Genomic DNA, 57,671 nt, shown 5'->3' on the forward strand with positions numbered 1-57,671 from the left:
ATACAGACCAGTTCCCCATAGATGTTTTTGAAGTTACACAAGCGATGCTTGTTATTTTAGAAAGTGGTGGTATTCAGGGTGGTGGTATTAACTTCGATGCCAAAGTACGCAGAAACTCTATTGATCTGGAAGATAAATTCATCGCCCACATTGCGGGTATGGATACCTTTGCAAGAGGACTTATCGCAGCAGACCATATTCTTACTAACACAAAATATAAAGCCCTACGTAAGAATAGATATGCGTCTTTTGATTCTGGTACGGGCTCTCAGTTTGAAAAAGGAGAATTGAGCTTAGAACAACTCAGTGAGCTGGGAAGAAAAATCGGAGAACCTAAAGCGATTAGTGGACAACAGGAACTTTATGAGCAAATTATAGCTAACGCATTTTAAAAGTAAACTACTTCGGGGCAAGCCTGTCTGCCGACAAAGGCAAGCCCGCAAAGCATTAAACTGAACAAAACATTTTTAGAACGAGACAAGTCTCGAAGCATTTAAATCTCGATTATTGAGTAAAAGAAATTGAATTGTTTGTTAGTATTATTTGAAGTGTGTTTTTACTGGCAACATTTTTGGGGAGCCTCCTTGCGAGGCTTTCCTATAATATATTGATATTCTTTACAGCATATAAATGACTACTTAATCGATTGCGATACGTAGTAAGTTTTAGTTCTACAATACGTAGATTGTTCTTGAATATTTAGGATGTGTTAGTAAAAAGGGCACAGTTTAGATAAACTGATTAAGAAGAAATAAGGGAAATTTTTTTTGAAAAAATAGCTAATAGTCAAAAAAACTATAATACTTATATGTTTTTGTATATCCTTGTATTACATTTAGTTATTAAAAGATAAATCAATATTAGATTTCAATTTTTATTAATAGTTGAATAGCCTGTTATAGTATTATCATCGTAATTATGAGTACTGAAATTATATGGGTAAATGATATTTATAAATGAATGTGTTTAACTAGTTAAAGTAGATGAAATAATATGAAATCAACCCAAGATAATATTTCTGTAATAGAGAAAATAGGATATAGTTTAGGCGATCTGGCGGCTAATCTTATTTTTCAGACCTTAATGACCTTTCTGGCTTTCTTTTATACAGATGTTTACAAAATACCACCGGGTAAAGCGTCTTTTATCATTTTTACAGGAGGGATGATAGGTGCCTTTTTTAACCCGGTAATGGGTGTTATTGCCGATCGTACTAAGACGCGATGGGGAAAATTTCGTCCCTGGATTTTATTTACTTCCATTCCTTTTGGTATTGTAGCAATCCTTGCTTTCAGCACGCCAGATTTTGATTTGACCGGTAAAGTGACCTATGCCTTGATTACCTATATTTTATTGGTGATCATTTATTCGGCTAATAACCTGCCTTATGCCTCACTTAGTGGCGTTATGACCGGAAATATGTCTGAGCGTAACAGTATTTCTTCGTATCGATTTGTAGCAGTGATGGTTGCTCAATTTGTCGTACAGGTGCTTTTATTACCACTCGTTCTAATTCTTGGGGAAGGAGATAAGGTAGAGGGTTTTAAACAAACCATATGGTTGTTTGCGATTGTGGGGGTTGTCTTTTTTATCATTACCTTTTTAACTACCCGGGAACGCGTGTTACCGCAGGCAGAAGGAGTTTCTTCCGTTAAGCAAGACATTAAGGATCTTGTGAGAAATAAGCCCTGGCGTGCCGTTTTACTGATTACCATTTTTGTTTTTGTCACACTTTCCTTAAAGGGTGGGATGTATGTGTATTACTTTAATGATTTTGTAGATAATGCAAGTCTTAGCACATTCTTAGAAAATATAGGCTTTAACGGGTTTATATTAAATCTAAATGAATGGCTTATAAATATGGGTTTCGTAGGCTTTACCTGGCCTGACGATCCTGCTACTTCCGGGTTTAGCCTGTTTAATGCCGGAGGTATTATTATGATGATGGTAGGAATCGGGTTTTCAAAACCCCTTGCAGACAAATTTGGTAAGCGGGATATATTTGGACTTAGCCTGTTTTTATCCGCGGTGTGTCTCGTTCTCTTTTACTTTTATGACAATGATGCTATTGCATTAATATTTATAACACAATTGGTTCACGGTCTGTTTTACGGTATATCTACCCCTTTGTTGTGGGCGATGATTGCCGATGTTGCAGATTACTCAGAGCTTATTAATTTCCGCAGGGCTACAGCGATTATTTTTTCAGCAATGATCTTTGGTCTTAAAGCAGGCTTGAGTATTGGTGGTGCTTTAGTTGCAGGATTATTAGCCTGGTATGGGTATGATGAGCAGGCAGTACTTCAGGATGCGTTAACCATTTCAGGTATTAAACTCTCGGTAAGTATTTATCCGGCACTTTTCTTCTTCGTAAGTGTTGCTTGCCTGATTTTCTATAAAATTAACAAGGCTAAAGAACTTGAGATACAAGAAGAATTATCAAACAGACGCGAGCCTTCACCTAAAAGATTATAAACTTAAACTACTTAAATGAACAATTTATCGTCACTTATTCTACTGGCAGTATTGCTGGTAAGCTGCAAGCCTAATAAATTTTCAGATACTGCGCAGTTAGATGAAAAACCGTTAAAATTAAAAGAAGCTCTGGCAGATAAGTTTCTTATAGGTACTGCTTTAAACATAAGACAGATTAACGGTTACAACCCTGAAGAAATGGAGGTCGTACGAGAAAATTTCAATTCTATTGTTGCTGAGAACTGTATGAAAAGTGAACGTCTGGTTCCTAATCAGGGGGAGTATGATTTCTCTGCTGCAGACAAGTTTGTAGCTTTTGGCGAAGAAAATAATATGGTCATTCACGGGCATACACTCATTTGGCATTCTCAAACTCCTAAATGGTTTTTTAAAGACAGTCTCGATCAGGAAATTACTCGTGAAGAATTGATTTCCAGAATGAAAAATCACATCAATACGGTTGTATCTCGTTACAAAGGAAAAATAAAAACATGGGATGTCGTAAATGAGGCTGTTCTGGATGATGGGACACTGAGAAAAAGTAAGTTTTACGATCTTCTTGGAGAAGATTTTATAAAAATGGCTTTTGAGTTTGCTCACGAAGCAGATCCTGATGCAGAATTATACTACAACGATTATTCAACCTCTTTACCTGAAAAAAGAGAAGGTATTGTGCGTATGGTAAAAAACCTACAGGAGCAGGGAGTACCCATCCATGGGGTAGGGATGCAAGGCCATGTAGGGATGGATTATCCGGAGCTTGAAGAGTTTGAAAAAACTATTGTTGCGTTTTCAGATTTAGGCCTTAAAGTTTCAGTAACTGAATTTGACATTACCGTGCTTCCTTCTCCATGGGATAATCAGGGTGCCGAGGTTTCTGCAAATTTTGAATACAAAGAAGATATGAATCCGTATCCGGAAAAATTACCGGACTCTGTAAGTACGGCTTTCAATAACAGGTGCTTCGATTTTTTCAAATTGTTTCTAAAACATGAAGATAAGATTGATAAAGTAACCCTATGGGGCGTTAACGATGGCAATTCATGGAGAAACAACTGGCCGATAGGGGGACGTACCGACTATCCGTTGCTTTTTGACCGGGATAACAAACCAAAAAGTGTTGTAGACTCAATCATTGCAATCGTAAAAAAATAAATTCTATTTTGGGAATAATCAAGAATACATGTTGTTTTAAAAGTTCGCTTTTAGGTTTAACTATGTTTGTGCTTCAGGCAGCTGCACAAAATACGGCGTCAAACCCGTTGATCCATGCAGATGTACCCGATATGGCTATCATACGGGTTGACAGCACCTACTATATGAGTAGTACTACGATGCATATGAGCCCCGGAGTACCCATAATGAAATCAAAAGATCTCACGAACTGGGAACTTGTAGGCTATGCCTATGACAGACTCGTGGAAAATGATGCAATGAATCTTGAAAACGGACAACAAACCTACGGGCGAGGTTCGTGGGCAAGTTCATTAAGGTTTCATAAGGGTACCTATTACTTATCAACTTTTTCAGCAACGTCTGGGAAAACGCATATTTATACAACCGGAGATATTGAGAACGGCCCCTGGGAAAAACACGAGTTTGCCCCTTCTTATCATGATCACACGCTCTTTTTTGAAGACGGAAAGATTTATATGATTTGGGGAGCGGGAGAGCTCAGTATCGTTGAGCTTAAGGATGACTTTAGCGGAGTGAAAGAAAATACGCGGCAGGTTTTAATTAAAAATGCTACTGAGCCTATAGGTGCCTCAATCATTTTACCCGCTGAAGGATCGCAACTCTTTAAACACAATGATAAGTATTACTTATTCAACATCGCCTGGCCTCGTAATGGGATGCGTACAGTGATCATTCATCGGGCAGATCAAATAAAGGGTCCTTATGAAGGCAGAATTGCACTTCAGGATAAAGGCGTCGCACAGGGCGGATTGATAGATACACCGGCTGGTGAATGGTTTTCGTATCTTTTTCAGGATAGTGGGGCAGTGGGGAGAATCCCTTATTTAGTTCCTGTAAAATGGGTAAATGACTGGCCGGTTCTGGGTGTTGACGGTAAAGTTCCGGAAACCCTCGACTTACCAGAAAATGGAAGTTTGATTCCGGGCATTGTAAACTCAGACGATTTTGATCGGCAAGTGGGAGATCCTGCGCTTCCTTTGGTTTGGCAGTTTAACCACAACCCTGATAATTCGTTGTGGTCGGTTTCAGAACGTCCCGGCTATTTACGCCTAAAAACCGGAAGAATTGATACCCTGTTTCTACAGGCAAAAAATACGCTTACCCAACGCAGCATAGGTCCTGAATCTTCAGGCTCTATTAAAATGGATGTGACCAATATGAAGCCTGGTGATTTTGCCGGATTAGCGATCCTTCAGAAAAAATACGGACTGATCGGAGTAACCTGTGAAGGAGATCAAAAATCAATCTTTATGAGTAAAAACGACGAAGATGGGGGCTTACTTTCAAAAATTGAACTCAATCAGGATACCGTGTATTTTAAAATTGAATGTGATTTTAAAAACCGAACAGATAATGCGTATTTCTACTACAGCCTAAATGGAGAAACCTGGGAGTCTCTAGGCGAAGTATTGCAGATGCAGTATACCCTCCCGCATTTTATGGGCTATCGCTTCGGTTTGTTTAATTATGCTACTGAGAATACAGGTGGTTCTGTCGATTTTGATTATTTCAGAATAACAGATACACTGTCTGCTAAAACCAATTAGATGATGAAAAAAACATACGGTATACTTCCCAGATTATTCCAGAGAAAGCAATATAGCTTTATATTGATCGCCACGTTTATGCTTGGTGTTCAATTCATTTGGGCGCAAAACCCGTTAGTACGCGATCAATACACAGCAGATCCTACTGCTCGTGTATTTAATGATAAAATATATGTATACCCTTCTCACGACATTATGTGTACCGAAGAAAAAGGTCGTCCGGGGTGGTTTTGTATGGAAGATTACCATGTTTTTTCTTCAGAAAATCTCACAGAGTGGAAAGATCACGGGGAAATACTCAATCAAAAAGATGTGTTCTGGGCTGATGACGAAGGATATAGCATGTGGGCTCCCGATTGTGTCGAGAAAGACGGTAAATACTATTTCTACTTCCCTACAAAACCAAAGGATACTGAAGGCTTTACCATAGGTGTTGCAGTAGGTGACAATCCCGAAGGTCCGTTTACTCCGCAGGAAAAGCCTATTGCTAATGTGAATGGGATAGATCCCAATGTGTTTATTGATAGCGATGGTCAGGCGTATCTATACTGGTCGGGACGCGATATTTGGGTCGCTAAGCTAAAGCCGAACATGCTTGAGCTCGCTTCAGAGCCTCAGATTATAGCCAATCTTCCCCAGGAAGGGCATAAAGAGGGGCCGTTTGTTTTTGAGCGCAACGGCATCTATTACTTGACCTATCCACACGTAGAAAACAAAACAGAACGTCTAGAGTATGCGATGGGTGACAGCCCAATGGGACCTTTTAAGGTTACTGGGGTTATTATGGACGAAAGTCCTACAGGTTGCTGGACCAACCATCATTCTATTTTAGACTATAAAGATCAGTGGTATTTGTTTTACCATCATAATGACCTGTCACCAGATTTTGATAAAAACCGTTCTATACGCGCAGACAGTCTCTCTTTTAATGCAGACGGAACGATTAAAAAAGTAATACCCACATTGCGTGGAATAGGAATTAATAAGGCTTCAGGAAAGCTTCAGATTGATCGGTATAGTGCTAAAAGTGCCAATGCAGTGTTGCATTTTAATAATTCGCAAAACACCTTTGAAGGTTGGAATATTGCTTTAAACCAAAACGATTGGGTACAATATAATGCTGTAGATTTTGACAAGACGTATGCTAGTCTGGCGATGCGGGTGAATGCTACCGAAAAATCGCAACTGCAGATCGTAGATACGACCAAAAATACCATACTTGCGGAGATTGAAATCCCGGGAAACACGGGATGGCTTGAATATGAAGCAGCCCTACCTCAAATAGAGCCTGCTGTTTACAATTTAAAAGTGGTGTTAAAAGCAGGTGAGGCAAGCATAGACTGGATACGCTTTAAGAGCTAAAACGCTAGTGCAAGCCCAACGAGAAGAATCATTAAAATAATAATAGTTATAAAAATTAGACAATGAAAGAACCCAGATACCTAGTAGATCACGCGTATATGGCAGATCCTTCTGCTCATGTATTCAATGGTAAAATTTATATTTATCCTTCTCACGACGTAGAATCTGGAATCCCCGAGAATGATAACGGAGATCATTTTGATATGCGTGATTACCATGTGTTCTCAATGGATGCAATAGACGGTGAGGTAACTGATCACGGCAAAGTACTGAGTGTAAAAGATATTCCGTGGGCAGGCAGACAGCTTTGGGACTGTGATATCGCCTTTAAGGACGGTAAGTATTACCTGTATTTTCCACTAAAAGACCAGACAGATATTTTTAGAATAGGTGTTGCCATAGGAGATAAGCCTGAAGGTCCATTTAAGCCATTACAAGCGCCTATGAAAGGGAGTTTCTCTATTGACCCATGTTTATTTAAAGACGATGACGGTGCGCATTATATGTACTTTGGAGGCTTGTGGGGCGGTCAGTTGCAGCGCTACAGAGAGGGTAAAGCTATTGAGTGTGGTGCAGAACCGGCAGATAACGAGCCAGCTTTACCCGCAAGAATTGCAAAAATGAGTGATGATATGCTGGAATTCGCCGAAGCGTCTAAACCCATTGTTATCTTAGATGATGAGGGAAAGCCTTTAACAGCTGGAGATCATGACCGAAGATTTTTTGAAGCTTCCTGGGTGCACAAATACAAAGGGACTTATTACTTTTCGTACAGCACCGGAAACACGCATAAGTTGTGTTATGCAACAGGAGATAATCCGTATGGACCGTTCACCTATCGCGGAGTAATCTTAACACCGGTTGTAGGCTGGACGACACATCATTCAATTATCAAATTTAACGACAAATGGTACCTGTTCTATCACGACAGTGTTCCTTCAGGAGGTAAGACCTGGTTAAGAAGCATGAAGGTGATTGAATTTGACTACAATCCTGACGGCAGCATCAATACCCTGCAGGGTTCTTAGTCCCAAAATAATCATTTAAAAGAGGCTTATGCCTCTTTTTTTGGTTTCAGACAGGTTTCTCGCTACTAATCCAATCCTTTAAACCGAATTCGTATGTACTTCAAAATATCTAATGTTTTTGTATTACTTACATTCATTTTTTTGCCTCTGGTACTGTTTTGTCAAAATACGGCTCAGATACGCGATAGCATCAATACCTACACGTATCTTGATTTTAAACACATGAAAGAACAGCTGGAAATCGCTACTGAAAACAGACCGGGACCGTCAGGAAACCCCAATGATTCAAATGCTGCAAATACCGATGAGTCTGCCGTAAGGGAATATATTCTACCAGATTTGTTAATCGCCAAAAATGGAGAAAAGATTTCCACATCAAAACAGTGGGAGCGCCTACGAAGACCAGAACTTATTGAAAGCATCGAAACTGAAATGTATGGCCGCATTCCGGATAACATACCGGAGATTTCTTGGATTGTCGAATCTACTAGAGATACGGTGATAGGTGGCGTGCTCATTCAGGAAGAACGTTTAAAAGGTATAGTTGATAATGCTGTCTATCCTGAAGTAGAAGTTGAAATTCAGGTGCTTTTAGGATTACCCAAATTGGAAAAAAGGAGTGCCATTCCTGTAGTAATTGAACTGGGATTTTTGAATTCTCCCTTCGGTAAGATCAACGAGCCTTCCAGTTACTTTATTTCACCTTATGTGCCGCGTTTTAAACAACAACTTACTATGCAAGGCTGGGGCTATGCCATTTTAGACGTAAATAGCATTCAGGCTGATCACGGAGCTGGTTTGAAATCGGGTATAATAGGTTTGGTAAATAAAGGTGAATCACGGTCACCCGATGATTGGGGAGTATTAAGAGCCTGGGGTTGGGGTGCAAGCAAGCTGGTTGATTATTTTTCGGAAAGAGCTGATGTAGATCAGGAGCGTGTTGCGGTAGAAGGCACTTCCCGTTACGGAAAGGCTGCTTTAGTAGCGATGGCTTTTGATCCGCGTATTTCCTTAGGTTTTATTGGTTCTTCAGGTGCTGGCGGTGCTTCCATTTTGCGCAGAAATTTTGGGGAATCTGTTGAGAATTTAGCCTCAACCGCAGAGTATCATTGGTTTAGTGGAAATTTTATCAAATATGCGAGTCTTAAAACGGTAGACGATCTTCCGTTTGACGCGCACTCGGTCATCGCACTCTGTGCGCCGCGCCCGGTGTTTATAAGTGCAGGATCTTCAGCTATAGAAGGAAATTGGGTTGATGCTAAAGGTATGTTTCTGGGAGGTTTAAATGCTAGTCCGGTTTATAAGCTGTACGGATTTAAAGGCTATGCAACGAATGATTTTCCTTTTATGGGAACTGCCCTTACCGAGGGAGAACTAGCATTCAGACAACACGGAGGCGGGCATTCAACCGGTCCCAACTGGAGTACCTGGATTGCATGGGCCAGAAGGTATTGGGATAACTAATACTTTTGATTCAATACTAAGTTTTTAGTAAAGAAAAATATGTGATACAAAATGCTTTAAATACTGATTTAAATGAATTCAAACGAATAAGAATAGATCCTCTAATCTGTTGCGATCTTTTTGGTAAGAGGTACAAGATAGGTATCCTGCAGGTTGTTAGGTGATTTAAAAACAAGTTGTTGTACAACTACACCCGGGTCTTTGCCAAAGATTTTAAGTGTATGATTTCCTGGTAATAGATTGACTGCTGTTTTTACACGAGTCGCGTTGTTGCTAACACTTGCTCCCCAATTGTCAGAGGTGTCCTGATGCATATTTAATACCTGCACAGCACCTTCATCAATTTGATACTTAAATGCTAAGCCTCCTTGATTTTTAAAATCTAAAGTAGGAGAGAGGTAGAAGGTAAGTGTACCTTTTAATTCCTGCTCAGTATAAAACTCATATTTTAGTTGGGTATTAGCATTGGTTATTTCTTTTGAAAAGCGTTTCTCGGGTCTAAGCGCTATATCTTGTCTACCAAGATCGGATATTACTTCCCAACCTGTATTTTTAACAAATCCGTCTGCGGGTATAGTGAGCATTCCGTTGTATGCCAAAAAGCCTGTAGCATTTTCAGAATACGGTGCATAAGATACCCGTATTTCAGCTTCCTGATCAACAGATTTAATTGAAAACGAAGTGGTAACAGGCTCTTGAGGAAGCTTCTTTAGATTAAGTTTTAATTCAATAACCTGTTCTTCAGAAAAAGATCCTTTCTTGAGGTTTGCCGTAAGCCACTTAGGCAATTTGTTCAGTTTAAAATCAAGGTCGTCAACCCCCGTATTAAAAAGGGTAATCTGCTGAACGGTATGTGATTGATCGAAAGGAAGAATTTCAAGCGTATTCACTTTAGGATAAAAAGCTGTTGTTCCTGATGTAACAATACCTAACTTACCAGTTTGTGGTATTTCAATTGTGTTGGTTTCTGGTTTTGTGTTTTTACGGGGTTCTTGCCAGTAGGTGTATCCAATATGAGTTTGATCCATAAAATGATTCCATTTTGAATCATTAAGGCTATGATAGGCTTCGGTTAATGCTTTGTCGTTTTCAAATAATTCCTGAACTAGATCTGAATATTGGTTGGTTGTATTTCGGCCTTGTTTCGCATACAATTTGTTTTTTGCTGTAGCGATGTAAAGTCGGTTAAGATTTGCCATTGCTTCAATAGGAAACAAGACCAACTGATAATAAGCAGATTGATATACAACATCCAATTTATCTTTGATTGCAAGCGCTTTCTCCTCTAAATTCTTATATTCCTCTAGAATAGTCCCAGCCTCATTAGAGTACGTTAGACTGAACGTTTCCGGGCTCAATAATTCGGGTTTACGACGGCTTGCCAGAGTTGAATAGGTCTGCAATAATTCTGCTATTTCAGAAGCATAAGTATCTCCAAATTGCGCTGCTGCCCATTTTTTGGGATAGTTTGCAAGATCTTTTAAGTCAAATTTTTCCGGATTCCAGGCGTAGTCGAGAAAGAAACTCGTTGGGTATTCCATCGGCTTAATATCGCCCACATTTACAATCCATATTTTACGGGCGTTGTAAGCATATGCCAGAGACATTTGCTCATACACTCTTGAAATCTGATTGGTGTTGAGCCATTTGTAATTACGCGGACCGCCCACATAATCAAAATGGTAGTAAATACCGTATCCCCCTGCGCGTTCCCCTTCTTCGGGATTGGGTAATTTTCTAATATTTCCCCAGTTGTCATCAGCAAGGAGTAGTGTTACATCGTCTGGAACACGCATTCCCTGATCGTAATAATCCTGAACCTCTTTATACAAAGCCCAGAGTTGTGGCGTTTCATTAGCAGGTTTTTGCGTAACCGCTTCAATAATATCCCGTTGATCCTTTACAATACCCTCGAGCAATTCAATTGCAGTACCTTCGGTCATGGGTTCGTCACCATCCCCGCGCATGCCTACAGTAACAATACTTTCGTTAGTATCCATTCGCTCAATTCCTTTTTTCCAAAAATCGCGTAAGGTTTCGGCATTCGTAGTATAATTCCAGTCTCCTACTCCATACTTATCCCATTCTGCGTGTGCCCGCATTAAAGGTTCGTGATGCGAAGTTCCAATCACCACACCATATTTTTCAGCTTCAATCGGGTTTTGTGGATCGTCATCATAAAAAGCACGTCCCCACATCGCAGGCCAAAGGTAGTTCCCCTTCAATCTTAAAATCAGTTCAAAAACATGCTCATAGAACTCGTGGTTAAACGAGCCAAAATTTTCTCCAACCCATCCTGAAAGTGCCGGAGCTTCGTCGTTGATGAAAATACCTCGATACTGCACTTTAGGTCCCATATCAGTAAATGATTTTGACGTAATGTAAAGCTCTTTTGATTTTTTTACAGGAACGTCTGCCCACCAATACCATGGGGAAACTCCTATTTTTTCTGAAAGTGTATAAACGCCATAAATGGTACCGCGTTTATCGCTACCGGCTATTACCAGATTTCCATCAATCTGCTGAATTGTAAAGGCTTCCCATTTATTTTTGATGGAATCGGGATTGAGCTTTCCGGAAACGATCAGTTCATCCAGATACTTGCTTTTACCCAAAGTCCCAATGATTACCCCGCCACTTCCCTTAAAAGTTTCTGCAAGCTCTGGCTTTATAGAACTTACACGTTCTATATCCTTTTGTAAATTTTCAACCGCAATATGAACGCCCTCGTAATCTTCGGCATCAATTACTAACTGCGCGGCAGTAGTACCACCAATAAGCTTAAATGCACCCGCTTCTGTATTTTGAGAAACCGAAATATTCTGAGCAACTAAATCTGTACTGCTAAAAATTAAAACGATTGCGAAGAAAAATAAGGACGATTTTATTGATATAGATTGAATGAACATACGTACGTTTTTTGTGTTTTTATAGAACTCTAAGAAGGCTGTAAACCCAATTCAAGACCGGTAAGTTCTGCGAGGCCTTTAAGCCTGCCAATGAACGAATAGCCTACGTAATAGGGTTTGTCTTTTTCTAATGTGTGCAGGTAACCGTGGTCAGGTCGCATGGGTATTTTTTTACCGGTTGATGCTGCGTAATTCATAATATGTTGCAGCACTTGCTTCATAGGCACATCGCCATCCAGATGATCGGATTCAAAGAAGGTGCCGTCTTCAAATTTTCGAACATTCCTCAAGTGTAAAAAATGAACACGTTCTTTGTATTTTTCAAAAATATCAACGAGTTGGTTTGCAGGATTTGCACCCAATGATCCTGTGCAGTAGCAGAGTCCGCAAGCGGTAGATTCAATATTTGAAAAGATAAAGTCCAGATCGGTTGCTTTACTTACAATACGTGGAAGTCCCAATACTGAAAATGGCGGATCATCCGGATGAATCGCCAGTTTTGAGCCTACAGCTTCAGCAGTAGGCGTAACGGCTTCTAAAAACAACACTAAATGTTCCCGAAGTTTATCTTCATCGATGTCTTTGTATTCCTCCAGTTGTGTCAGCAAATCTTCTGTAGTAAAATCTTCAGTACTTCCCGGAAGTCCCAGCATCACGCTATTCTTTAAAACTTTGATATCTTCTTCAGAAAAGCTTTCAAATTTCTGTTTAGCCTCGTTAATTTGGTATTTGTTATAATCTGCTTCTGCTCCGGGTCTTTTCAGAATAAATAAGTCAAAAGCACGGAATTTTACGGGGTCGTATTTTAGAATTTCGGCTCCTGCTTCGTTTTTAAAGCGGTGATCAGTACGCACCCAATCCAAGATGGGCATAAAATTATAGGTGATGGTGTAAATCCCCTGATCGGCCAGGTTTTTAAGACTTACCTTATACTTTTCGATAAGCTCCTCAAAGTTTCCGGTGCGCTTTTTAATATTTTCATGTACCGGAAGGCTTTCAACCACTTCCCAGATCATTCCGGCGTCTTCAATTTTAGTTCTGGTCTTTTCTATTTCTTCTGGGGTCCAGATATCCCCAACAGGGATGTGGTGTAGCGCCGTTACAATTCCGGAAATACCGGCCTGACGCAAATCTTCTAAGCTTAATACATCACGCTCTCCATACCAGCGCATTGTTTTGATAATTGAAGTTTTCATTTAAAATCCTATTGAGTTTCCACCGTCAACACAAAGTACGGTGCCGGTTGTAAATTTTGATAAGTCGGAAGCGTAGTAAAAAACCGTATCGCCAATGTCTGAAGGCTCTCCCAGCTTAGCCATAGGCGTTCTGCCTAACACTTTATTTTTGCGTTCGGGGTCACTATCCAGGGCTTTACTAGACATATTGGTTTTGATAAAACCGGGAGCTACACAGTTTACACGTATGCCATACTGAGCCAAGTCAACCGCCATAGAACGCGTCATTCCTTCAATAGCCGATTTGCTGGCCGTATAAGCTACCACTTTGGGAATCCCATATTGAGCAGCCATCGAGCTGATGTTGATGATGCTACCTGAGTTTTGTATCTTCATGACTTTAGTAACCTCGCGGCTCACTGCAAAAACGCTGATAAGATTTGTATGAATAATACGCTGAAATTCATCATCTTCAACTTCCAGAAAATCCTTTTTCATATTGATTCCTGCATTATTCACCAGTATATCAATACCACCAGCTTCTTCTGTAATATGTGCTATCGCTTGAGGAATTTTGTCAAGTTCACTAAGATCGAGAATATAAGAACGGGCATTAGGTCCTAATTCTTCGAGGGCTTTTTCAGTTTTTTCAGGATTTCTACATATGATATAGGTTATGATGTTTTCGTCACAAAGTTTTTTTGCGATTGCAAAACCTAGACCGGCATTTCCACCGGTAACAAGAGCTATTTTTTGTTTCATTTCTTAATCCCAAGAGGGTTTTATACCGGGAGCATAAGGATCCCGTATAGATTCATAGTATTTGAGTGTGTGCGGTGCTTTGGGGATAAAATCAGGTAGTTCCATTTTTGAAAACTGCTGAAAATACAGCAGGCAGGAATCCCGCCACCATTGAGCTTCTTCCAGTTGAATGCTTAATAGCATTTCAGTTTTTTTATAAGCGATTTCATCAACATAAGGTTTCATTTGCTCCCAAGTGTTGATCATTTTTTCAACTTCTAGAACCCCGTCCTGATAATGTCTCGCAAGATTGTACCAAAGGGTTTTACCATTTTTCAGCTTATAACCCCATGGAACATGGTGAAACCAAAGCAGGTATTTTTCAGGAGTTGTTTCGATATTTGAATAGGCTTTTTCGATTTCTGGTGCATATTGTGATAAGGCATCACTGCCTGTTGCAGTACGGTCGAAGCCAATGCCCAGACTGTCTGCTTTATGGTAATAAACTGAAGTCCAGTCTTCACGACCTAAATCTTTTACCCAAGGTCCAGGTCCTTGATGATGCCCTTCTGCCATCATATGATGCAATCCTAAAGGAGTCATATAATCTACCACGGCTTCGCGTGAATCGAGCAGGAGGGAAGTCATAGGTTTTACAAATGCTGGATCTGTAGAAAAGGTCATTCCCAACCATTCTTGAGCGATGGTTTTAGCTTTAAGTTCCGGGTTCCAGGCAAGTCTGCCAAAGCCATACCAGTTGGCTTGCGCAAAAGGATGACCGGTCCAGTTACGGGCATTACCTATATTTGAGACTCCTGCAATACCGGTTAGTTGGGTGTCTGTCAACGAGCCAGCTACCACTTTTGCAACCGTACTTCCCTTGCCTTGTGAAAATGTATCTTCCTGTAAAGTCTCTTCAAATAATTTAGGTAAAAACACCAGATGAGACATACCACCCAGATATTCCTGAGTGATTTGAAATTCCATCATCAAAGGGGTTTCTGGCATAGCGCCAAAAAGCGGATGAAAAGGCTCTCTTGGCTGAAAGTCTATTGCCCCATTCTTAACCTGAACCAGAACATTGTCTTTAAAGGTCCCGTCAAAAGGGACAAACTCGGTATAGGCCTGCTTGGCACGATCATCAGGTTTCTCGTCTGAATAAACAAAAGCCCGCCACATAACAATCCCGTCATGGGGAGCAACTGCTTCTGCCAGCATATTTGCTCCATCAACATGCGATCTGTTGTAATTATTTGGTCCGGGTTGTCCTTCAGAATTTGCTTTTACCAGGAAGCCTCCAAAATCTGGAATTTCGGCATAGATTTCTGTTGCTTTATCTTTCCACCATTGACGCACTTCTTCATTGAGTGGATCTGCAGTTTCTAACCCGCCAATTTCAATTGGTGCCGAGAAACGTGCAGTTAAGTAAACCTGAATTCCGTAAGGTCTAAAAGCATCTGCCAAAGCTTTTACTTTTTCGAGATAGTTTTTCTGAAGTATATACGCACTTGCATTTACATTGGTAAGAACAGTGCCGTTTATACCTATGGATGCATTGGCACGCGCATAATCTATATATTCCTGTTTGATGAGATTTGGTAACAAGTGCCAGTCCCAGATGGAAAAACCAGCATAACCACGCTCTATCGTGCGGTCAAGGTTATCCCAATGATTCAGCAGACGTTTTTTTATTTTAGGTGAATCTGTAATTGAAAGTTCAGTCAAATCTTTATGCAGTTGGAGCTGTTTTAAATAGGTAAAAACACCATACAATAAGCCTTGATCTGTCTTTGCGGTAATTAGAATTTTAGCTGTTGATTTACTGGGAATAGTTTGTATGCTAAAGCCTTCATCATTAATAGAATCGATAAGGTTTTGCTTAGGTTTTAAATTTTTAGGAAGATCAGCTACTTTTCTAATAAGTAAAGTAGGATTCTCTTCTGAGAACTGGGGTTTCTGCGAAAGCATACCTTGCATTGCCAGTTTGAGTTCCTTTTGTATGACCTTACCTGTTGAAGAAGTGGTGTCCAGACTTATGGCTTCATTTAATTCTGAATAGTGTTGGCGAAGCTTGGCGTCATCGACGGTTTTATATTGAAGCCAAAGCTTGTATCCGTCTTGTGCACTACCATAAGAAGATACAAATACTAAAAGTCCTAGTATTAGTTTTTTCATAAGTTTAAAATATAGGAAAGTGAATTTAATAAAAATAACGCAATCGGTTGCGTAAAATTTGTGTTTTAAGATAGAAATCTACTTTTTTACACGCTATTGAATGGGTGTGCTTTTACGTAAACTTGATGCTCTTACAATTAAATGCGTATCCATTACTGAAATTTCTTTTGCTATCTCTGCGCCTTCATTTCCGGAATGTTCCAAAATTCGACGTGTTGATAGCTCTCCCATTTTTTGAGCCGGATGGTAAACGGTAGATAATGCCGGTTCTACAATAGAAGAAATAGGATCATCATTAAAACCAATAATTGCAACATCTTCAGGGATTTTATATCCTGATTTTTTTAAATAAATGATAGCGCTTACAGCTGCAGTATCGTTTGAAGAGAAAATGCCATCGGGTGGTGAAGCTAAATTATAAAGCGCTTCGGTACATTGCTGGCCTTCTTCAAAACTTAAGGAATTCATATAAATAATGAGTTCTTCGTCTACAGGGAGATTATATTTTTTGAGCGCATCTACATAACCCCTTCTGCGTTCACTATAAACGTTTATATGCTGAGAACCTGCAAAATGAGCAATGCGTTTGCAACCTTGCTCTATGAGATGTTCTGTAGCCCGATAGCCAGCAGTGTAATTATCAATTATTACGTGATAACTGGGAAAATCTTTAGGAACACGGTCTACAAATACCACCGGAATATCCTGATCAACAAACTGATTAAAATGATCAGTGTTTTGGGTTTCCATACTCAGCGATGCGATTATTCCGCCTACACGGCTGTCAAATAATGCTTTAGCGTTTGCAATCTCGTTAGTTATACTGTCATTAGATTGCGAGATGATGACATTATACCCTTTTTTGCGTGCTTCGGTTTCTATACCACTAATTAGGTTAGAACCAAAAGGCCTACTTATCTTAGGAACAAGAACACCTATGGTTTTGCTTTTGTTTTTACGAAGGCTGGCTGCAATAGAATTAGGGCGATAGCCTTGCTCTTTAGCAGCCTTTTGAATGAGTTGAGTAGTCTTTTTACTGATACTTTTATGATTTTTTAGAGCCCGGCTAATTGTACTTGCAGAATAATTTAATTCACGTGCTAAATCATGAATGGTTAGGGTTTTCTTTTTTTTCATCCGTAAAAATTGAATTGCAAATATAACGTTTTCGACTGACAAGATTAGTTTTGATCAGGAACGCTATCGATTGTGTTAAAATACGTAATAGCCAGTTATAATTAGGCTATGATACTTTTTTCCGTTAAACTATGGTTTAAATGATCAGCATCTTTTCAATTTTAACTTAACTTTAAATGAATACTATAGCTGATAAGGCGTATTACTAGTAGGTGATCAGTTTCAGCGCTTCTGCAGCAGTTTGAACAGGGAATTTACACGAGCGTTGTTCACAAATATAGATATAGGTTTTATCTGCAATCCAGCGATCTTCAAACACAGGAATTGAGCTCTCTTTGTTAGTAAACAAAATTAACGTATTAGGTAAGTTGAACCCTTGTAAATCTTTAGCGAGTTGACCTCCTGAGGACCCTGCTATTGCTATATCATAAAAGGGATATATAAGATTAAGTTGAAGCTCTTGCCATTGTGCAAAAGACGAAGGCGAGGTAGTGATATCATTTGACATGCTTAAAATCATGGCTTTAGCTTTATCCATTAAGCTATCCTCGTAGGTAATGTTTGAAAGAAGGAACAAATTTTTTGCCAGTACTGCATTTGCAGAAGGCATAACGCCGTCGTTAGTAGTGACAATAGGTGAGATGAGATTATCCTGACTATTGTATTTAAAAAGCGGCGAATCTTCAACTTTAAAATCTGTTATAGTTTTTGCTGTTAATTGTTGTGCATTGTTTAGGTATTTTTCAGTTCCGGTTATGCTATACAGTTTTAAGGAAGCCGAAGCCAGAAAAGCATAATCATCCAGAAAGCCCTTTACGGTTTTGCTATTTGACTTGTAGGAATGAATAAGCGTCTGATTTTTCCACGATTTTTTCCACAACTCGGCATAGGTTGCTTCAGCTTGATTCAAATACGTTTGATTACCTGTAGCAAAAAAGGCATCGCCTAAAGCCTCTATAGTTAACGCATTCCATGAAACTATGATTTTATCATCTTTAACGGGAAATGGTCTTTTTGCGCGTAATTCCTGTAAATTTTTATTCCAGTTTTTTTTTAGGTCTTCAAGCTTGTCTGAAGAAATTTGATTTACCACGGCAAATAGGGAATCAGTTTGGTTTTTTAATAAATGATATTCATCGTTGGCACTCGGTTTTTGATCTTTAATAGCATAGTATGAATCAAAAAGTGCTCTTTCAGTTTTAATTGCTTTAGATAGTTCCTCGCCTGAAAAGATATAGTAAGCTCCTTCCTCGCCATCGAGGTCTGCATCAAGAGCAGCTTGATAAACTCCTGCAGCATTTTTCATATCTCTATTTAGAAATGCAATAGTTTCTACTATTCGGGATTTATATACCGGCTTCTTATAAATTTTATACGCTTTTGCATAGAGGCTCACAAGCTGGGCATTATCATACAGCATTTTCTCGTAGTGGGGTATCTGCCAGCGTTTATCGGTACTGTATCTAAAGAACCCCCCGCCCAGATGATCGTAAACTCCTCTTAGCGCAATATTATCAAGTGTTGTCTCCAGATAGTTTAACGTTTTTTGATCATTATTAAGAATAGCAAAATCCATTAAAAAATTTAAGGTAGGTGGAAGCATAAATTTTTGACTACCTGTATTACCTCCGTATTTAAAATCCCAGTTCTCTTGCCAGTCTAGTACTTGTTTTTTTATAGAGTCTCTTGATATAACTCCAGAAGTTACATTTGGTCTGGAATAGTCATTAAGCTCTTTAATACGACTGGTCACTTCATCCGCATACTCAATTGCCCGCTCAGGATTGTCTTTATAAAGGCTATCTATGTTTTTTAAGGTCTGTAACCATTCTTCTTTAGAGTGGTAAGTTCCACCATAAAGAGGTTCACCGTTGGGTAAAAGAATCATATTGAGAGGCCAGCCTCCTGAGCCGGTCATAAGCTGTAATGCAGTCATATAGACCTGATCTACATCAGGACGTTCTTCACGATCTACTTTTATATTTATAAAGTTAGCATTCATCAATTTTGCTACAGTATCGTTTGAGAAGGATTCTTCTTCCATAACGGTACACCAATGGCAAGAAGAATATCCAATACTTATAAGAACCAATTTATTTTGTGTTTTGGCTTCTTCAAAAGCAATTTCACTCCAGGGTTTCCAGTCAACGGGGTTGTGAGCATGTTTTAAAAGATAGGGGCTGGTCTCACTTATTAAAGCATTAGTATGAGCATAGAGCTGCTCATTATTGTTAGAGTTTTTGCAACCTGTAGTAAATAGTATTACCACAAGAACAAAAAGGAGACTACCTATTCTATTATGAATCATGGATTATTAGAGATGATAAATTTACAATACAACAATAAAGATGGCTAAAATATAAAAGATCATTATTTAAATGTTTTAAAAACACTACTAAATGTTGTTTTGTGCTCTTAAGATTGATTTTTAGGGCTTTATTAGGCTTTAATGCAACAAAATTTAAAGAGGTTGCATCATTTGTTCTAGTGCTATCGAGGTACTGGAAATACTTTTGTGAAGCATTGATTGATTAAAATAATTTTCACGCAATCGATGTAACAGTAGTGATGAATTAAAATATTTAACAAAATCAAAATCAAATTTCACCAATATGACTAAAATTAAACTTGCAATTCTTGCGTTTGCATTTCTGCTTACAGGGGCAGAACTTTTTGCGCAGACTAAAACTATTACAGGTACTGTAAAAGATCCTACAGGAATGCCACTTCCCGGAGCTTCTGTCGCCGTAATAGGTACTAACAAGGGGGCTTCAACAGATTTTGACGGTATGTTCTCAATCGATGGAGTTGCAAATAGTGATAAACTACTCATTACCTATGTAGGTTTTGTAGAGCAAGAGTTGAATGTTGGCTCTCAAACAACTTTTGACATTACGCTTGAAGAATCTGCAGAAGCATTGGAGGATGTAGTAGTTGTGGCTTATGGTTCACAAAGTAGAACTAAAGTTACCGGGGCTATTTCTACTGTAGACTCTGAAGCTATTGATGCATTACCGGTTACTAATGCAGAGCAAGCTCTACAAGGTAGAGCACCTGGTGTTACTGTTACTAATGCCGGAGCACCCGGGACAACACCTAATGTAAGAATTAGAGGGTTAGGTACCTTCGGAAATAACGATCCTTTATATGTTATAGATGGTGTTATTGTGGGTAATTTATCAGGTATAAGTCCATCGGATATTGAATCTGTATCCATTTTGAAAGATGCATCTACTACTGCGCTTTATGGGTCATTAGGATCCAACGGAGTTGTTTTGGTAACTACCAAAAAAGGAAAACAGGGTAGAGGTACACTTACTTTTAACGCTTATAGCGGTTTTCAAACCATTCACAAGCGCTATGACATATTAAACACAGATCAATATTTACAATTCGCATCTGAAGTTGGTGTTAATATCAATAGACCTGATGATTTCTTAAATAATTATACTGACTTTCAGGATGCTATTTTTCAATCTGGGGTAATTCAGAACTACAATGCGGCATACTCTGGGGGTAATGAAAACGGTACCTATAGATTTTCAGCAAGTTATCAGGATCAGGAAGGAGCAATAATCAACTCTGGTTTTGAGCGTTTTTCATTTAGAGCTACTTCAAACTTTACATTGGGTAACTTTAAAATGGGAGAAACTATGTCTGTGGCATTTGGAAGAACAAAACCGATTTTAGAGAGTGGTGGTCGTTCATTAATAGAACATGCTATTAAAGTTGCGCCTTATCTTAATATTTACAACGATAACAATTTAGGAGGTTTTCAGGGACCTAACAGTGCAGCAGATGGTCAGGATGCAGAAAATCCTGTTCGTGTTCAAACGATAAGTGATTTTGAGACAAAAAATATTTCTGTAATTGGTAATGTATACGCTGAGTATGAACTATTAGATGGCTTAAGTTTTCGCTCTCAGGTGGGTCTAGATTTCTTTAATGGGTTGACTAATCAATTCACTCCTGCATTTAATGATGATGATATATCCGGAACGACACATTTCCAAAACTTTGCATTTGCATTTAGAGGAAATTCACGTGGGCAGGCAATTACTTTTGATAACAGTTTGAGTTATAAAAAGACATTTAATGATGTACATAACTTTGAAGCTTTAGCACTAATCGAGGACTATAATAGTAAAACCGAAAATTTCTCAGCAGAAGCGCGTAACACGATATCGAGTGACATTAAAGAATTAGGTAATGAGCAACAAGCTGCCAGTAGTTCTACTTTTGAAAACAATCGCTTTAGCTACTTAGCACGTGTAAATTATGATTATGATGATAAGTATATTATTTCAGCATCGTTTAGACGAGATGCTTCTTCTCGATTTGGAGCTAATAACCGTTGGGGTAACTTCCCCTCAGTTTCTGCAGGTTGGAATATTGCAAAGGAAAACTTTTTAGACAACATTAATTTTAATACTTTAAAACTAAGAGCAAGTTATGGTATTGTGGGTAATGATCGAATTGACGATTATGCATACGCACCTACATTGTTTAGTCCATTTGTTTATCCAATTGATGATGCCGCAGCAATTGGTACTACTCCTAATGGTTTGCCAAATCCCGATTTAAAGTGGGAGGAAACAAGTATCCTAAATTTAGGTGTTGATCTTGCAGCATTTAACAATCAGTTTACTGCTTCAGTAGAATATTATAGGAATAAAAGTGATGATTTATTAGTACCTGTTTTGTTGGTTCCATCACTGGGGTATAGTAGCGATACACAATTTAGAAATGCAGGTTCTGTAGAAACTAGAGGTGTAGAATTAGCTTTGGGTTATAATGATTATGATGGTGATTTTACCTGGTCTGCTAATGTGAATATTGGTACAAGTACTAATGAAGTTCTCAATTTAGGAGGAAATTCAGAACAGTTCTTTGGTGATGGATTTGAAGGTCAGCAGATTGTTCGAGCCCAACCGGGAGAACCTTTGTTTCACTTTTACGGTTTAGTAACAGACGGTATTTATCAAGATCAGGCTGAAATAAATGAGGTGTTTACATCCAACCCTGATCCAGAAGGTATAGCACCAGGTGATATACGCTTTGTTGATACTAATGGTGACGGTACTATTAATTCTGCAGATAGACAGATAATAGGTAATCCGTATCCGGATTTGACCTATGGGTTAAATTTCGATGCGCGTTATAAGAATTTTGATTTCAATTTATTTATTAATGGTGTTGCGGGTAATGATATTTATAATACGAATATCTATGACCTACAGGGTATGACGCGCTTATTTAATGCAGGTGTTGAAGTGTTAGATCGTTGGACTCCAACGAACCCTTCAAACACAATTCCTCGATACGCTGGTGCGACGCAAAATGTTGGAGTTTCAGACCGTTTTGTGGAAGATGGTTCATATGCAAGACTTAAAAATTTAAGTATTGGATACACTTTTGATGAAGAAGTAATTGATTTTATACAACGATTAAGAGTATATGTGAGCGGTCAAAACCTCATAACGTTGACCAATTACTCAGGATTAGATCCCGAAGTTGTAAGTAGAGCTGGTGAAGTAGGTCTAGATCGTGGAGATTATCCACAACCGGTATCTTTTTTATTAGGACTTGAATTATCATTTTAAAAAAAAACATTATGAAAAACTATAAAATTTTCTCCTTGTTTGCATTGTTTTTTGTGGTAACACAATCTTGCGACAATAGTGATCTTGAACTTGTAAATCCAAACGCGTTGATTCCGGAGACCTATTTTGCTAACGAAGAGCAAATAAAGTCTGCTGTAAATGCATCTTATGCGCAAAATCAGGTAAATGCTCTCTATGGTCGATTATTATTTTATATGTATGATAACATGGGTCAGGATAATAGTCCAAACCCTCAACAGGAAGCTAATAAAGTAACCTATAATAATTTCACTTTTGATTCGAGTAATAATGAAATTGCTGAATACTGGAATAGCTGTTTTAGGGGAATAAATAAAGCGAATTTTGTTATTTCTAATATTGACAGAATTAACGCAATTCAAGAGTCTGAGTTAGCACAAGATATAAAAAATAAATACATCGCTGAAGCACGTTTTTTAAGAGGGCATTATTACTTTCTATTAGTAACTCGCTTTGGAGGGGTGCCACTCTATGAAAGTCTTAGAGATGAATCTGAAAGTACGATAGGTTTGCCACGCTCGACAGAAGATCAGGTTTACGATTTAATTATTGATGATTTTCGCTTTGCTGCAGATAATCTTTTTTCGCGTGATCAGGAAGTGACTGGTAGAGCTACTAAGGGTGCTGCATTGGCTTATTTAGGTAAAGCTTTATTATATCAAGAGCAGTACGCCGAAGCCTACGATGCTTTTGATGATATAACTGGTTATGATCTTGAAGAGAGTTACTTTGACAATTTTAAAGAAGAAACAGAGCACGGTATTGAATCGCTATTTGAAATAGAATTTGACAGAGCTTTAGGTACCAGTACAAAATGGGATTCTAACGTTAATGGCGAAGGTTTTAACGAGTCTACTTTTAGAGGTCAGGATTATGGCGTTTTAGACTGGTTTAACGTATATCCTTCACAAGACTTATTAGATGAGTATGAGGAAGGGGATATCCGTTCTGCTGAAAACTTTTATTTTGTAGGTGACACCTACGCTGACGGTAATGGTGGGGGCGTTATTGAAGAAAGTGACCTTTCAACTACGGCAGGAATACGCCCGGCGGGTTGGAGAAAATACCAGAACTATTACCGTAGAACTGCAGAAGAACAAGAGTCAAGTATAAACTTTAAAGTTATACGTTATGCTGATGTGCTGTTGATGAAAGCTGAAGCTGCTAATGAAACAAGCAGAACTCCTGAAGCGATTGATTTAATAAATCGCGTTAGAGATAGAGCTGGACTTGACGATATACAAGACAACCTCTCGCAAACACAGGTATTTGACGCTATAGTTCATGAGCGTAAAGTAGAATTAGCAGGGGAACAGGTGCGCTTCAATGATATTGTGCGATGGGGTATTTCTAATACAGAGTTAGCAGGTACTGGTTTTCAACAAGGCAAACATGAATTGTGGCCTATACCAGATCGTGAGATTAGTTCTAATGAATCGATTACTCAGGCAGATCAGAACTCAGGATATTAATCTGAATTGGTTTTCCATTGAAGCAACACTATTTTTATAGTGTTGCTTCCTTTTTTAGAACGCTTTTAATTTTCCTTAACCCTTCTAATTATGATTTTTAGGACACAGTTATTTTTAATGATTTTAGTTTGTGGCTTTTGTGCACATTTTTTGAGTTCCTGTACAAAATCCCAAAAGGATCAAAGTGCTGAACTTAATATTAATTTTAAGATTTTTGAAAGTTTAAATTCTGATGCAACGGGATTAGACTTCAATAATGTACTTACCGAAAACGACTCTCTCAATTATTTCACCTACAACTATATTTATATGGGCGGCGGCGTTGCTGCAGGTGACATCAATAATGATGGTCTTATAGATCTGTATTTTACCGGTAATCAGGTTCAGAATAAATTATATCTCAACAAGGGTAATCTTCAATTTGAAGACATCACCATACCTGCGGGTATGGGTGGTGATGACCGCTGGTATACAGGAGTTACGATGGCAGATGTGAATGGTGATGGACTTCTGGATATCTACTGCTCTGTAAGTGGCAAGTTTGAGCCGCATACCAATCAGTTGTTTATAAATAAAGGAGATAACACGTTTACCGAAAAAGCTTCAGAATACGGTCTTGCTGACGCCGGGCATAGCATTCAGGCTACTTTTTTTGACTACGATAAGGACGGGGATTTAGATATGTATCAGGCGAATTATCCGCCTACCAAGTTCAGTTCGCCTACCTGGGTTTACAAGCAGTATATGCGGGATCCTTCAGACCTTCAGACAGATCATCTCTACGAAAACACCGGTACCGGTTTTGTTGATGTAACTGATAAGGCCGGTTTACGATCCTACAATCTTTCGCTAAGCGCAACCATAGGGGATTTAAATAACGATTCCTGGCCCGACATCTATGTTTCAAGCGACTTCAACTCACCCGATCTTATGTATATCAACAATGGAGACGGAAGCTTTAAAGAAGTGATCAAAGAGGCTACAGCACAGACTGCATTTTATGGAATGGGCGTGGATATTGCTGATTTTAATAATGATGGCTTGCTCGATTTCTTTCAGGCTGATATGGACGCCAAGATCAATCGCCGAAAGAAAGCAAATATGGCCAGTATGAATGCCGATTTGTTTTGGAGCGTGGTAGATGCGGGATTTCATTATCAATACATGCACAATTGTATGCAACTGAATAACGGGGTTTTTAATACTGAAGGAATTCCCGATTTCTCTAATATTTCACGCATAACCGGAACTTCTTCTACAGACTGGAGTTGGGGACCCTTATTCGCCGATTTTGACAACGACGGACTCAAAGATTTATTCATCACCAACGGAACACGTCGCGAGATCAACGATAATGACTATTTCAACCGTATCGAAGAAAAAGGGGGAATTGCTCAGGACAGTTTGTTGTTTTGGAGCCAAAACATTCCCGAAGAGAAGCTTGACAATTTTATGTTTCAGAACAAAGGCGATTATCATTTTGAGAAAGCCAATAAATACTGGAATATAAGCTTTAAAGGATTTTCAAATGGAGGCATTTACGCAGATTTAGATAACGATGGGGATTTGGAATTGGTGACCAATAATATTGACGACCCGGCTTCCATCTTTGAAAATAGGGCATCAGAACGGTCTAATTTTTTAAGGGTAAAATTTAAAGGAAACAGCGCAAATACGATGGGCGTAGGCAATAGGGTGTATGTCACTACAGGTGATACGATCCAGATGCAGGAGCTCACGTTGACAAGAGGTTTTCAATCTTCTGTTGCTCCGGTTTTATATTTCGGACTCAATAATGCAGAAAGCATTGATGAGGTTCGTGTAGTATGGCCTAGTGGTAAAGAAGAGATCCTTCGCGAAATAGTGGTAAATCAGGAATTGATTTTTGAAGAAAATAATTCAGCAATGTCTGAGAACACGATCAATCCATCTCAGGAAGAAACACTTTTTACACAAGCTGATTCCACTGCATTCCCAAAATTTAAACACGTAGAGAACACCTACGATGATTTTAAAGATCAGGTCTTATTACCTCACAAAATGTCAGAATTTGGTCCGGCATTAACAGTAGGAGATGTGAATAATGACGGACTTGAAGACTATTATGTAGGTGGTGCTAAAGATGAGGAAGCCGCGCTTTTCATTCAAACCACAAACGGAATGAATCGGATTGATTTAGAGGCTTTCCAAAGCGATAAGGGGTATGAGGATGTAGACGCCTTGTTTTTTGATGCAGATGGTGATGGGTTTCAGGATCTTTATGTGGTAAGCGGTGGCTACGAATTTGCGAAAAAACCACAACTCTTAAACGACAGGCTTTATCTCAATGATCAAAAGGGAAATTTTAAAGCGGTAGCTGATGCCTTGCCCAAACTACAGTCAAGTGGTTCTAAAGTGTATGCTGAAGATTTTGATGGGGACGGAAAGCAGGATTTACTGGTTTTAGGAAGACAAATTCCGGGTAAATATCCGGAACCTGCTTCGTCGTTTGTTTTAAAAAATACAGGTACCACCGGCAATCCCCAATTTGAGATTGATGATGAAATGCAACCGGAAGCATTTACAGATTTAGGTATGGCAACCGCTGCTTCGGTTTCAGATTTCAATCAGGATGGCAGAGCCGATATTGTGATCGTAGGGGAGTGGATGCCCATTCGATTCTTTAAAAATACCAAAACCGGTTTCCTTGAGGTTACAAATGAAATGCTTTCTCAAGACACTACAGACACTACCGGCTGGTGGTGGAGTATAGCTTCTGGGGATTTTGATGGGGATGGGGATACAGATTACATACTGGGTAATAATGGCTTGAATTACAAGTACAAGGCTTCAGAAGAAGAATCTTTTGATATTTACGCAGGTGATTTTGACAACAATGAAAACGAGGATATTGTATTGGGGTATTATAACGACGGAAAACAATACCCGCTACGTGGCAGACAGTGCTCATCTCAGCAAATTCCGGGAATCAAGAAAAAGTTTAAAGATTATGCCAGTTTTTCTGAAGCGACCCTTGATGAGGTGTATTCTGAAAAAGTATTGAACAGTTCGTTGCATTATCAGGTAAAATCCTTTGCCAGTATTTATTTGGAAAATAAGAATGGCAAAATGGTAGTACATCAATTACCTAGAGCTGCACAGCTTTCAAGTGTGACTAGTATTCTTGTAGAAGACTTTAATGAAGACGGAAATCTGGACGCTGTATTAGCCGGAAACTTATACCAGTCTGAGATTGAAACACCGCGTAATGACGCCTTTAGAGGAGTATTTCTCGAGGGAAATGGTGAAGGCGGGTTTACAGCTTTTAGTCCTGCCGAAACTGGTTTATTTATTCCGGGAGATGTGAAAAATCTAAGTCCGTTTCGCCTCGGATCTAAAAACTATATTTTGGCCGCGAAAAATTCAGATTACCTACAAGTATTACGCATTAATTAAAAAGTGCTACTTGAAAAAACTATTTGTGTGTGTGTTTGACACTAGTAAAATTTTGTTTATTTATACTTTATGTTTTAAGATTTTATTATGAAATATTTCAGTTTGAAAAAGGCTTTTTCAGCATTGATTTTTGTTGTTGTTTTAAGCGCTTCTCAGTCTTATGCTCAGGAGTATGTTCCGGTTCTCACCCTTGAAGACCGTCTTGAAGAAATGAGTGACCACAATGTAGCTTACCAATGGTCTGAAATGGCAATAATCGCCACCGCAAACGATACTGATCGTATCGCTCCAAGACCTACGGTTACTTCAAGATTTTTGGCGTTGATTTTTGTTGCTGTTTTTGACGCATGGTCTGTCTTTGACGATGCGGCAATACCGGTTTATCTAGAAGACTATGATAAATTTCCGAAAGAAGAGCAAACCTTAAGCAATAAGGAAAAGGCCATAAGCTATGCTGCTTATCACGCATTAAAAGAATATTATCCCTACGACAGCCTTCAATACAAGAAGTTTATGCTTCATTTGGGGTATGATCCTAATGACGACGCTACAGATCCTACTACACCTGCAGGAATAGGTAATCTGGCTGCAAAGACAACGATTAAAGCCCGTCATAATGACGGGGCTAATCAATATGGTGAAGTTGAAGGATTTCCGAAACCGTATTCAGATTATAGCAATTACCAGCCTGTAAATACGGTAGATCAGTTAAACGATTACGACCGCTGGCAACCAAAATATTTCACCCGGGAAACCGGCGAAAAATTTGCTCCTTCATGTTTGACACCTTATTGGCAGCTGGTTGAACCCATCGCCCTCAGAACTGCAGATCAGTTTAGACCGGGACCACCACCTAAAGTCGGTTCAGAACAACTTCAAAAGGAAGTGGAAGAGGTGGTTGAATTGCAAGCTAACCTTACAGATGAAGAACGGGCGCTTGTAGAATTTATGCGTGATGGTCCACAGTCTGTACAGCAGGCAGGCCACTGGTTGAAGTTTGCGCAAAAGGTTTCTCAACGAGACAATCACAATCTGGATGAAGATGTAAAAATGTTTTTTGCCAATCAGGTAACGGCAATGGATGCGTTTATTGCTTCCTGGGATTCTAAAATGTTTTACGATTCGGCAAGACCTTTTGCTTTAGTGCATCATTATTTTAAAGACAAAGAGATTAAAGGCTGGAAAGGCCCGGGTCTTGGTACCGGAATCATCAAAGGTGAAGACTGGCGTCCCTATTCACCAGCGGCTTTTCTCTGCCCTCCGTTTCCCAGTTATACCTCGGGTCACAGCACGATAAGCGGTGCCTGCGCTGAACTTTTAAAGTTATGGACCGGTAGTGATTATCTCGACGTAAAGGTAGAATTAGTTCCCGGTGCTCTAACGGAGCCTCAGGCATTGGGAGAACCCATCGTACTTGATTTTCCCACTTTTACTCAGGCTGCAGAAATGGCCGGAATCTCACGGGTTATGGGTGGCTATCATATTCAGGCAGATAATATTGCAGGTTTAGAACTGGGGCGTGCAGTTGCGCATCAGGTTTGGGACTTTTACAATTATCATACAGGACAATCAAATCAATAAATACCAAAAGAAACATGCAAAACACAGCACCTGTTTACTCCGCATTCATGATTTTATGTTTAACCCTTTTTACGGGATGTGTCTCAGAACTAACAGAGGAAAAAGGACTTAAAGATTATAGTTCATTTTCCGTTGGTGGAGCTGTCGAAATCAGACAGGTGCTGCAGGATAGCATGCTAGAATCCATTATACAGGAAAATTTCAACAGTATTACTGCCACATCAGATATGAAAATGTATGCTATTGCGCCTCAGGATAGCGTTTACAACTGGGATAGAGCCGATAGTCTGGTTGATTTTAGTCAAAAGAACGACTTGCGCCTTTTTGGTCATACCCTGGTGTGGCATTCGGGTACGCCCAGATGGGTTTTCCAAAAAGGAGTTGAAGACAGCCTCTGGTTGGGTGATTTTCTTAAAAGCTATATTCAGGATTATGTAGGCCGTTATAAAGGTAAAGTCGCAGCCTGGGACGTAGTTAATGAAGGTTTTGACACGCAGGGCGGTGAATTCCGAAAAACACTTTGGTATAATACCTTAGGTAAAGAATATATAGCAAAAGCTTTTAGATATGCGCACGAGGCAGACCCTGAGGCTGAGTTGTTTTACAACGATTTTAATCTGGAACGGGATACTGCAAAACTCAATGGCGTACTCAAAATGGTTGAAGAACTCAAAGCAGACCATGTACCCATTACCGGTCTCGGCGTCCAAATGCATTTGCGTATGGACATTCCTGATAGTCTCATACGCGAGAGTGTGCGCAAAATGGCGGCTACAGGTCTGAAAATTCATTTTTCTGAACTGGACATTATTTTCAATAGACACGATGATACCCGTGGAGGAGGAGAGCAACTCTACAGCAGAGTCACTCCGGAAATGTTGGAGGAACAGGCAAAAAAGTACGAGACTGTAGCAACGATTTATAGAGAAGAAGTGCCTGCTGACCAACAATTTGGTATTACCTTTTGGGATTTTACAGATCGCGATACGTGGATCAATCCATTTTTTGAATTAAAGGACTGGCCTACAATTTATAATAGTGAGCTAGAGCCAAAACCGGCGTATTATGGATTTAGAAAAGGTTTGACAGATTAAAACTATTTTATATCAGTAGGCAATTTTCCAAATTCAGATTTGAAGCATCTCGTGAAATAGGACGGAGTCGAGAAGCCTACTTTGTAGCCAATCTCGCTAACCGATTCTTCGCCGTTCTCCAGTAATTCTTTTGCTTTTTCCAAACGAATTTTACGAATGAATTCATTTGCAGTCTGACCGGTTAATGCTTTGATTTTACGATACAACTGACTTCGGCTTAAATACAGTTCATTCGCGAGATTCTCTACATTAAGCTTAGGATCATCAATGTTTTTGTAGATGTAATTGATCACTTTGGCTATAAATTTTTTATCTATAGATGTACTGTTTGCCTTTAAATCGGCAGTACTCAATTCACTAAAATATTTTGTAAACAGTTTTTGTCTGTTTTCAATAAGTTGTTTGAGTTGAGAGCGTACAATTTTAATATTAAAAGGCTTGTTGATATATGCATCAGCACCCGCATCAAGTCCGGCAAGCCAATCGTCTGTTTGTGCTTTTGCGGTAAGCATAAGCACAGGAATGTGACTGGTTTTAATATCTCTTTTAAGCCTTCTGCAAAATTCAACACCATCCATTTGAGGCATCAGAACATCGGTAAGAATAACATCTGGAATAATTTTTAGTGCCTGTTCAAGACCTTCTTCTCCATTGATGGCCTCAACAACTTTATAGTAATCTTTCAATTGCTCTTTTAAATACGTGCGTAGTTCAAAGTTATCTTCAATGATCAGGAGGGTATTAGGCTTTTCAGGCTCATTTTCAGGAGGATTTTTTGTTACGCTATCCTGTGGTAATTCGATCATAGAATCTTCTGTTTCCTGTTCAGGAATAAGTTCAGATGTACTTAATAGTTCAGAACTATCAAAATGTTCTTTGCCAAGTGCCAGATAGATTTTAAAGGTTGTGCCTTGATTTACTTTACTGCTCACCTCAATCTTACCTTTATTCATGATTAAAAAACTGCGTACTACTTCAAGACCTATACCAGTACCACCATAATACTGTTTATTCATTCCTTCAACCTGATAAAAAGGATCAAAAACTTTCTCAATTTCTTTTTTGGGAATTCCAAAACCAGTGTCTTCAACCTGAATCTCAAGAGCTTCAACCGGACTTTCAAAAGAAATTTCAGGTAATATTATAGGCTCTTCGGTGCGTTTGAGAGAGACAGAGACCAAGCCATTATCTGGAGTCGCTTTAAATGCATTTGAAAGTAAATTAAATATTATTTTTTCTAACATGCCGGGGTCAGCATAAACGCTCAGATCGTCTTCTTCAGAAGTTACCTCGAGGGCAATATTACGTTGATAGGCTTCTTCTTTAAAATGAGCAACAATGTTTTCGCAGAAGGGAGTAATGGTAATTTTTTCAACCTTTATGACGGTTTTTTTAAACTGAAGTTTTCTAAAATCCATCAGCTCGTTAATCAAACGAATTAAGCGTTCTGTATTGCGAAAGATACTTCTGTGCTTTGCAGCTATTTCCTTCGGGAATGTATAGGTTTTAGTAGTGATTATATCTTCAATAGGATTTTTAATAAGCGTTAAAGGAGTGCGAAACTCATGAGAGATATTCGTAAAAAACTGAAGCTTTCTGTTATTTAATTCTTCTTCCTGCTGGCGTTTGTCACGTTCATATTGAATCAGGCGTTTTTCGGCGATTCTATTTTGAGTAAATGTATAGGCGAAATAGGCCAAAATAATAATGATTACAATATAAAGTGTTATTGCCCAAGTCTGTTTATACCAGGGGTGAAGTATTGTAATCGCTAAGGCGATAGGGTCTTGAGTCCAAAAGCCATCATTATTTGCTGCTTTAACTTTAAAGGTGTAATTACCAGCAGGGATATTTGTATATGTTGCACTTTTAGTATTGCCTACATAATTCCAAGAGTTATCAAAGCCTTCAAGAATATAGGCATAGCTATTATCTGAGGGTCTTGTAAAATCTATAGAAGCATAATCAATGGTAAAGACAGATTGATCAGGTTTAAGAGTAAGTTTATCTGTAGAAAATAAGACCTCATTTAAAGGAGAGTCTTCGGTTTTTGGACCTACTTTTTCGTTAAAAAGGCGTAACTCAGAAAAATAGAGGGAAGGTTGCTGAAGATTTATGTTTAAAACAGTAGGGTTAAAAAAATTAATCCCATTATAGCTTCCAAAATACAGCATATCCTTGCTGCTTTTTAATACCGAATTGTTGTGAAAATCATTAGCAAGAAGTCCATCATTTGCGGTGTAATTTATGACTTCATTATTTTCCGGGTTAAATTTGGAAATACCGTTATTTCCGGCTAACCAGATCATGCCTTGTGAATCACTTATTATCGATGCGATTGTTTGTTTTTCTATTTGATCCTGAAACCATTTATAAGAGTTTGACTTGACGTCATACTTAAATAACCCTCCGCCATCTGTCCCGATCCATACATTTTCCTGAGCATCCATGTATAGCGATAAAATGTAATACTGTAAATCATTGCTCTGCTTGGCAGCATACATTTCTTTATTTTTTGATTCTACTTTGTAACCGTTTGCCTCTTTTTTTACAGTAAATAACCCTTTTGTGGTACCTACCCAGAGCAGGTCATTCTTATCTATTAATATTTTCCGCACATCACAATTAGCAATACCGGCATTGCTAAACACTTCACTGTTAAGCCTAGTAAATTTAGAAGTCTTTGGGTCAAATGTTTGCAGCCCGGCATTAAAGGTGCCTATGTAGATCGTTCCCTGAGAGTCTTCGGCAAAACAGATAGTACTTCTGGAAGCCAAACCATCTTCATTTGTGTAATTTTTAAATCTGGAGCTTCCTTTTTTAAGGAAAAAGATCCCTGCATTCCAAGAGCCCGCCCATAAATTTTTCTTACTGTCAAAAAACAGGGTTTGTATATCACCGGTGGACAAACCTTTGGCAATGGGATTATTAGGATCAATTAAATGGGTAAAGTGTTGCGCTTTCTTGTTTAAAACATCAATCCCGCCACCATCCATACTAATCCATAATCTGGAATCCTCATCTTCGAGAATTCCGGTAACTGAGCCATCTTGTAAAGACTCCTTTTTATAAGGAATGCTTTCAATATCTTTAAATCGATCAAAATCAGGGTCATAAAAACTGATGCCATCACTGTAATAACCTATCCAAACACGTTGATCTTTATCTACAAAAAGGCTCCAGATCGAGTTAGATTGTATGAGATTATCTCCAAATTTGCTTTGCGTATAATTGTCTATTAATTCGCCTTCCTGGTTGAGAATAAAAAGTCCGTCATTTTCAGTACCTACTAGAATTTTACCCCGATCAATTTCAACTATAGAAAGAATACGTTTGTTTGTGATGGGCAACTCCCGGTAATTGTAAACTTTTTCATTTAAATCAAGCCGAAATAAGCCGTGGCTATAGGTACCTATCCAAAGATTACCATCAGAGTCTTTGCATAATTTGCTAATGTGATAGGGTATACGGGATTTTTTTTTGTTTAAAATGAATTCACTGCGATCAATTTGCCCAGTCTGGTCATTGTACTCAAAAAGCCCGAGAGAAGTTCCCAGATAGATATTAGACTGGGCGATCTCAATACTATTAATACGCAGCCAGTCATTATTAATAGGAGTTCTAAAAGGTATCGATGTAATCTTTCCTGTAGGGATATCTACCTCATAAACTCCATTATTGTGAGAGCCTACGATGAGTGTATTTTCTTCGAGACTCTCAATACAATGAATGGCAAATGGCTTTTCTGTATCTGAAGTTTTAAGGCTTATGTTTTCAAAATCATCGGTTTCGGGCCGGTATCGGTTTAAGCCTTTTTCAGTACCCAACCAGATGTTTCCAGTTGAATCTGTATAAATTGCATGAACCAATGAGCTACTTAATGATTGCTCATCTTTCCAGCTCTCTTTATATGCAGTAAAAGTGCTTCCGTCAAACTTATACAAACCAGCACCATAAGTAGAAAACCAGAGAAAGCCGTTGGTGTCCTGAGCAAATGCAGTCACTGCACGCTGAACCGGTAGGTTTTTCACCTCGGTAAATTTAAGTTTCTCCTCTAAGTCCTGAGCTGACAGGACTGTAAAAGTTGCTGTTAAAAGCAAGAAGAATATAATAATGAATCGATTAAATATCATCATAATTAGGGTAAGCTTATGTAGATTAAAATAAATTTAATTTTCAGTTTTGAAATGACTTTTTAATGGTATAAGTTGGATCGACTGACTTAAAGTAATCAGACTTAAATCTTTCTAATCAAATGTAGTCCCTATTCATAGTATTTTAAGAAAGCTACAAGTGCCTAATTATTTTCACTAAAACTTGTTTTCTATCCAACTATTTTTAAATAATGAAGGTATTCATTGCTTATGTATAAATATTTGATAAAAATTTTTAGAAATAAAATTTAAAAAACAAGTTCATAAATGTAATCGCAACACTTTTCGTAATTTACACATTTTAGACTTATAGTCTTTTAAACCATTTGATAAATTTATAGTCTAAGTTTCACAAACCAAGTTTAAAATTTATGAAAAACACGCTTTCCATCTTTTTTATATGCGTTAGTATAACCCTTTTTTCTCAAAAGGAGCAAATAAGTGGACCTGATAATAAGCTTCAACTCAGCGTAGAATTGGTTAATGCTAAGCCGGTGTATTCGGTTAGTTATGAAAATATTCTTGTAATTGAGAACGCACCTTTAGGCTTTACTACAAATGAAGGGGATTTCAGCAAAGATTTGGTTTTTGTTGAAGCTGTAAAGGATGCCCTTACTAAAACCTACGTTCAGGACAAAATAAAGCAGTCTCATGTTACTTATAAAGCTAACACACTTCGCTACACGGTAAAGGATTCTAAAGACCGTCAGTTTTCTGTTTTATTTCAGGTGAGCGATAACGATATTGCATTTCGGTACGAAATTTCAAAATGGGGAGATACCCGCGTTATTGTGGTGGAGCGAGAGCGTACCGGTTTTAATTTTCCCGAGGAGACCACCTCTTTTCTATCTAATGTGATGCGCCCGATGACCGGTTTTGCACGTACGGCACCCAGTTATGAGTCGGCTTACCGGGCAGATCAACCCCTAATCGAACAAAAAGCTCTCGGAGGTTATGTGTTTCCGGGATTGTTTAAAGTAAAAAATGAATTCTGGGTACTGCTCTCTGAAACCGGTGTGCGTAGTCTGTATCCGGCTTCGCATCTTAGTTCCTATGAAGACGGAACTTTTTACGTAGAATACCCTAGTGAAAAGGAAAATAATGGTTTCGGCAGTAGTGGCGCGCAACTGGGTTTGCCAGGAGTTACTCCCTGGCGTACCATCACGGTTGGCAAAAGCCTAAAACCTATTGTAGAAACGACTATTCCCTGGGATGTGGTTGAACCCCTTTACGAGCCTTCACAGGATTATGAATATGGTAAAGGCAGCTGGAGCTGGATTATCTGGCAGGATGCCAGTATGAATTATGACGACCAGAAAGCGTATATCGATCTGGCAGCAGCGATGGATTTTAAATACATCCTCATCGATGCCTGGTGGGACGAGCGTATAGGTTATGAGAAAATGAAAGAACTCATTGATTACGCGGCTTCTAAAGATGTAGGTGTTTTTCTGTGGTACAATTCAAATGGCATTGTCAACGATGCTTTTCAGACTCCGCTTAATAAAATGAACACCTCGATTGAGCGTAAACAAGAAATGAAATGGCTTAAAGAAGCCGGAGTCAAAGGGCTTAAGGTTGACTTTTTTGGAGGAGATAAGCAGGAAACCATGCGCCTGTATGAAGATATTCTCTCGGATGCGAATGATTACGGATTGATGATCGTGTTTCACGGAACCACCCTACCGCGCGGTTGGGAGCGTATGTACCCCAATTTTGTGGGGAGTGAGGCTGTGGTAGCTTCAGAAATGCTGGTATTTGTTGAGGATGTGCGTAAAAAAGAAGCCTATAACGCGAGCATGCATCCTTTTATACGCAATGCTGTGGCGAGTATGGAGTTTGGTGGAGTAGTTCTCAATGATTATTTGAATAGAGGAAATGAATCCGGGCAAAAACGCCTGACCACTGATGCATTTCAATTGGCTACCGGGGTTTTGTTCCAAAATCCGTTGCAGTTCCTAGCACTAACCCCAAATAATCTGGATGATGCGCCAAAGTTTGAATTGGATTTCCTAAAAAAACTACCAACCACCTGGGATGAAACCCAATTTATAGATGGCTATCCCGGTATGTTTTCGGTACTGGCAAGACGTCATGCAGATACCTGGTATGTGGCGGGCATTAATGCCGAAGCAGAGCCTAAAAAACTGAGTTTGGACCTTCCTTTTTTAGCAGGCAAAACCGTCACGCTCATCAATGATAAAAATTCGGAAACCTTCACCAAAAAGATAACGATTCCAAAAAGTGGAAAGTTGGCATTAACCATTCAGCCTGGAGGTGGATTTACACTTGTAAATGACTAGAACATGAAGAAAAGTACATTTTATATACTCTTTAATCTGATGGCGATTGGCATGGTATGCGCCCAAAACCCCATCATACAAACCAATTATACCGCAGATCCTGCGCCTATGGCATATAACGGGAAAGTATACCTCTATACCTCCCACGATGAGGACGACTCCACCTGGTTTACGATGGATGACTGGCGCCTGTATACCACAGAGGATATGGTCAACTGGACTGACCATGGTACGGTGTTGAGCTATAAAGACTTTGACTGGGCACAGCGCAACGCCTGGGCTCCGGTCACTACAGAGCGTGACGGTAAATTCTACATGTATGTGCCCATCACAGACCGAAATGGTAAAAACGGGATTGGAGTTGCCGTAGCGGATAGTCCGTACGGACCGTTTGTAGACCCTTTAGGGAAACCCCTTATCCAGGAGCGTCAGGCTGATATTGATCCTGCAGTTTTTATTGATGATGATGGGCAGGCCTATTTGTTTTGGGGAAATCCCGTGTGTTATTACGTGAAGTTGAAGGAGGATATGATTACAGTTGAGGGTGAGATACAACAAATACCCAATACAATCGAAGCCTTTGGCAAACGGGAAGGCGAACCTAACGAGCGCCGTCCTACAACTTACGAAGAAGGTCCCTGGGTGTATAAACGCGACGGATTGTACTACCTGATTTTCGCCGCAGGTCCATTACCCGAACACCTGGGCTATTCCACCAGCAAAAATATCACGGGACCGTATACCTATCAGGGCAAAGTGATGCCCAGACAGGGAGGGGCATTTACAAATCATCCGGGAGTGATTGATTATAAAGGAAAAACCTTCCTGTTTTATCACAACGCGGCACTTCCGGGCGGAAGTGGCTTTACACGTTCGGTGGCTGTTGAAGAGCTGAAATTTGATAAAAACGGAAACATTCCGGAGCTTCAGATGACCGAAGGAATTACCAAAAGTTTACAGGTCTTGAATCCGTTTTTAAAAAATGAAGCCGAGACCATCGCCTGGTCTGAAGGACTTAAGGCACACGAAAATGAAACTGTAGGTGTTTTTGTGACGGCTTTGAAAAATGATGCGTACAGTAAAGTACGCGATGTTGATTTTAGAAAAGAGGGTGCCACTCGTTTTACAGCTCGAGTGGGCACTACTCACAACAGCGATGTGAGTATGGAAGTTCATCTGGATCGCAAAGACGGGCCACTTGTAACTTCTTTTAAAGTACCGATGACCGGAGGGGATGACCGCTGGGCTTTGGTTTCTCAGGAGATCGAAAAGGTGACCGGCGTGCACGACCTCTATTTTGTATTCAAAGGAAAAGCGGCAACTAAAATTCTGTTTTTTGATTACTGGATGTTTTCAGAAAACTAAATGAAGTCTAAAATGATGAGCATAAAAAGTACATTCATACTGATTTTTCTGGGTATTTCGGCGTATGCCCAACAACCTGATATGAGCTTGCGCTACGATGAACCTGCAAAACTTTGGGTTGAAGCGCTTCCGGTGGGTAATGGTCGTTTGGGAGCTATGGTCTATGGCGATCCCGACCACGAGACCATTCAATTAAATGAAAATACCCTATGGGCCGGGCAACCCTATCGCAACGATAATCCACAGGCTAAAGAGGCATTGCCTCAGGTACGTCAGCTGATTTTTGACGGTAAATACGCTGAAGCTCAGGATTTGGTCAACCAAAAATTTTTTAGCGGTAAAAGCGGAATGCCTTATCAGACTTTGGGTAAACTGCATCTTGATTTCAAGAATGTCGGTTCGGTTACAGGCTATTCCAGAACCCTTGATCTGGAAACTGCTGTGGCAACCACGAGCTGGTCCCGCGACGGTGCGGATTATAAAATGGAAGTATTTTCCTCATTTCCCGATCAGGTAATTGTGATTCAACTTTCAGCAAGCAAAGCCGGAGCCCTCAATTTTTCGGCTTCATTGAGCAGACAGGAAGGTGCAACTTCTTTTGTGGATGCCGAAAACATTTTGCATTTAGAGGGTACGGGCAGTGACCACGAGGGCATTGAAGGTGCCATAAAGTTTGAAGCTCAGGTAAAAGCAAAAACCACCGGTGGAAGCCTTTTGCAAAGCGAAAAAAAACTGGAAGTTTCTCAAGCAGACTCCGCCACCTTGTACATCTCGATGGCTACCAATTTTAAAAGCTATAACGATATCGGGGGCGATGCCAATGCTAAAGCGATGGCTTTTTTAGAATCGGCTGCTCAAAAAAGCTATACCTATTTAAAAGAGGCACACCTTAAAGACTATCAAAACTATTTCAATCGGGTTCAGTTTAAGCTGGGTGAGGCAAAGCCAAATAGCGCTACTACCGATGAACGCGTAGCCCATTTTAAAGATGGAAATGACTTGGCGCTGGTGCCGTTGTATTTTCAGTTTGGGCGGTATTTGTTGATTTCGTCTTCACGACCCGGTGGCCAGCCCGCAAATTTACAGGGGATTTGGGCCAATGATCTAAAACCAGTTTGGGACAGCAAATACACCATAAACATCAACACCGAGATGAATTACTGGCCTTCAGAAAGTACCAATCTTTCTGAATTACACGAGCCTTTGATTCAAATGATCCGCGAACTTTCAGAAACCGGGCAGGAAACCGCCCGGGAAATGTACGGAGCTTCAGGCTGGGTTGCCCATCACAATACCGATATCTGGCGCATTACTGGTCCGGTAGATGCTGCTTTTTGGGGAATGTGGCCAATGGGCGGTGCCTGGCTTTCGCAGCATTTATTTGACAAATATGAATATACCGGCGATACGCAGTTTCTGGATTCGGTGTATCCCATACTTGAAGGTTCTGCACGCTTTCTGCAGGATTTTTTAGTAGAAGAACCGGAGCACGGTTGGTTGGTAATTGCACCTTCCATTTCGCCCGAAAACGCACCCTACAGCGATCATCCGGAGTCGGTAACGGCTGGCGCCACGATGGATAACCAGTTGGTTTTTGATGTGTTTACTAAAACCCTTCGGGCTTCAAAAATTTTGAATAAAAAAAGCGATCTTTTAGATGAGATTGAAGCCAGTCTTCAGCGTTTACCTCCGATGCAAATCGGGAAATGGGGGCAGTTGCAGGAGTGGATGTACGATTGGGATAACCCAAAAGACAACCACCGCCATGTATCGCATTTATACGGATTGTACCCTTCCAATCAGATTTCGCCTTATCGTACTCCGCAGCTTTTTGAGGCTGCAAAAACATCTCTGGTGGCTCGGGGCGATGAATCAACCGGCTGGTCTATGGGTTGGAAAGTCAATCTTTGGGCACGTTTGCTAGACGGCAATCACGCGTATAAACTCATTCAGGATCAACTTACGCCGTCTATTCAGCCTGATGGAAAACAAAAAGGAGGAACCTATTCCAATCTGTTTGATGCACACCCGCCGTTTCAGATTGACGGGAATTTTGGCTGTACCGCCGGGATTGCCGAAATGCTTATGCAAAGTCATGATGGTGCCATTCATATCCTACCGGCTTTACCCGATGCCTGGAAAACAGGTTCCATTACAGGTCTTAAAGCCCGTGGTGGTTTTGAGGTTAATCTGGAGTGGGAGGCGAATAAAGCCAAAACACTAGAAATTACATCAGCATTAGGAGGTGTTTGCCGGGTTCGCTCCTACCAGCCGCTTCAAGGTGAAGGTTTGATAGAATCTAAAAAAGCAGCAGAAACCGGTTTTTTCCAAACTCCGAATCCCAAAGAACCGCTTATTACTAATCCCACAGCATCAACACCCGACCTCATAACGGTTTTTGAATACGAGTTACAAACAGAACCTGGAGAAACTTACATTTTAACGCCAAAGAACTAGAACAACGATGAATCCTATTCAGGGAAATACATTAAATCTTTTTAAAACAGTGCTTTGTTTGGTGCTGTTTTGCACCGGTGCAGCAAGTTTTGCACAAAGCAAACTCTATAAGAATACATTTGATCTGGATGAGGTGACCCTTTTAGAAGGTCCATTTCAGAAGGGTCGGGATTTGAATATTGAGGTGTTGCTGCAGTACGATGTTGACCGATTGCTGGCGCCTTACCGTATTGAGGCCGGTCTGGAACCTATCTCAGATCCGTATGCAAACTGGGCAGGGCTAGACGGTCACGTAGGTGGGCATTACCTCTCTGCAATGGCCATGAATTACGCCGCAACTGGTAGTACCGAATGTAAAAAGCGAATGGATTATATGATAGCCCAACTTGACACCATTCAACAGGCAAACGCTGTCAACAATCCGTCCTGGGGTGTTGGCTATTTAGGTGGAATGCCCAATAGCGAAAAGGTTTGGTCAACTCTCAAAGATGGGGATTTATCAGCATACAAACAGTCCTGGGCGCCCTGGTATAATATTCATAAAATGTATGCGGGTTTGCGTGATGCCTGGTTGTATGCAGATGATGAGCGTGCCAAAAGCCTTTTTCTGAAGTATTGCGATTGGGGAATGGCCATCACGGCAGATCTTGATGCAGCGAAGATGGAAGAAATGCTGGATGTGGAACACGGCGGAATGAACGAAATCTATGCCGATGCCTATCAAATAAGTGGTGAACCTAAATATCTGGAAGTCGCAAAACGGTTTTCGCATAAAAGACTACTCAATCCACTTGCTGAGGGCAACGATATTTTAAATAATATGCACGCCAATACCCAGATTGCCAAATTTGTAGGTTTTGCACGCATAGCGGAATTAGCAAATACCGAAAAATACAAGGATGCTAGTCAATTTTTTTGGAAAACGGTAGTTGAAAACAGAAGCCTTGCATTTGGCGGAAACAGCCGTAGGGAGCATTTTCCCAGTAAAGCTTCGAGTATAGATTATGTAAACGTGATTGACGGGCCAGAAACCTGTAACTCCTACAATATGCTCAAATTGACCGAAGATTTATTCCGTATAAATCCACAGGCAAAGTATGCTGAGTTTTACGAGCGCACGCTTTTTAATCACATCAGATCTTCCCAACACCCAGAGCACGGCGGTTATGTGTATTTTACATCAACACGACCCAGGCACTACCGCGTGTATTCAGCTCCCAATGAGGCGATGTGGTGCTGCGTGGGCACCGGGATGGAAAACCACGGCAAATACAACCAGTTTATTTATACGCATAGCGAAAATGCCCTGTATGTAAATCTTTTTGTGGCTTCAGAAGTAAACTGGAGCGAAAAAGGAATACGCTTAAAGCAAACCACAGGCTTTCCGGAAGAAGAACAAACCCGCCTTGAAATCATAAAAGGTAATGCCGCTTTTAACCTGAACCTGCGATACCCTTCCTGGGCCAAAGCAGATGGTTTTAGCATTACGGTAAATGGAAAACCGGTTGAGGTAAATGTCGAAAAAGGTTCTTACGTGACACTCAGCCGGAATTGGAAAAAAGGCGATGTCATTTTGGTACAATTTCCTATGGAAAATACTACCGTAGCAATGCCCAACGTACCCGAATATCAGGCTTTTATGCACGGCCCAATCTTGCTGGGTGCTAAAACGGGAACTCAGGATTTAAACGGACTTATTGCCGGAGATGGCCGCTGGGGACAGTATCCTTCCGGGAAATTCCTTCCGGTAGATCAGGCTCCTATTCTTATAACCGAAAAGCTTTCCGATCTGGCAAATCAATTAGAGCCGGTTGCTAACAAACCCTTGCATTTTACTTTAGATACCAAAGTTTTGAACAGCGACAAAAATTTGGAATTAGAGCCTTTTGCCAACATTCACGATGCACGGTATATGACGTATTGGCTTTCGCTCACGCCCGAAGGTTACACCAGTTATACCGATTCATTAGCGGCTTTGGAAAAGCGAAAAATCAAAATCGAAAATCGTACCCTCGACTATGTGGCTACCGGAGAACAACAGCCCGAAACCGATCATAATATGCAGGAAGAAAAATCCAGAAGGGGCAATGCCAATGAAGATTTCTTTAGGGAAGCTCCTGCTGATGGTTATTTCAGTTATGAATTTGCAACAAATTCTCAAACCGATCTTAGCCTGCTGGTTCGGTATTGGGGAGCAGAATGGGGCGGCCGCAAGTTTGACATTTATATCGATGATCAAAAATTGGTTACCGAAGACAACACCAAACGCTGGGAACAATCTCTGTTTAAGGACGTAGTCTATGAAATTCCCAATGAACTGGTTAAAGGTAAAAAACAGATACGCGTGAAATTTCAGGCGTTACCATACAACACAGCCGGAGCAGTATACAACATACGACTCCTGCGTTCTGAAAAATGATAAATAGTGATTAAAATGAATAGGTATAAAATACTTGTAGTCAGTTTGTTGTTTAGTTTGGGGATCTACGCCCAGGACTACCCGTATCAGAATCCGGCACTTTCGCCCGATGAGCGCGCAGCCGATTTAGTAAGCAGGCTTACTTTGGAAGAAAAAGCAAACTTGATGTGCGATGTTTCCGAAGCGATACCGCGTTTGGGAATCAAGAAATTCAACTGGTGGAGCGAAGCCCTGCACGGTTTTGCCAATACCAACGATGTGACCGTTTTCCCTGAGCCGGTTGGTATGGCAGCCTCTTTTGATGACGAACTGGTCTATAAAATTTTTGATGCGACTTCAGATGAGGTCCGGGCCAAATACCATCAAGCGATGCGCAATGGTGAAGAGAATAAACGCTTTATGAGCCTTTCGGTTTGGACACCCAATGTGAATATATTCCGCGATCCGCGCTGGGGACGTGGGCAGGAAACCTACGGCGAAGATCCGTATCTCACATCACGAATGGGCGTGCAGGTGGTTAAAGGTCTTCAAGGTCCTGAAGATGCGAAATACCGAAAATTACTGGCTTGTGCCAAGCACTACGCCGTGCATTCGGGACCCGAGTGGAGTCGTCACAGTCTCAACCTGAATAACATTTCACAGCGGGATTTGTGGGAAACCTACCTGCCGGCTTTTAAAGCTTTGGTGCAGGATGCTGATGTACGTCAGGTGATGTGCGCCTATCAGCGTCTGGATGATGAGCCTTGCTGCGGTAGCGACCGTCTGTTGCAGCAAATTCTGCGCGACCAGTGGGGTTTTGAGCACTTGGTGGTTTCCGATTGTGGGGCCATTCAGGACTTTTTTACCTCGCACGGCGTATCTTCTGATGCGGTTCACGCTGCCGCGAAAGGTGTTTTGGCCGGTACTGACGTTGAATGCCAGTGGAACAACCACAACTACAAACTCCTTCCCGAAGCTGTAAAACGCGGTCTGGTGCAGGAAGATGAAATTGACATCCGCGTAAAGCGGGTGTTGAAAGGCCGTTTTGAGTTGGGCGAAATGGACCCGGATGCGATTGTGCCGTGGGCGCAGATTCCGGCTTCAGTGATCAACAATGAAGAACACCGGCAGCTCGCGCTCGAGATGGCGAGAAAGTCGATGACCCTGCTTCAGAATAAGAACAAGGTGCTTCCGCTAAAAAAATCAATAGATAAAATTGCGGTACTGGGTCCCAATGCTGATGATGAGCCCATGCTTTGGGGGAATTACAACGGAACGCCCGTGCGCACCATTACCATTCTTGACGGCATTAAATCGAAGGTAGGAGCAGAGCGTATCGTCTACGATCAGGCTTGTGACCTTGTTGAAGATAAAGTAACCGAAAGCTACTTTTCCAAAATTGGAATTGATGGCAAAAAAGGCTTTAAAGCAACCTACTGGAATGCACCGGACTGTAGCGGGCCGGTCATTGCCGAAACCTATATTACCAATCCGCTTAAGTTGACCACTGCGGGGCAACATGAGTTTGCTTCCGGAGTAAAGCTGGAAGATTTTTCCGCGAGCTACGTGACGGAATATACTGCCGATAAAGATGAAGAACTGGCTTTTAAATTTGGTGCTACCGGTCATTTTGAATTGTTTGTAAACGGCAAATCGCTCAGACAAACCAACAATTGGAGAACGCTGCCTTCAACACTTCCATACAAATTTGAAAAAGGAAAAACGTATACTATTGAAATCAAATACGCCCAATTGAACAACTGGGAAGCCAATCTGGAGTTTAATTTCGGGAAAGAAATTCCGGTTGACTTTACCCACCTGATTAAAAAAATAGCAGGAATTGATACCGTTATTTTTGTGGGCGGACTCTCAACTTTACTGGAAGGGGAGGAGATGCCGGTAAATTATCTAGGGTTTAAAGGCGGTGACCGTACCGATATTGAACTTCCCGCAGTGCAACGCAATTGCCTGAAAGCCCTTAAAGATGCCGGGAAAACTGTCATTTTTGTAAACAATTCGGGTTCTGCAATTGGGCTGGTTCCTGAGACTAAAACCTGCGATGCCATCCTGCAATCCTGGTACGGTGGGGAATCTGGCGGGCAGGCCGTGGCCGATGTGCTTTTTGGCGATTACAATCCTTCCGGGAAATTGCCCATTACGTTTTACCGCGATACCACCCAACTCGCTGATTTTGAAGATTACGGTATGAATGGTCGTACCTACAGATATATGAAAGAAGAGCCGCTGTTCAAGTTTGGCTTTGGCTTAAGTTATACCACGTTTAAAATTGGGCATGCCACTGTTCCTAAACAGGAAATCGCGCAGGGCGAACCGCTACAATTTACCGTTCCGGTAAGCAATACGGGAGATCGAAGCGGGACTGAAATCCTTCAGGTGTACCTGAGAAAAGTAGAGGATACAGACGGGCCTGTAAAAACCCTGAAGCAATTTAAACGTGTGGAATTAAAACCCGGCGAGCTGCAGCAAGTGAGTATCGAAATCGACTCGGAATCCTTTCAGTTTTATAGCGAAGACAAACTTGAAATGGCCGCTGAGCCCGGCGCATACACCATATTTTACGGCAACAGCTCTGATGAGGCCGACTTAAAAACAGTTACCATCAACCTTAAACAATCGCAATTATGAAAAAACTAGCAGTACTTTTTTTGTGCCTGAATTTCTTATGGTCTTTTGGACAAGAAGATATAAAGCAGGATTTTAAACCTTCTTCACTCAACCAACCCGGTCAGGAATACCCGATGGTCAATTCGCAGGGTTATGTGCGCTTTAAAATTAAAGCTCCGGCTGCCGATAGCGTTTCGGTAAGTTTAGGTTTGGGAGGCCGCGGCGGCACCAAACTCACTAAAAATGAAGAAGGCTTCTGGACCGGTACCACCGAAGGGCCAATGGATGAAGGCTTTCACTATTACCACCTTACTGTTGACGGCGGAACTTTTAACGATCCCGGAGCTAAAAATTACTACGGTTCGGTACGCTGGGAAAGTGGAATCGAGATTCCCGCGCACGATCAAGATTTCTACGCCTTGAAAGACGTGCCTCACGGTGCTGTGCAACAGATTTTGTTTCCGTCTCCAAGTACCGATACTTCGCGTCGCGCATTTGTGTACACTCCGCCGGACTATCACTTGAATACCGATAAAGCATATCCCGTACTCTACCTGCAACACGGTTGGGGCGAGGATGAAACTGCCTGGATGAATCAGGGAAAGGCCAATTTAATTATGGATAATCTGATTGCTGAAGGTAAAATAAAACCTTTTATCATCGTAAACACCTACGGAATGACCAATGAAATCAAATGGGGCGGTATTCGCGATTTTGATATCAAGCATTTTCAGACCGTACTTAACGAAGAATTGATTCCGTATGTGGACTCGCATTTCAGAACGCTTGACAATTCTGAGAACCGCGCGATGGCCGGACTTTCAATGGGCGGGATGGAAACCCGAATGATCACGATGAATAAACCCGGCCTGTTTCAGTATTACGGCTTACTGAGCGGTGGAACGTACAGCCCCGATGATTTGAAGGCGCACGACGATCTCAAACTCGTATTTCTAAGTGCCGGAAGTAAGGAAAATCCAGAGCGGGTAAAACAAGCGGCTAAGGCTTTAAATGATGCCGGAATCAAAGCCGTTTCCTACGTTTCGGAAGGCACTGCACACGAATTTTTAACATGGAGAAGAAGCCTGTATCAGATGGCTCCGCTTTTATTCAATTAATAACTATGAAAACGCTACAACACATTACATGGTTTGTTTTGCTGGCAGGGCTTAGTTTATGTCAGGCTCAGGAAGGCTACAAACCCTCGTCTGTTAACCAACAAGGGAAAGCTTTTCCGCAGGTAAATGAAGAAGGGCAGATGCGTGCTCAAATTTTAGCTCCGGAAGCTACTTCGGTAAAGCTTGATATTGGCGGGGTTAAATATGAAATGACCAAAGATGCCGAAGGTGTCTGGACGGGAGAGTCCGCTCCGCAGGATGTGGGTTTCCATTATTACCAACTGAATATTGACGGGGCTTCAGTCCCAGATCCTGGTACTAAATACTTTTATGGTGCGGGCCGTTGGGGAAGTGGGATTGAAATTCCGGCTGCTGACGACGCTATTTTCGCTTTGCGAAAAGTACCCCACGGCAAAGTGGTTGAGAACCTGTATTTCTCTGAAATCACACAGGAATGGAGACGCAATTTCATCTACCTGCCACCGGGCTATATGACTTCAGATGAACGCTATCCGGTGCTGTATCTGCAGCACGGAAGCTTTGAAGATGAGACCGGCTGGTCTTCGCAAGGCCATGCCAATCTTATTTTGGATAATCTCATCGCTGACGGTAAGGCTGAGCCTATGATCATTGTGATGGATAACGGCTATGCCTATAAACTCGACGCTCCAAAGGAAGGCCGACCGGAATCGGTTTTTGAGGAGGTGATGCTTGACGAAATCATCCCGATGACCGATAAGCAATTTCGTACCCTCGCAGACCGGGAACACCGTGCCATCGCCGGACTTTCGATGGGCGCTAATCAAACGATGCGCATCCTGATGAATAATCTGGATACTTTTTCCTATTACGGGGGCTTTAGCGGGACTTCAAACTATCCGAGTTCAGACCCTATTGATGTGAAAACCTTTCTAAACGGTGCTTTCGCAGACGGAAAGACGGTTGACGATCAGTTAAACTTGTTTTGGCTGGGGCTGGGTACCAAAGAGCCTGCTCCGTTTCCAAAATCGGTAGGAGCATTTAAAGATATGTTAGATCAGGAGGGCATCAACTACAGTTTTTACGAATCGCCCGGTACAGCCCACGAGTGGCATACCTGGAGACGGTGCTTGTATGAGTACGCGCAAAAATTATTTGAAGACTAACCGAAAACCAATTACTTATGAAAAAATACATCTTACTATTTGGTTTATTCATTCTGGGAATGACTTCAGGCGCAGCCCAGGATGAGAACTTACACGTATACCTGGCCTTTGGCCAGTCTAATATGGAAGGGCACGCCCGTTTTGAAGCCCGGGATACCGTGGTCAACGATCGCTTTAGAGTAATGCAGGCGGTAGATTGCCCCGATCTCGACCGAAAAAAGGGCAACTGGTACACCGCAAAACCGCCTTTATGCCGCTGCAAAACCGGTTTAACACCTACCGACTATTTTGGCCGCGAACTGATTGAAAACCTTCCGCAGGAAGTAAAAGTGGGCGTCATCAACGTCTCTGTGGGCGGTTGTAAGATTGAACTTTTTGACAAAGATAATTTTGAATCGTACGTAGAAACTTCACCAGATTGGCTTAAGAATATGGTGAAAGAATACGACGGCAATCCGTATGCGCGTTTGGTTGAGATGGCTAAGCTGGCTCAGAAAGATGGTGTGATCAAAGGAATTTTATTGCATCAGGGCGAATCGAATACCGGCGATAGTCTTTGGCCACAAAAAGTGAAGGGTGTTTATGACAACCTGATCAAAGATTTAAAACTAGACCCGAAAAAGGTTCCACTTATTGCAGGTGAGCTCGTGAGCGAGAAACAAGGTGGGGCTTGCGCCAGTATGAATCCCATTATCCGAACTTTGCCGGAAGTGATTCCAAATTCGTATGTGGTTTCTTCAGAGGATTGTGAGGCCATTGGTGACCATTTGCATTTTTCCGCCGCAGGCTATAGAAAACTGGGCAGACGTTACGGTGAGCAGATGCTCGAACTGTTGGGGTATCCCAAACAGGTAAACGAAGCACCAGAAGGTTTTGATGTGCCTCAAACAGACATCAAACACGGAAAGTTGGATACCATTCAGTATGCATCAAAAACGGTGGGAACTAACCGAAAAGCCCTGGTTTACACGCCTCCCGGTTATACAAAAGGTAAGAAATACCCGGTGCTGTATTTACTGCACGGTATTGGTGGCGATCATTTAGAGTGGTTAAAAGGCGGGCATCCGGAAGTGATTTTAGATAATTTGTATGCCAAAGAGCAGGCCGAACCGATGATCGTTGTGATGCCAAACGGACGGGCGATGAAAGACGACCGTGCGGTTGGCAATATTATGGCACCGGATAAGGTGGAAGCTTTTGCCACTTTTGAGCAGGACTTGCTGAAGGATTTAATTCCGTTTATCGAAAAAAATTATCCGGTGAAAAAAGACCGGGAGCACCGTGCTATTGCCGGTTTATCTATGGGTGGCGGGCAGTCGCTAAATTTTGGTTTGGGTAACTTAGATACCTTCTCTTATGTAGGCGGATTCTCTTCGGCTCCCAATACTAAAGCTCCTGAAGTTTTGGTTCCGGACCCTGAAGCAGCCCGTGAAAAACTGAATCTATTATGGATTTCCTGCGGCGATGCTGATCGTTTGTTGCGCTTTAGTGAGCGCACTCACAATTATTTGGTTGAGAATGATGTGCCGCACGTGTATTACATTGAGCCCGGGGATCACAATTTTAAAGTCTGGAAGAACGGACTCTATATGTTTGCCAAACTTATTTTTAAACCGGTAGATGAATCGCTTTTCAATACCTACAGCCTGCTGGGTACTCCTGCTTCGACAAATATGCGAAATGCAAAATACCCACAATTGATGCCGGATGGAAGCGCCATTTTTAGGTTAAAAGCTCCCGATGCCAAGCGCGTACAGCTCGATTTAGCCAAAAAATATGATATGGATAAAAATAGCGAAGGTGTGTGGGAAGTCCGTACCGACTCACTTACCGAAGGCTTGCACTACTATTCAGTAATAATAGATGGTGCTGCTGTAGCAGACCCTGCGAGTGAAACTTTCTACGGGATGGGCCGTATGGCCAGCGGAATCGAAGTACCGTTTAAAGGCGATGAGTATTATGCTTTAAAAGATGTGCCACACGGTGATGTACGTATTAAGCAATACTATTCACCGGTGCTTAACAGCTGGCGTCAGTTTTATATGTACACGCCACCCGGATATGATAACAGTAATGACGAATATCCCGTTTTATACATTATGCACGGTGGCGGTGAAGACGAAAGCGGCTGGGCGATGCAGGGAAAAACAAACCTGATCCTCGATAATTTGATAGCGGAAGGCAAGGCAAAACCGATGATCGTGGTTATGCCCGATGGCAACATGCCGGCTTCGGCCTTTACCGAGATGGGACTGCAATTATTTACCAACGAACTTAAAGACGGTTTGATTCCTTTTGTAGAAAAAAGCTATCGGGTAAAAGAAGGAGCTGATAATCGAGCATTGGCCGGTCTCAGTATGGGCGGAATTCAAACGCTATTCACCGGTGTACAGAACACAGATATGTTTGATTATCTGGGCGTTTTTAGCTCCGGTTGGTTTGCTAATGATGATTCCATTTCCGGGAAGCAATATGACTTTATGAGCGAAAACGCAGACCAAATCAATGATAATCTCAAAGAATTCTGGATCGCGATGGGAGGTGAGGAAGATATCGCGTTCAAGAACTGTAAAGTAATGCTACAGAAATTTGACGAGATGGGTATTGATTACACCTATTCTGAATATCCCGGCGGACATACCTGGCCGGTTTGGCGAAACAACCTGTACAACTTTGCACCTTTGCTCTTCAAATAAAAGTTAGAATGAAAATAAAAACCGGATATACTAAACATGTATTCTCCCTTTTAATGCTGTGCATTTTGAGCGGGTTTGCCTATGCACAGGAGGCTGAAGTGACTTCTCCCAATGCGAAGGTTGAAGTGTCATTGCTTAACACGCAGGAGGGTGAGCAGGGTAGCTGGTATTTAAAAGTTTTTTACAATAATGAAGGTGAAAGGGTGGAAGTCATTCCACAAATAGACCTGGGTTTGGTACTTGATGATCAGGATTTTTCAGAAACGCTCAGGTTTATCAAAGTTGCAAAACCCCGATCGATTCACGAGCAGTACACTATGGTTCACGGAAAGTCTCATAAACGGGAGAATGAAGCAAATGAAGTACGGGTTCAGTTTAAAAACGAAAAGTCAACCAGGCTGAATCTTATATTGAGAGCTTATAATGACGGGCTCGCTTTTAGCTATGAATTGCCCGAAAAATTTAAGGAACAGGTCGTGCTTGAAGAAAAAACGGCTTACACCATTCCAGACAGTACGGTGCGCTGGCTCCAAAAGTTCAATCCGGCTAACGAGGGCTATTATCGAAAGTCGAATTACGCAGAAGTGCAAAGCGACTGGGCGTATCCTGCTTTGTTTCATACCCCAGACACTACAGCATGGTTTTTGATACACGAAGCCAATTTGATGCGAACCTATGCCGGAACCAAATTGAAAAACACAGACGATGCCCACAAGTATAAATTGGTATTTCCTGATGATTGGAACGGCCGCGGCAAGGGAGAGCGACTACCAACGATTAACGGGCCATGGCAATCACCGTGGCGGGTTATTATGGTGGGGGAGCTTGAGGACATTGTATCTTCAACGCTGGTTGAAGACGTATCAGAACCCAGTGTCATTGATAACACTGACTGGATCAAACCGGGGCTTGTATCCTGGAATTACTGGTCAAACAATCACGGGACCAAAGATTATCAGGTAGTTACCCGCTTTGCAGATCTGGCCGCAACTATGGGCTGGCGGTATACGCTTTTGGATTGGGAATGGGATGCGATGGGCAACGGAGGCGACCTGGAAGATGCGCTTGAATATATTCACGACATTGGAGTAACGCCATTAATTTGGTACAACTCCGGGGGAGATCACAACTGGGTTGGAGCCACACCTAAAGACCGTATGCTTACCCATGAAAACCGGGTTGCAGAATTTAAAAAGCTCAACAAACTGGGTATTGCTGGCGTCAAGGTTGATTTTTTTGAAAGTGAAAAACAGGATATGATCAACTACTATTTGGATATTATTAAAGACGCCGCTGAGTATAACATTATGGTCTATTTTCACGGTTCTTTGGTTCCCAGAGGTTGGGCCAGAACGTACCCCAATGTGATGACCTACGAGTCGGTACGTGGCGCTGAGTGGTATAACAATGTGCCCGATTTTACTTTTGAAGCTCCGGTACACAACACCATTCTTCCCTTTACCCGCAATGTGGTGGGCTCTATGGATTATACACCGGTGACTTTTACCAATTCTCAGCACCCACATCTTACTTCCTACGGTCACGAGTTGGCATTGGGTATTGTATTTGAATCTGGATTACAGCATTTGGCAGACCGCCCCGATGGCTATTTGGAGCTTCCAGACGCAGCAAAAGTTTTACTCAGAAATCTTCCTGCGAGTTGGGATGAGATCAAATTGCTTTCCGGTTATCCCGGAAAAGAAGTAGTTATCGCCAGAAGGTCTCAGGACAATTGGTATCTGGGAGGTATCAATGCTGAAGATCGGGAGAAACGTCAACAGCTTTCGTTTTCGTTTTTACCAAAAAACAACAAATACAGATTAACCTTAATTACAGATAGCGAACACGATAAGAAATTAAAAACGGAGCATCGGGTCGTGGATGCTTTCGAAGAACTAAATATCAGGATGTTGCGTCGGGGTGGGTTTTCAGCATTTCTCGAAAAAATAGATTAAAGCAGCATTTAATTCAGAATACTATGAAAGAAATTAGAACAAAACATATGGGTTTTACCGCTCAGCTCTTCCTGTTTTTAGCAGTATTTAGCTACGAAGTCCGGGCGCAAAATCCCATTATACAAACCTATTATACGGCAGATCCGGCGCCTATGGTTTATGGCGATAGGGTGTATATGTACACCACCCATGATCAGGATACGGCCAGTACTTTTTTTAGGATGTACGACTGGCGCGCCTATTCTACAGATGATATGGTAAACTGGACCGACCACGGAAAAATATTTTCTTTGGATGATATTTCTTGGGGAAACGACCGTGCCTGGGCCGCTCAAACTGTTGCTCGCAACGATAAATTCTACCTGTATTTCTGCGCGCTTAATGAGCAAAAAAATAAAATGTCTGTAGGTGTTGCGGTTTCAGACAAACCAGAAGGACCTTTCAAAGATGCTTTAGGTACATCGCTGGTAGATGCCGATTGGGGAGACATTGACCCTACGGTTTTAATTGATGATGATGGAGATGCTTATATGTATTGGGGAAATCCAAAACTTCATTATGTAAAGCTCAATGAGGATATGATTTCTTATGATAAAGAAGTTGGTGTGGTAGAAGTTGCGGTAACACCCGAAGCTTTTGGTCCCGGAGGAAAACGTAATCCAGAACGAGGAGGTTATGTGGAAGGCCCGTGGTTGCACAAGCGCAAGGATTTGTATTACTTATTGTATCCGGCTGGGGGCATTCCCGAGCATTTGGCCTATTCCACCAGTAAAAGTCCTGTCGGTCCCTGGAAGTATCAGGACACGATTATGCCGGTCATTCAGGAAGGAGGGGCTTTTACCAATCATCCGGGACTTGTCGAGTTTAAGGGGCAACCTTATTTATTTTACCACAATGGAGATTTGCCGGGCGGACAGGGCTTCAGAAGATCAGTCTGTGCTGTGGATTTTGAATTTAATGCCGATGGAAGCATTCCGTTAATGGAACACAGCCGTGAAGGAATCACGAAAGCAGTTAAGAACCTAAATCCGTATCAGCGTGTTGAAGCCGAAACCATCGCCTGGTCAGAAGGTGCGAAAACCGATCAAAATGATGAGGTGGGAGTCTTTGTAAACCAGATTCACGATGGGGATTATATCAAAGTACGAGCGGTAGATTTTGGAGAAAAATCTCCAAAGAAATTTTTTGCTCATCTGGCAGGCGGCGTTGCAGGATCAACTATTGAAATTCGACTTGATGGGGTAGACCAGCAGTTAATAGGTACGTTGGTTGTTCCTGCTTCCGGGAATCGCGAGGTGTACAAAGAAATTTCAACGAAGATAGACGGAGCAAAAGGTGTACACGATCTCTATTTGGTATTCAAAGGAACGGCTAAAGAAGAATTATTCAACTTTGATTCGTGGTATTTCAAATAAATCAGTTGATGCGTGTATTGAATTCAGTTGTACTGATTTTTCGAAAAAAATGATTGCTATCTAAATTCAGAGCAAACGCATTAACGAGTAATAAATCAACATAAAAACTAAATAATAGCTCTATTAAACATGAAGAACTTAAAATATACATGTTCCAACCTCCTGTATTTTGCTGTATTTCTATTCGCGGTGCAGGGAATGCGAGCGCAAAATTATGTCGCTGAAACAACTGGAACTCATCAGCCTGCGGTGCATAAAACTAGGGGGAATCCGTATCTGCCACTTTGGGAGCATCTGCCTGATGGTGAGCCCAGGGTTTTTGAAGATCCTGACAATCCCGGAAAATACAGAGCATACATCATCGGTTCGCATGATGTGCGATACACCAGTTATTGCGGTCCGGATATCAGAATCTGGTCTGCTCCGGCCGAAAATCTTTCGGAGTGGAAGGATGAAGGCCCTGTCTTCACCTATCAGGTTGATGGGGAGTGGGATGTGATGTATGCACCGGATTTAGTTGAAGTAAAAGATAAAGACGGTAACAAAACCTATTACCTGTACCCGCATAGCCGCGGCTGGAATCGCGAAGCCATGGTGGCCAAAGGAAGCCGCCCTGATGGTCCGTTTACGCCTATTAACCTTACCGCAGATGGAAAAAGAACAGTTCCCGGAAGTATCCTGGGCTTTGATCCCGCCATCTATATTGAGTACATTGATGATCCTACTGATCCAGACTACGAAATAGGGTTCAGGGCCTATGGCTATTGGGGCTTTCAAAAATCTTCTGCTGCACAGCTGGATCAAAATACCATGTATTCCTTAAGACCCGGGACTGAAGTTATTGAGCGCTTATTACCAGCCAGCCGCAGATATGGGGTTATTCGGGATCCGGAAGGGACTGAGTTTCCAAAAATCTATGAAGGAGAGGATTTGGGCAGTTTTAATTTCTTTGAAGCTTCCTCCATTCGTAAAGTTGGAAATAAGTATGTCACGGTCTTTAGCGGTTATTCAGGACCAGATTATGGCGTGGGAAGTTCGAATTCCACCTTGCGTTATGCAGTGGCAGATTCTCCCTTAGGACCCTGGAGAAGTGGCGGAGTTTTGGTTGATTCGCGGGCACCGGTACTCAACGAGGACGGAACCGCTATTCAGACGACCTATTCCGGCCACAATACCCACGGAAGTATTGAGCAAATCAACAATCAATGGTATGTTTTTTACCATCGCCCGCCACGCGGTTTTGGCTTTGCTCGCCAACCTATGGTCTCACCAATATCGGTTTCCTGGGATGAAAAATCAGTAGAAGAAGGGGGCTCCGTTTACCTTCGCGGATACGATCCGTATGCATCAGATGAAATTTGGACGGCAAAGGCCTCAGATGATTTGGAATACAAGGGCGCAGAAGTTACTTCAGAAGGATTTCATATTTTCGGGCTCGATCCTTATCAATATTATTCTGCCGGGTATGCCTGCTATCTTTCTGATATCGGCATTCAGCAGGACGCATGGGATATCTGGGATAATCATATGCCTATTTCCGGACTGAAAAATGGGCACGTCATCGGCTATAAATATTTTGGATTTGGAGGGGTGAAGGAAGACCAAAAAGGCGTAAGTGCCTTTGAAGGAACGGAAGAAGGGAACGAAACCATGTTCAACCTGTTCCTGAAACCACAATCAGAAAAATCATTTAAAATTCAAATTTGGTTAGATGGCCCCTGGGATAACCCGACCTGGAACGGAAAGCAAATAGGTGAAATTATAGTTCCCGCAAATGCTGAAAACGAGATTACTCAATTTACTGTAGATGTTTCTGAATTTGTAGACAATCTTGATGAGAAGCACGCGATATTTCTCAGGATAGAAGGCCCTGAAGCAGAATCGCTCGGTGAGCTTGTAGGGCTTGGTTTTAGTTCAAAGGATAAGCCAATCAATCGTCCAGAGGTTCCTGAGGTAGTCATTGCTGCAAATGGCAAGAATCTTGATCTACCAAAGACTCCGGTGAGGTCCACTAAGGATAACGGTATTACAGGCTATGATATTTATGAGGCACGCTTTAATGCTGAAGGTGCCGCGTCTGCACCGGTAATAACGGTACAATCGGACAACCCGGAAGTAAAAATTGATATTACGCAGGCGTCATCACTTTCAGAAAAAGCCGTTGTTAAGTTTGACTACAAGGGTATTGTAAAAACCTATCAGGTAGTGTTTGAATAATCTTTACTCAATTAAATTTTATACACCATAAATTAAATTCGCATATAATGAAAAAACAAAATTTACTACTCGCGCCGGCACTGGCGCTAATTCTGAGCTTTTCGAGCTTCGATTTTATGACAGAGCGGCCGGACCCTCCCAAAAAAGGAGTGCCGGTATTTTCCAACGTTGTTTATGAAGGAAATGATGCTGTTTACAACGAAAATCCATTGGAGGCTAATGAATTTTACAATCCTATTTTACAGGGTTGCTATCCCGATCCTGCCATAACCCGCAAGGGAGATGATTACTATTTGGTAGCATCGTCATTTGCGATGTTTCCCGGGGTGCCAATTTTCCATTCTAAAGATTTGGTGAACTGGAAACAAATTGGTCACGTTTTAGATCGCGTATCACAACTTGATGTGCACGATACCGGGATCAGTCAGGGGGTGTATGCACCGGGAATTACCTACAATGAAAACAATGATACCTTTTATATGATCACGACTGCATTTGCGGGTGGAGCAGGGAATATCATTGTAAAAACCAAAGACCCGATGCAGGGTTGGGGCGAGCCTATAAAAATGGATTTTGACGGGATTGATCCTTCGATCTTTTTTGATGACGATGGTAAAGCCTATGTGGTGCATAATGATGCTCCCAACAAAGGGGAAGAATTGTATCAGGGACATCGTGTGATTAAAGTTTGGGAATACGATGTCGAAAAAGACCAGATCATAAAGGGAACCGATAAAATCATAGTAAATGGCGGCGTTGATTTAGCCGATAAACCCATTTGGATTGAAGCGCCTCACCTGTATAAGAAAGATGATACGTATTATTTGATGTGTGCCGAAGGTGGAACCGGAGGCTGGCACAGTGAAGTGATTTTTAGGAGCGATAACCCTAAGGGTCCTTTTGTTCCTGCACCCAGCAATCCTATTTTGACCCAGCGTTATTTCCCGAAAGACCGAAAAAACAATGTAGACTGGGCTGGTCACGCAGATATTATTGAAGGCCCAAATGGTCAATGGTACGGCGTTTTTCTGGCTGTACGTCCCAATTCAGCGGGTCAGGTAAATACAGGAAGAGAAACCTTTATTTTACCGGTTGACTGGTCTGGAACCTATCCGGTTTTTGAAAACGGTCTGGTGCCTATGGAGCCAAAATTAGAGCTTCCGGAAGGTGTTGAAAATAAAACCGGTGAGGATGGTTATTTCCCCAACGGAAACTTCACGTTTGAGGAAGATTTTAGTGGTGATAAACTGGATTACCGCTGGATCGGTTTGAGAGGTCCGCGTGAAGCATTTATCAAGCAAACCAAGAAAGGGTTGGAAATCGAGCCTTTTGACGCTGAAATCACCGAATTGAAGCCTACTTCAACATTATTTCATCGTCAAATGCATA

General features: G+C 41.2%; 30 protein-coding genes and 1 pseudogene (1 of these 31 running past the window's edge). 24 read left to right on the forward strand and 7 right to left on the reverse strand.

The genetic code is table 11. From position 1 onward, the window contains the following. The 7 genes and pseudogenes from DSM02_RS08775 to DSM02_RS08805 form a co-directional block, all read left to right on the forward strand. Nucleotides 1–392 (forward strand): annotated as a pseudogene (locus tag DSM02_RS08775) (xylose isomerase); the annotation flags it as partial. Nucleotides 393–993: 601 nt separating this feature from the next. Further along, the gene (locus DSM02_RS08780; RefSeq protein ID WP_128765272.1) at nucleotides 994–2,475 is read left to right on the forward strand and encodes an MFS transporter; all 1,482 of its coding nucleotides are present in this window, start codon (nucleotides 994–996) and stop codon (nucleotides 2,473–2,475) included. Nucleotides 2,476–2,490: 15 nt separating this feature from the next. After that, nucleotides 2,491–3,630, forward strand: coding sequence for an endo-1,4-beta-xylanase (locus DSM02_RS08785; RefSeq protein WP_128765273.1), 1,140 nt, complete (start codon nucleotides 2,491–2,493; stop codon nucleotides 3,628–3,630). Between the two features lie 8 nt (nucleotides 3,631–3,638). Beyond that, nucleotides 3,639–5,219: a glycoside hydrolase family 43 protein gene (locus DSM02_RS08790; protein ID WP_240674011.1), complete on the forward strand. Its 1,581-nt coding sequence runs from the start codon at nucleotides 3,639–3,641 to the stop codon at nucleotides 5,217–5,219. After that, nucleotides 5,220–6,581 carry a family 43 glycosylhydrolase gene (locus DSM02_RS08795; RefSeq protein ID WP_240674012.1) on the forward strand — a complete coding sequence of 454 codons (1,362 nt, stop codon included), beginning with the start codon at nucleotides 5,220–5,222 and terminating at the stop codon, nucleotides 6,579–6,581. A 62-nt stretch (nucleotides 6,582–6,643) separates the two neighbouring features. Beyond that, complete coding sequence (locus DSM02_RS08800) at nucleotides 6,644–7,609, forward strand: glycoside hydrolase family 43 protein (RefSeq protein ID WP_128765274.1); 966 nt, start codon at nucleotides 6,644–6,646, stop codon at nucleotides 7,607–7,609. Between the two features lie 93 nt (nucleotides 7,610–7,702). Beyond that, entirely contained in the window at nucleotides 7,703–9,073 is a 1,371-nt protein-coding gene (locus tag DSM02_RS08805) for a glucuronyl esterase domain-containing protein (protein WP_128765275.1), read from the forward strand. Nucleotides 9,074–9,174: 101 nt separating this feature from the next. On the opposite strand, the gene DSM02_RS08810 is transcribed toward DSM02_RS08805, so the two are convergent. From DSM02_RS08810 to DSM02_RS08835, 6 genes are all read right to left on the reverse strand, one after another. Further along, a complete protein-coding gene (locus DSM02_RS08810) occupies nucleotides 9,175–11,982 on the reverse strand; it encodes a glycosyl hydrolase 115 family protein (RefSeq protein ID WP_240674013.1) in 2,808 nt (935 codons plus the stop codon). A 29-nt stretch (nucleotides 11,983–12,011) separates the two neighbouring features. Continuing rightward, complete coding sequence (gene uxuA, locus DSM02_RS08815; protein ID WP_128765276.1) at nucleotides 12,012–13,178, reverse strand: mannonate dehydratase; 1,167 nt, start codon at nucleotides 13,176–13,178, stop codon at nucleotides 12,012–12,014. Continuing rightward, nucleotides 13,179–13,919 carry an SDR family NAD(P)-dependent oxidoreductase gene (locus DSM02_RS08820; protein WP_128765277.1) on the reverse strand — a complete coding sequence of 247 codons (741 nt, stop codon included), beginning with the start codon at nucleotides 13,917–13,919 and terminating at the stop codon, nucleotides 13,179–13,181. A 3-nt stretch (nucleotides 13,920–13,922) separates the two neighbouring features. After that, on the reverse strand, nucleotides 13,923–16,073 hold the full coding sequence (locus DSM02_RS08825) for an alpha-glucuronidase family glycosyl hydrolase (protein ID WP_128765278.1): 2,151 nt from the start codon (nucleotides 16,071–16,073) through the stop codon (nucleotides 13,923–13,925). A gap of 93 nt (nucleotides 16,074–16,166) precedes the next feature. Next, complete coding sequence (locus DSM02_RS08830; protein WP_128765279.1) at nucleotides 16,167–17,210, reverse strand: LacI family DNA-binding transcriptional regulator; 1,044 nt, start codon at nucleotides 17,208–17,210, stop codon at nucleotides 16,167–16,169. Between the two features lie 205 nt (nucleotides 17,211–17,415). Then, complete coding sequence (locus DSM02_RS08835) at nucleotides 17,416–19,518, reverse strand: thioredoxin domain-containing protein (RefSeq protein ID WP_128765280.1); 2,103 nt, start codon at nucleotides 19,516–19,518, stop codon at nucleotides 17,416–17,418. 304 nt (nucleotides 19,519–19,822) lie between these two features. On the opposite strand from DSM02_RS08835, the gene DSM02_RS08840 reads away from it, so the two are divergent. From DSM02_RS08840 to DSM02_RS08860, 5 genes are all read left to right on the forward strand, one after another. Then, nucleotides 19,823–22,813, forward strand: a complete 2,991-nt coding sequence (locus tag DSM02_RS08840; protein ID WP_128765281.1) for a SusC/RagA family TonB-linked outer membrane protein — start codon at nucleotides 19,823–19,825, stop codon at nucleotides 22,811–22,813. An 11-nt stretch (nucleotides 22,814–22,824) separates the two neighbouring features. Further along, nucleotides 22,825–24,324 (forward strand): RagB/SusD family nutrient uptake outer membrane protein, encoded by a 1,500-nt coding sequence (locus tag DSM02_RS08845; protein ID WP_128765282.1) that lies wholly within the window; start codon nucleotides 22,825–22,827, stop codon nucleotides 24,322–24,324. Nucleotides 24,325–24,414: 90 nt separating this feature from the next. Beyond that, nucleotides 24,415–27,759, forward strand: coding sequence for a VCBS repeat-containing protein (locus tag DSM02_RS08850; RefSeq protein ID WP_240674014.1), 3,345 nt, complete (start codon nucleotides 24,415–24,417; stop codon nucleotides 27,757–27,759). Nucleotides 27,760–27,846: 87 nt separating this feature from the next. Next, complete coding sequence (locus DSM02_RS08855) at nucleotides 27,847–29,340, forward strand: vanadium-dependent haloperoxidase (RefSeq protein ID WP_240674015.1); 1,494 nt, start codon at nucleotides 27,847–27,849, stop codon at nucleotides 29,338–29,340. A 14-nt stretch (nucleotides 29,341–29,354) separates the two neighbouring features. Next, a complete protein-coding gene (locus DSM02_RS08860; protein ID WP_205875110.1) occupies nucleotides 29,355–30,434 on the forward strand; it encodes an endo-1,4-beta-xylanase in 1,080 nt (359 codons plus the stop codon). A 2-nt stretch (nucleotides 30,435–30,436) separates the two neighbouring features. Here DSM02_RS08860 and DSM02_RS08865 read toward each other — a convergent pair whose 3' ends face one another. Continuing rightward, nucleotides 30,437–34,570 (reverse strand): two-component regulator propeller domain-containing protein, encoded by a 4,134-nt coding sequence (locus DSM02_RS08865; RefSeq protein WP_128765283.1) that lies wholly within the window; start codon nucleotides 34,568–34,570, stop codon nucleotides 30,437–30,439. A gap of 389 nt (nucleotides 34,571–34,959) precedes the next feature. On the opposite strand from DSM02_RS08865, the gene DSM02_RS08870 reads away from it, so the two are divergent. From DSM02_RS08870 to DSM02_RS08925, 12 genes are all read left to right on the forward strand, one after another. Further along, a complete protein-coding gene (locus DSM02_RS08870; protein ID WP_128765284.1) occupies nucleotides 34,960–36,891 on the forward strand; it encodes a glycoside hydrolase family 97 protein in 1,932 nt (643 codons plus the stop codon). A gap of 3 nt (nucleotides 36,892–36,894) precedes the next feature. Beyond that, nucleotides 36,895–38,256, forward strand: a complete 1,362-nt coding sequence (locus DSM02_RS08875; protein WP_128765285.1) for a glycoside hydrolase family 43 protein — start codon at nucleotides 36,895–36,897, stop codon at nucleotides 38,254–38,256. Nucleotides 38,257–38,268: 12 nt separating this feature from the next. Further along, nucleotides 38,269–40,713 carry a glycoside hydrolase family 95 protein gene (locus DSM02_RS08880; RefSeq protein ID WP_240674016.1) on the forward strand — a complete coding sequence of 815 codons (2,445 nt, stop codon included), beginning with the start codon at nucleotides 38,269–38,271 and terminating at the stop codon, nucleotides 40,711–40,713. A gap of 7 nt (nucleotides 40,714–40,720) precedes the next feature. Next, nucleotides 40,721–43,132 carry a glycoside hydrolase family 127 protein gene (locus DSM02_RS08885; protein WP_128765287.1) on the forward strand — a complete coding sequence of 804 codons (2,412 nt, stop codon included), beginning with the start codon at nucleotides 40,721–40,723 and terminating at the stop codon, nucleotides 43,130–43,132. Nucleotides 43,133–43,147: 15 nt separating this feature from the next. Further along, complete coding sequence (gene xyl3A / locus DSM02_RS08890; protein ID WP_128765288.1) at nucleotides 43,148–45,757, forward strand: xylan 1,4-beta-xylosidase; 2,610 nt, start codon at nucleotides 43,148–43,150, stop codon at nucleotides 45,755–45,757. Next, nucleotides 45,754–46,854, forward strand: a complete 1,101-nt coding sequence (locus DSM02_RS08895) for an alpha/beta hydrolase-fold protein (RefSeq protein WP_128765289.1) — start codon at nucleotides 45,754–45,756, stop codon at nucleotides 46,852–46,854. The genes xyl3A and DSM02_RS08895 overlap by 4 nt, the downstream gene beginning before the upstream one ends. A gap of 5 nt (nucleotides 46,855–46,859) precedes the next feature. Then, a complete protein-coding gene (locus DSM02_RS08900; RefSeq protein WP_128765290.1) occupies nucleotides 46,860–47,999 on the forward strand; it encodes an alpha/beta hydrolase-fold protein in 1,140 nt (379 codons plus the stop codon). A 17-nt stretch (nucleotides 48,000–48,016) separates the two neighbouring features. Beyond that, nucleotides 48,017–50,695 carry an alpha/beta hydrolase-fold protein gene (locus DSM02_RS08905; RefSeq protein WP_128765291.1) on the forward strand — a complete coding sequence of 893 codons (2,679 nt, stop codon included), beginning with the start codon at nucleotides 48,017–48,019 and terminating at the stop codon, nucleotides 50,693–50,695. 8 nt (nucleotides 50,696–50,703) lie between these two features. Continuing rightward, nucleotides 50,704–52,650, forward strand: coding sequence for a glycoside hydrolase family 97 protein (locus tag DSM02_RS08910; RefSeq protein WP_128765292.1), 1,947 nt, complete (start codon nucleotides 50,704–50,706; stop codon nucleotides 52,648–52,650). 23 nt (nucleotides 52,651–52,673) lie between these two features. Then, on the forward strand, nucleotides 52,674–54,065 hold the full coding sequence (locus tag DSM02_RS08915) for a glycoside hydrolase family 43 protein (protein WP_240674017.1): 1,392 nt from the start codon (nucleotides 52,674–52,676) through the stop codon (nucleotides 54,063–54,065). Between the two features lie 129 nt (nucleotides 54,066–54,194). Continuing rightward, complete coding sequence (locus DSM02_RS08920; protein WP_128765293.1) at nucleotides 54,195–56,282, forward strand: glycoside hydrolase family protein; 2,088 nt, start codon at nucleotides 54,195–54,197, stop codon at nucleotides 56,280–56,282. 47 nt (nucleotides 56,283–56,329) lie between these two features. Further along, nucleotides 56,330–57,671, forward strand: the 5' portion of a protein-coding gene (locus tag DSM02_RS08925; RefSeq protein WP_128765294.1) for a glycoside hydrolase family 43 protein. It continues 392 nt past the right edge of the window; 1,342 of the gene's 1,734 nt are visible here — the first part of the coding sequence; its start codon is at nucleotides 56,330–56,332; its stop codon lies off the right edge, out of view.

The sequence above is a fragment of the Leeuwenhoekiella polynyae genome (genome assembly GCF_004104075.1).
GTDB classification, from domain to species: domain Bacteria; phylum Bacteroidota; class Bacteroidia; order Flavobacteriales; family Flavobacteriaceae; genus Leeuwenhoekiella; species Leeuwenhoekiella polynyae.

Excerpts from the sequence above, each read along its gene's own strand:
- DSM02_RS08780 (WP_128765272.1), top strand. The coding sequence starts at position 994 with ATGAAATCAACCCAAGATAATATTTCTGTAATAGAGAAAATAGGATAT.
- DSM02_RS08785 (WP_128765273.1), top strand. The coding sequence starts at position 2,491 with ATGAACAATTTATCGTCACTTATTCTACTGGCAGTATTGCTGGTAAGC.
- DSM02_RS08795 (WP_240674012.1), top strand. The coding sequence starts at position 5,220 with ATGATGAAAAAAACATACGGTATACTTCCCAGATTATTCCAGAGAAAG.
- DSM02_RS08800 (WP_128765274.1), top strand. The coding sequence starts at position 6,644 with ATGAAAGAACCCAGATACCTAGTAGATCACGCGTATATGGCAGATCCT.
- DSM02_RS08805 (WP_128765275.1), top strand. The coding sequence starts at position 7,703 with ATGTACTTCAAAATATCTAATGTTTTTGTATTACTTACATTCATTTTT.
- DSM02_RS08810 (WP_240674013.1), bottom strand. The coding sequence starts at position 11,982 with ATGTTCATTCAATCTATATCAATAAAATCGTCCTTATTTTTCTTCGCA.
- uxuA (WP_128765276.1), bottom strand. The coding sequence starts at position 13,178 with ATGAAAACTTCAATTATCAAAACAATGCGCTGGTATGGAGAGCGTGAT.
- DSM02_RS08820 (WP_128765277.1), bottom strand. The coding sequence starts at position 13,919 with ATGAAACAAAAAATAGCTCTTGTTACCGGTGGAAATGCCGGTCTAGGT.
- DSM02_RS08825 (WP_128765278.1), bottom strand. The coding sequence starts at position 16,073 with ATGAAAAAACTAATACTAGGACTTTTAGTATTTGTATCTTCTTATGGT.
- DSM02_RS08830 (WP_128765279.1), bottom strand. The coding sequence starts at position 17,210 with ATGAAAAAAAAGAAAACCCTAACCATTCATGATTTAGCACGTGAATTA.
- DSM02_RS08835 (WP_128765280.1), bottom strand. The coding sequence starts at position 19,518 with ATGATTCATAATAGAATAGGTAGTCTCCTTTTTGTTCTTGTGGTAATA.
- DSM02_RS08840 (WP_128765281.1), top strand. The coding sequence starts at position 19,823 with ATGACTAAAATTAAACTTGCAATTCTTGCGTTTGCATTTCTGCTTACA.
- DSM02_RS08845 (WP_128765282.1), top strand. The coding sequence starts at position 22,825 with ATGAAAAACTATAAAATTTTCTCCTTGTTTGCATTGTTTTTTGTGGTA.
- DSM02_RS08850 (WP_240674014.1), top strand. The coding sequence starts at position 24,415 with ATGATTTTTAGGACACAGTTATTTTTAATGATTTTAGTTTGTGGCTTT.
- DSM02_RS08855 (WP_240674015.1), top strand. The coding sequence starts at position 27,847 with ATGAAATATTTCAGTTTGAAAAAGGCTTTTTCAGCATTGATTTTTGTT.
- DSM02_RS08860 (WP_205875110.1), top strand. The coding sequence starts at position 29,355 with ATGCAAAACACAGCACCTGTTTACTCCGCATTCATGATTTTATGTTTA.
- DSM02_RS08865 (WP_128765283.1), bottom strand. The coding sequence starts at position 34,570 with ATGATGATATTTAATCGATTCATTATTATATTCTTCTTGCTTTTAACA.
- DSM02_RS08870 (WP_128765284.1), top strand. The coding sequence starts at position 34,960 with ATGAAAAACACGCTTTCCATCTTTTTTATATGCGTTAGTATAACCCTT.
- DSM02_RS08875 (WP_128765285.1), top strand. The coding sequence starts at position 36,895 with ATGAAGAAAAGTACATTTTATATACTCTTTAATCTGATGGCGATTGGC.
- DSM02_RS08880 (WP_240674016.1), top strand. The coding sequence starts at position 38,269 with ATGATGAGCATAAAAAGTACATTCATACTGATTTTTCTGGGTATTTCG.
- DSM02_RS08885 (WP_128765287.1), top strand. The coding sequence starts at position 40,721 with ATGAATCCTATTCAGGGAAATACATTAAATCTTTTTAAAACAGTGCTT.
- xyl3A (WP_128765288.1), top strand. The coding sequence starts at position 43,148 with ATGAATAGGTATAAAATACTTGTAGTCAGTTTGTTGTTTAGTTTGGGG.
- DSM02_RS08895 (WP_128765289.1), top strand. The coding sequence starts at position 45,754 with ATGAAAAAACTAGCAGTACTTTTTTTGTGCCTGAATTTCTTATGGTCT.
- DSM02_RS08900 (WP_128765290.1), top strand. The coding sequence starts at position 46,860 with ATGAAAACGCTACAACACATTACATGGTTTGTTTTGCTGGCAGGGCTT.
- DSM02_RS08905 (WP_128765291.1), top strand. The coding sequence starts at position 48,017 with ATGAAAAAATACATCTTACTATTTGGTTTATTCATTCTGGGAATGACT.
- DSM02_RS08910 (WP_128765292.1), top strand. The coding sequence starts at position 50,704 with ATGAAAATAAAAACCGGATATACTAAACATGTATTCTCCCTTTTAATG.
- DSM02_RS08915 (WP_240674017.1), top strand. The coding sequence starts at position 52,674 with ATGAAAGAAATTAGAACAAAACATATGGGTTTTACCGCTCAGCTCTTC.
- DSM02_RS08920 (WP_128765293.1), top strand. The coding sequence starts at position 54,195 with ATGAAGAACTTAAAATATACATGTTCCAACCTCCTGTATTTTGCTGTA.